The sequence below is a fragment of the Stenotrophomonas genospecies 3 genome (assembly GCF_054473855.1).
Window position 1 is genome coordinate 165,922 of record NZ_JBTMUR010000005.1, and the last position, 55,353, is coordinate 221,274.

A 55,353-nucleotide genomic window follows, 5' to 3' on the forward strand; every position below is an offset into this window, starting at 1 on the left:
TGCTAGCGTGTGTTGGGCGGTTTGGTTCAAACGCTCGTCGAGCGCTTGTTCGATCACCCTAGCTCGCGAGGCGTCGAGCTGCTGAGCAAGGTCCCGCAGGCGGCTGGCCTGGGCTTGGGCTGCGTTGTTGAATGCGTCCACCCACTGGCGCTTGACGTCAGGGTTCTGCCATGGCTGGGCGAATGCCTCGGTCAGTGTGCAGACCCGAATCCCAAGCCCGATCTGCGCGCCGAATGCTTGGAGCTGGCGAATTACCGCATCGGTGATCGGTTGGTCAGTCAGTGGCTCCAGGAAGAACTGCTTAGCCTTGGGCCCTTTGGCCACCAGAAACGGCAGTTCGGCAGTAAGGAGTGTATTGATCGTCACACCCCGTTCGCTCAACGGTTTCCAGAGGCCCTTCGCATTGAGTTCGGCAGCCCAGGCCATCAACAGGGTGAGGGTGGTCGAGCGCTTGCGCGCCCCCTTCACCATGAACAACGTCCCCGACGGGGCGTGCTCCTTCAAGAGGTGGTGCAGTTGAGCCGTGCTGATTGCCAACACCCCAGCGGCCTCATTGAAGCTCAGCTCCACGTCCACCGTGGGGCGCAACTTCGCTAGGCGCAGATGGTCTGCAACCTTCTTCTCCATCTGGCCCACGGTTTCGGAGCCAGAGAGTTTGCCGAGAAAGCGGTCGATGGCTCGTCGGTAGGCATCGGCGGCAGTGAGGGCCATTAGTTCGGCTCGCTCCCCTTACGGCCGACCTTTGAAGAGCGCGCGGCAGCATTGCTGCTGCGCCGCCCGACCTTGCGCGCCGGCAGGGTGCGCAGCGCCTCCAGGTCGATTCCGTAATCTAGGACACCCAAAGCTGGCGTTCCTCCGGCACCGTTGAGCTTCTCACTCACCGTAAAGGGCCTGCTGTAAGTCGCGTGGTGTTCGTCGTCCAATTCGTGGCCGACGATTTGGGCTCGCATCTCAGAGGCCACACCGCTGCCCTGCATCTCCTGAATCACGGTCTTTCGGAGACTATGGAAACCACGCTTCGCTTTCGGCCACCCACCACTGTGCTTTTGGAGGTAGTAGCTGAACGCCTTCGATATCCAGTTCCCCGCACCATTCTTCGCCTTACTGTCAGCCTGCGGAAACAATCGCCAGTCCCCGCTCTCCCTTCGTTCGGCGACGTAGTCCAAGAAACCGAGCTTGATCAGGTCGGGATGCAACGGGACGACCCGATTGGAAACATCGGTCTTCAACCGCTGATCCTCCCCCTCATCGGTAAACCGTATGCACGGGATCCCCTCCTCCTCCTTGACGTCGAGGGTGAACAGCTGCCCCACCTCACCCGCCCGGGCTCCCGTATACAGGCCCAACAAAGCCGCCCAGCGCGCTCCCGTTGAAAGCTGCTTGAAGCTATCGGGCGCGAAGAGTTGATGAACCTGATCCAAGGTAAAGGCCTGGAAGCCAAACTTCCTGCGCTTGCGCTTCTCCGCCATCGAAACGCTGACGTGACCTGCGGCGACATTGTCTCCCTTGAGCACATAGCCTGAAGCCATTGCCCAAGTGAAGAATCCTCTCTTTCCTGCGAGGTAGCTCTGGCGATTGTTGAGTGTAGAACGCGTTAACCCGCGCTTGGCCAAATGGTCGTAGAAGCGGGCCATCTCAGGCCGCGTGATGGTATGCAGCTCGCGCTCGGCGCCCAAGAACTCGATCAGCTCTGTCACGGGAAGCAGTTTGATGCCGACCGTTTTGACCTCGATGTCCTCGGCGGCGACTTTGTCCTGCCAGATTCGCTTCGCATCGATGAGGCTGATCGTCTCAGCTGGCAGGGGCTGCGCCGCCGCTGATTCCAACGGGTTTGGCCCAGCCGCCGCCGGAACTGCACCCGCATCACGGAAGTGGAACTTGCCGATTTCTTCCAACGCCTCCATTGCTCGAGCATGGTCGGCCGCATCCGTGGTCCGAAGACGGAAGCCCGGCAAGTCAATTTCATAACGCCTGGAGCCGTTCTCCGCGACGCTGCGGAGAACATCCTCAACCGTGAGTCCCTTCTTGGTCATGCACCCATCCCTGATGGCATCGAATGCTTGAGCATAACGCTGCGCGATGGCCAAGGCAGCCACTCTTGCGCTATACAGGTGGATGCCCAAGGGATGCTTGACGAAAGGTTTGCCGACGATGCCGCGCATGTCCGTCGGAACGCGCATGCGAAACTGGTAACGACCAGTGGAAGAGCGAGTGAGATAGCTTGGTAACCGCATCGGAGTTGTGCCCCGATTTGTGCCCCAAGCCGCCCTTCAAGTCCCTAAAAAATGTCGTTTACAAACAAACACTTACTAAGGATTGGCGGAGAGAGTGGGATTCGAACCCACGGAAGGTTTAACCCTTCGCCGGTTTTCAAGACCGGTGCCTTAAACCGCTCGGCCATCTCTCCAATCGGGTCCCGGTCGCCCGGGCAGCGGCGTATTCTCGCACGTGAAGAGCATTTGCCCAAGACCACCCTTGCCCCCGCCCTTCGCATCCGGCACGGTGGGGCCTTCACTGCAATCGGAGCCCCATGGCCCACCTCGATCTGGCCAACCTGCGCACCACCCTGCTGGACGACACCCAGCTGGCCGCAGTGGCCCTGCACCGCACGTTCGCCGGGCACCTGCCGGTCAGCAGTGGGCATCTGGTGGTCTGCGATCCGCTGGTGCAGGCCGAGGCGCCCGCGCTGGCCGACTACACCGCCCCGCTGGGCCGGCATCCGGTCGAAATCATCGTGCACAGCGGCCGCCCGGCGCTGGCCGTGGTCTGGTTCAAGCCCCGCGAAGCCCTCACTGCGTCTGCCCTCCACTGGCAGATGGCGCGCTGGACCACGCAGGACCTGACCGGACTGGATGAGGACAGCTTCATCGGCTACCCGGTCGACGCCGGCATCGGCTGCTTCATGGATACCGACACCCAGCAGGCACTGCTGGCCCTGATCGAACAGGCCGATGGCGACGAGGGCAGCGCGTGGTCGGATGCGCTGATCGACCATGACGGCCTGGATGAAGGCGCCGAGTACCGCCCCTGGGGCGAGGACTCTCCACACGGCCTGGTCGTATTCACCAGCGGCTGGGGCGACGGCGTCTATCCCAGCTACTGGGCGCTGGATACCTCCGGCATTCCGGTCGCCCTGGTCACCGACTTCCTGTGCATCCAAGGCGGTGACGGGCGCGACGAGCGCGAGATCGCCGACCAGGCCTATCGCGACAGTCTTCCACCCGAAGAAGCTGAAGCGCTGGCACGGCTGGTTGCCGCCGTGGACCGCGACGACCCGGATGCGCTGCGAGAGCTGTTGAAGGATGCGCCACAGCGCGCCAACCAGATCGAGCCCGGTTGCGGCGGCACCGCCCTGTTCGAGGCGATCCGCCTGGACCGTCCACAGGCACTGCGGGTGCTACTGCAGGGCGGCGCGTTGCCGGCAATGCCGGAGCGCCTGCACATGAGCAAGGTGACCAGCTACATGGACTACGCCCGCTTCCTGAAGAAGCCACGCAGCGCGGAACTGATGGCGGTGCTGGAAGCGCCGGTCGTTGCCGAGCCCATACCGACCGCACCGCCGCGGCGCAGCTTCTGGGATCGGCTGTTCGGCCGGAAGTGACCGGGGCCGGAAAGCAGCAACGCCGGGCATGGCCCGGCGCTACCGTTTCACAGATCGGCGGTGCGGTTGCGGCCAGGTGCCTCAGCCCGCATCCACCGCCAACGCGCCCAGCGCACTGGCCTTGATCCGCTCCTTGGCCTTTTCACAGGCGCCACCGCAATCCAGGCGCGAGGCCTCCAGCTGCGGCGGCAGGTGCTCGGCCAGGAAGTCGATGAACACGCGCACCGCCGGCAGCAAGCCGCGGCGCGAGGCGAACACGGCATGGCACACGCCCTGCGGCAGCGACCAGTCCGGCAGCACCACTTCCAGTTCGCCGTTGCGCACCGCATCGGCGCACACGGTTTCCGGCAGCATGGTGATGCCGAAGCCGTCCTTCACCATGCTCTGCAGCAGCGGGAAGTCGAAGCCGGCCACGCGCGGCTGCAGGTCGACCCGGCGCACTTCGCCTTCCGGGCCGTGCAGCTCCCAGCGCTGGCGTGCTTCGTCTTCGCTGATGCTGAGGGTGACGTGCTGGGTCAGCTCTTCAGGATCCTTCGGCCGGCCGGCGCGATCCAGGTACTTCGGGCTGGCCACCAGCAGTTCCTGCACCTGTCCGAAGCTGCGCATCACCAGGCTGCCATCGTCGTCCAGGCGCGAGCGCACGCGCAGGGCCACGTCGTAGCCTTCGTTGATGATGTCCACGCGGCGGTTGCTGATGTTCAACTGCAGGCGCACCTTCGGGTACTGCTCAAGGAACTTGGGCAGCAGCTTGGGCAGCTGCATCTGCGCCAGCGATACCGGCACGCTGGCGCGCACCACGCCGCGCGGTTCCGCGCTGAGGCGGTCCACCACTTCGCGTGCGGCCTGTGCCTCGGCCAGCATCGTCTGCGCGTGGCGGTGCACGCTGGTGCCGACGTCGGTGACGGCGAAACGACGCGTGGAGCGCTGCAGCAGGCGAACGCCCAGGTCGGTTTCCAGCTGGCTGATGCGGCGGCTCAGGCGCGACTTGGGGATACCCAGTGCGCGCTCGGCGGCAGCGAATCCGCCATGGTCGACCACCATCGCGAAGTAGTACAGATCATTCAGGTCATGCATGCCCGAGTTCCATATCTAGAACAATACGTGGCATTCAACCACCTTTATTCCGCCTTTGCAACAACCTATCGTTCTCTCCGTCGGCGGGGCACCCCGCCCCTTCCTCCCAGAACATAGGTGACTGCCATGAAGCTTCTGCATCTCGACGCCAGCGTGCTTGGCGACAACTCCGTGTCCCGCCAGCTGTCGGCCGCCGTGGTCGCCCGCTTCACCGGCCAGATCGACGGCCTGCAGGTCGATTATCGCGATCTTGACGCCAATCCGGTACCGCATCTGCGCAGCAGCTCGCTGGCCAAGACCGATGCCGCCGAGGCGACCGACGCTGAACAGGTGATGCAGCAGTTCCTGGACGCCGACATCGTGGTGATCGGCGCACCGATGTACAACTTCAGCATCCCGTCCACGCTGAAGGCCTGGATCGACCGCGTGGCCGTGGCCGGCCGCACCTTCAAGTACACCGAGAACGGCCCGGTGGGCCTGGCCGGTGGCAAGCGGGTGATCATCGCCAGCAGCCGCGGCGGCATCTACACCGACTCGCCGGCCGACTTCCAGGAGCCGTTCCTGCGCCAGGTGTTCGCCTTCATGGGCATCAACGAAGTCGAGTTCGTGCGCGCCGAAGGCATCGCCTACTCGCCGCAGCACCGTGAAGACGCCATTGCCGGCGCGCTGGCAGCACTGCCGTCGCACGCAGCGGATGAAGCCGTCGCGGCGTGACGCGCTCCAACGTTCGGCGCCGCTCTCTCCTCGTCTGGGCGCTGAACGCGGGCCGGGATCCCCTCCCCCATCCCGGCCCACCCTGGCGGCCCCGCTTTGCGGGGCCGTTTTTTTGTGTCGTATGGACTGAGCGCTACGTCATCCACGCATGGCGTGGCTCTACCGCACGTGCGCGTGGATACGCTGCCATGCGCGACGCTCACCAGAACGTTAGGCTGGGGCCATGAATTACATCGTGACCACTGCACACCGTAGCGAATTTCCGCACCCAATCACCCTGCGCCGTGGCCAGGCGCTGGTGGTGGGCGAACGTTATGAAGGGCCCGAAGGCTGGGAAGACTGGTTCCTGTGCGAGGCAGAGGGCCAGCAGCCCGGTTTCGTGCCGGGGCCGGTGATCGGCCGCGATGCGCAGGGTGGCGTGTTTGCCACGGAGGATTACTGCGCGCGGGAGCTGGATGTGGATCCCGGGCAGCTGCTGCGCGGGGTGCGCACGCTCAATGGCTGGGCATGGTGCGTGCCGGAGAACGGCGAACCGGGATGGGTGCCGTTGGAGAAGTTGCGGGTTGTGGAGTGATCACGGTGGCTCATCCACGCATGGCGTGGATGTAGCCCGCATTGTAGATCCACGCCATGCGTGGATACGGTGCCATGCAAGCATGGCACCCACCAGAGCCGCAGCAGTGCCATGCAAGCATGGCACCCACCAGAGCCAGAGCAGTGCCATGCAAGCATGGCACCCACCCCATCAGGCTATCAGCCGATGGTTTCCAGGCCGCCCATGTACGGACGCAGGGCCTCCGGCACGGTGATGCTGCCGTCGGCGTTCTGGTAGTTCTCCATCACTGCGATCATCGCGCGGCCAACGGCCACGCCCGAGCCGTTCAGCGTGTGCGCCAGTTCCGGCTTGCCGGTGGCCGGGTTGCGCCAGCGGGCCTGCATGCGGCGGGCCTGGAAATCACCACAGTTCGAGCACGAGGAGATCTCGCGGTAGGTCTCCTGCGACGGCAGCCAGACTTCCAGGTCGTAGGTCTTCACCGCCGAGAAGCCCATGTCGCCGGTGCACAGCAGCACCTTGCGGTACGGCAGGCCCAGCTTTTCCAGCACCACTTCGGCGCAGCGGGTCATGCGCTGGTGTTCGGCATCGCTGTCTTCCGGGCGGCTGATCGAAACCAGCTCGACCTTCTCGAACTGGTGCTGGCGGATCATGCCGCGCACGTCGCGACCACCGCTGCCGGCCTCGGCACGGAAGCACATCGAGTGGGCGGTCATGCGCAACGGCAGGCGTTCGGCATCGACGATCTCGTCGCGCACGATGTTCGTCAGCGGTACTTCCGAGGTCGGGATCAGGTAGCGGGTGGAATCGCCCACGGCCGTCTTGAACAGGTCGTCCTCGAACTTCGGCAGCTGGCTGGTGCCGCGCAGCGAATCGGCGTTGACCAGCAGCGGCACGTTGGTTTCCTCATAGCCGTGCTCGCCGGTGTGCAGGTCGACCATGAACTGGGCCAGCGCACGGTGCAGGCGCGCGATCGGGCCGCGCAGCACGGTAAAGCGCGAGCCGGACAGCTTGGCGGCGGTCTCGCCGTCCAGCCAGCCGTTGCGGGCGCCCAGTTCGACGTGGTCGAGCACCTTGAAATCGAACTGGCGAGGGGTTCCCCAGCGCGACTGCTCGACGTTGTCGTTCTCGTCGGCACCGGCCGGCACGTCATCGGCCGGCAGGTTCGGGATGCCCATCGAGATCGCTTCGATCTTCTCGCGCAGCTCGTCCAGCGCCACTTCCGAGGCCTTCAGCTCGTCGGCGAAGGCAGCGACCTCGGCCATGATGGCCGAGACGTCCTCGCCCTTCGCCTTGGCCTGGCCGATGGCCTTGGAACGGCTGTTACGCAGGCTCTGCAGCTCCTGGGTCCGCACCTGGATGCGCTTGCGATCGGCCTCCAGGGACTCCAGGGCAGACACGTCGAGCTCGAAGCCGCGGCTGGTGCGCAGGCGTTCGGCGAGGTCGGCGGGCTGGTGGCGGAGCAGGGCTGGATCAAGCATGGCAGGTGTCGTGGTGGGTATCAGGAACGGGATTATCGCTTGTTATACGGATTTCTGCCGCCCGGTTCATTCCCGGCGTGGCAGAATCGGGCTATTCCGTACTGGTCCGGTCCATGTCTGCACCCCGCTCGTCGTCCGCCAAGTCGTTCACTGTGCATATCCCGCGCAACGCCCTGAAGATCGCCGGCATCGCCTTCGGCGTGGGCGTGCTGCTGTTCGTGCTGGTCTGGCTGACCGGCCGTGACAAGGAGTTCTTCCGCGCCGACCCGGCCGCACAGACCCCGCAGGAAACCGCCCAGGTCGAGCCCCTGCCGGAACCCTTGGCCGCTGCAGCCGGTTCCAGCGACATGCCTGACGCCAAGCCGGCACCGGTGGAGGAAGAAGCGCCGAAGCTGGTCGAAACCGCTCCGCCGCCACCCGCCCCGATCGCCGAGCCGGCCCCGGCCGCCCCGGGCGCTGCGCCGGCTGCGACCGGCAACAGCCAGCCGATGCCGATTGCCGGCCAGTCGCCGCCGCCGTCGTACCCCGCCGCCGCCCTGCGCGCCGGCGAAACCGGCACCGTGGTGGTACGCGTAGACGTGGACGCCACCGGCTATCCCAACAACGCCACAGTGATCCAGCGCAGTGGTTCACGCGACCTCGACCGTGCCGCCACCGACGCGGTGCGCCGCTGGCGTTTCACCCCGGCGCAGAGCAATGGCCAGGCCGTGCCCGGCAGCATTGAAGTGCCGTTCGACTTCAAGACGCAGTAACTGAACGCTTCCCGGCAGGCAAACTGAACCCTGCCGGTGGCGTTGACGCAGCGCTGACACTTCCCGTCCATGGCTCGGGCAACACTTCCCACGTCGTCAGTTGACGGAAGGAGTTTGCGATGACTGCCACCACCCACGAAGACCTTCATTCGCCGCAGCTGCAGCAGGATTCGAGCGTGCAGCACAAGCCCACGTCGCCCTGGATGTGGATCGCGCTGATCGTGGCGATGTTTGCCGGCGCCCTGCTCTGGCTGCGTCATTCGAACCAGGAAGACGTGGCACCGGCGCCGGTCGGTGAGCGCATGCTGCCGGCCCCTGAGCAGCCCGCGGTGACGGATGCAGCGGCCCCTGCCGCGCGCCAGGTAACCCCGGCTACTGCTTCGCGGAAGGCCGCGCCGGCAGTGCGCAATCGTGAAGCGCGCCCACTGGCCAGCAACCGCATGCCCACCTACCCCGCTGCAGCACTGCGCAGTGGCGTGCAGGGCAGCGTGATCGCCAGCCTGAATGTTGATACCCGTGGCAATGTCGCCAACGCTGCGATCGTTTCGCGCAGCGGCGAGCGCAGCCGCGACCTGGATCGTGCGGTGCTCAGCACCGTGCAGAACTGGAAGTTCCAGCCGGCGATGCAGGAAGGCCGTGCAGTAGCAAGCGTGGTGCGGGTCCCGGTGGATTTCCGCACCGAGCAGCGTTGATCGCGGACGAGGGGTTCGTGATGTTTCGACGGAGGCTTCGGCCTCCGTCTTTTTATGCGGAAAGGCGTGCCAACCAAGGTTGGCACCTACCGGGCGATATGAGCGTGCCGACCAAGGTCGGCACCTACCGGGCGATGTGAGCGTGCCAACCAAGGTTGGCACCCACCGGGTTACGTCATCTGCCGGGCGTGGCCGCTCAGGCCAGGTTGAACCCGGCGCTGCGCGCCAGGCCATCGAAGTCCGGGAAGGAGGTGGCGACGTTGGCGATATCGTTGATGCGCACTTCGCCGTCACTGATCTGGCCGGCGATGGCGAAGGCCATGGCGATGCGATGGTCACCGTGGCTTTCGATGGTGCCGCTGCCCAGGCGCACACCGCCGTGCAGGGTGGCGCCGTCTTCGGTTTCGTCCACCTGCATGCCCAGCGCGCGCAGGCCGGTCGCCATCGCGGCGAGACGATCGGATTCCTTTACCCGCAGTTCGGCGGCCCCGCTGACCACGGTCTGGCCTTCGGCGGCCGCAGCGGCCACGAACAGCGCCGGGAACTCGTCGATCATGTCCGGCACCAGTGCTTCCGGAATGCGTGCGCCCTTCAACCGAGCGTAGCGCACCACCAGATCCGCCACCGGCTCACCGCCCTGCTCGGCCGGGTTCTCTTCGGTGATGTCCGCTCCCATCAGGCGCAGCGCGTGCAGCAGGCCGGTGCGGCGCGGGTTCAGGCCGACCTGCTTCAGGCGCAGCTCGGAGCCCGGAATGATGCTGGCAGCCACCAGATAGAACGCAGCCGAAGAGAAGTCCGCCGGCACCACGATGTCAGTAGCGCGCAGGCGCTGGCCACCACGCAGGCGTGCCTTGCCGGGCGAGAATTCGATGTCCACGCCGAACGCGGACAGCATGCGCTCGGTGTAGTCACGGGTCGGGTGCGGTTCGGTCACCTGGGTTTCGCCCTGCGCGTACAGGCCGGCCAACAGCACCGCCGACTTGATCTGCGCGCTGGCCACCGGCGAGGCGAAGTCGATGCCGTGCAGCGATTGCCCGCCATGCACGTGCAGCGGCGGCGTCCCGTCTTCCTGGGTGTCGATCTTCGCGCCCATCTGCGACAGCGGGCCGGTCACGCGGCGCATCGGGCGGCCGGACAGCGACTCATCGCCGATCAGCGTGCAATCGAATGCCTGGCCCGCCAGCAGGCCGGCCAACAGGCGCATGCCGGTACCGGCGTTGCCGCAGTCCAGCGGCGCAACCGGCGCTTTCAGGCCATCGATGCCGACGCCGTGCACGATGCGCTGCGACGCACTGGGGGTCTCGATGCGCACGCCGAGCTGGCTGAAGATGCGCGCAGTGGCGCGGGTGTCCTCGCCTTCCAGGAAACCTTCGATATGCGAGGTGCCATCGGCCAGCGCGGCGAACATCACCGAGCGGTGCGAGACCGACTTGTCGCCGGGAATGGTCAGGCTGCCCTGCAGCGGCTGGCCCTTGCGGGCGATCCAGTGTTGCGCGTTGCTCATCGTTCGATCATTCCGTAAACGCCGGCAGCGCCGGCGATGCATCAGGGAGCGGCGGCCGTGGCCGCCGCGGCAGCACTCAGGGCACGGCCACCGGATAGGAACCCAGCACCTTGATCTGTGCCGAGTGCGCTTCCAGTTCGGCCAGCGCGGCCTGCATCGGCGCGTCGTCGATATGGCCGGCCAGGTCGATGAAGAAGCCGTATTCCCACTTGCCGTGGTGCGACGGGCGCGACTCGATGCGGTTCATGCTGATGCCGTGGCGGGCGAACGGGCTGAGCACGTCGAACAGCGCACCGGGCTTGTCATGGATGAACACCAGCACCGAGGTGCGGTCGTGGCCGGAGGTCGGGAAGATATTCCGGCCCACCACCAGGAAGCGGGTGGTGTTGTCGGCGTCGTTCTGGATCGGCTTGGTGACCACCTTCTTCAGGCCGTAAACATGGCCGGCACTCTCGCCACCGATGGCCGCTGCGTCGTCGGCGTTGCGCGCACGGCGCGCGCCTTCGGCGTTGCTCGACACCGGAATCTTCTCGGCCTTCGGCAGGTTGGCGCGCAGCCACGCCGAGGTCTGCATGAACGACTGCGGATGCGCGTAGATGCGCTCGATGTCCTCGATGCGGCCGCTGCGCGACATCAGGTACTGCTGCACGCGCAGTTCCACTTCGCCACAGATCTTCAGGTTGGAGGTCAGGAACATGTCCAGGGTGATCTGGATGGTGCCCTGCCCGGAATTCTCCACTGGCACCACGCCGAAATCGGCGTTGCCCGCTTCCACTTCCTGGAACACTTCTTCGATGCTGGCCATCGGCAGGCCCAGCGCCGAGCGGCCGAAGTGCTTGAGCACGGCCTGCTGGCTGAAGGTGCCTTCCGGGCCGAGGTAGCCGATCTTCAGCGGCTCCTGCTGGGCCAGGCAGGCCGACATGATCTCGCGGTAGACGTGCACCAGCAGCTCGTCGCTGAGCGGGCCTTCGTTGCGGTCCACCACCATGCGCAGCACCTGCGCTTCGCGCTCGGGACGGTAGTAGTCGACGGCGGCGGCGAGCTTGCCCTTGGCCTTGCCGACCTGGTGGGCGAAGCGGGCGCGCTCGGCGATCAGGCTCTGGATGTCGCGGTCGATCTGGTCGATCTTCGAGCGCACATCGGCCAGCGCCAGCGGCGCCAGGGTGGGTGCCGGGTTCGACGCGGCCTTGGCCTTGCCCTTCGCCTTGGTGGGCGCGCTGTCCTTGGCCGGTTCGGCCTTCTTTGGCGCCTTCTTGCTGGATTTGCTGCTTGCCATCGGAGTTCCTTGTTACGGGGCCCGCACCCGACGGTGCGCGCCGTTCATTGCTCAGCCGTGACGCTGCTGGAAATCGGCCATGAAGGCGACCAGCGCCTCGGCCCCGGCCAGCGGCATGGCGTTGTACAGCGAGGCGCGGATGCCACCCACCACCTTGTGGCCCTTCAGCGCCAGCAGGCCGGCGGCCTTGGCTTCGGCGACGAAACGGGCATCAAGCTCGGCATTGGGCAGGAAGAACGGGATGTTCATCCGCGAGCGTGCCGGGTGTGCGACCTCGTTGCGGTAGAAGCCACCGGAACCGTCGATGGCGCCGTACACCAGCGCAGCCTTGGCGGCATTGCGCTTTGCGAACTCGGCCACGCCGCCTTCGGCCAGCATCCACTTGAACACCAGGCCGGCCAGATACCAGTTCCAGGTCGGCGGGGTGTTGAGCATCGAATCGCGGGCGACGTGCGAGCGGTAATCGAAAATGTCCGCACGCGGCTGGCCGCTGCGTTCAAGCAGGTCGCGGCGGATGATCATCACCGCAATGCCGACCGGGCCGAGGTTCTTCTGCGCGCCGGCGTAGATCACGCCATAGCGGCTCACATCCAGCGGTTCACTGGCGATGGACGAGCTGAAGTCGGCGATCAGCGGGACGCTGCCGGTGTCGGGCACATCACGGAACTCGACGCCGTGGATGGTTTCGTTGGCGGTGATGTGCACGTAGGCGGCATCGGGCGACAGCTGCCAGTCGGCGCGCGGCGGCAGCGTGCGGTAACCATCGGCCTCGCTGCTGGCGGCGATGTTGACATCGACGTAGACACCGGCCTGCTTGACCGCCGTCTTGCCCCAGTGACCACTGACCACGTAATCGGCACGCTGGCCGGGGGTGGCGAAGTTGAGCGGGATCAGCGCCTGCTGGGTGGTGGCACCACCGGACAGGAACAGCACCGCATAGTCTTCGGGGATATCGAGCAGGCGACGCAGGTCGGCCTCGGCCTCGGCGGCCACGGACATGAACTCCGCACCGCGATGGCTCATTTCCACGATCGAGGCACCGGTACCGTGCCAGTCCAGCATTTCCGCCTGCGCCTGGCGCAGGACCGATTCCGGCAAGGTTGCAGGGCCGGCACTGAAGTTGAACGCGCGCGTCATGTCACACCTGTGGGGCAAGACCCCTAGTATGCCGCAGTGCACCAGCCTTGCGGCCTTGTGCGGCAAGGGAAATTTGGTTTCATTGGAATCCATTGGCCAGCAGCATTGCCCCGGTAGTCGCCGACCTTGGTCGGCGTACGCCGTCAGGCGTCATCCCCGCCGAAGGAGCGTGCCGACCAAGGTCGGCACCTACCAGAGCGGATACGGCCGGTTCAGATCAGCGCGCGCCGAACCAGAGCAGCAGGCTGAGCAGTGCAGCCAGCAGCAGCGCACTCACCAGCAGCCACGGCCAGCGCCGGACCTTGCGCGGCGCGGCCGGCAGCACCGGCGCCTGCTCGGCGTCCTGGCTGGACTCGTCTTCATCCGGCAGCGGGCGCCGGCGCGGGTCATGCGGCACTTCCAGCACGAACCGGTGCTGGCCATCGAACACCACCTGGTCGCCGGCCTGCAGCCAGCAGTGGCGCACGGCCACGCCATTGACCCGTGTGCCATCGGCACTGCCCAGGTCACGCAACAGCACGCGCTCGCCATGCACTTCCACGCGGGCGTGCTGTTCGGCGAAGGCCGGCTCATTGATCTCGATGTCAGCGTCGCCACCGCGGCCGATCAGGCGGGACCGCGACAGCGTGAAGCTGCGGCCATGGTGCAGGCCACCGACACCGCGCAGCAGGCGCTGCTGCTCATTGGTGCCGTCACCGCTGTTCGGTGCGGGGGCCTGCAGCAGGCTCTCCACCTCGCCCTGCAGGACCATTTCCACGCCGTCCACATACACCGCATCGCCCGCACGCAGCAGCGCCATGCGCCGCACCGGGCGACCGTTCACATGAATGCCGCGGATACCGTTGCCGACCTGCAGCCAGAGGCCGCGATCATCCACGCAGAACTGCGCCAGCAGCAGGGCACCATGGCCGGCGTCGCCGAGCCTCACACTGCCATTGGCCTGGCGCACGATGCGTTGCACCCCGGGCCGCAGCGGCTGGTCGGGCTGTTGTTGTTGGCTGAAGTGAACAAGCAGGTTCTGCACGCGGCGCAGCCTAGCAGGTTGGCCGCCAACGAAGAAGAACCTGCGATGAGTGCTTGGCGCGACGGCCCTCGATGCGCACAATGCTCGCCCTCATTGATCATCCCCGCCCTGCGCCAGGAGCCTGCATGTCCACCATCGATGTCCGCCACGCCCACGCCCTGCCCGACGCACAGGCACGCGCCGCGATCGAACAGGTCGCCGCCAAGCTGTCCGAGCGCTTCGGCCTGAAGTCGTCCTGGACCGCCGACGTGCTGAACTTCTCTGGCAGCGGCGTGGACGGTGCGATCGAGCTGCAGCCGGGCGCCGTGCGCGTGACCGCCAAGCTGGGCTTCCTGCTGTCGGCGATGAAGGGCATGGTCGAGGGCGAGATCCAGCGCATGCTGAAGGAAAAGCTGGGCTGAACCCCGGCGGCGGCCGTCACGGCCGTGCAACGCCAGCGCGCGCTACTCTCGGGGCAGGCCCAACTCCCACGGGAAGTGCGATGAACCACTACGAGAACGACGACCGCCGCAACGACGACGCCTCTTTCGGTGACCAGGCCGAGCGCTTCTCGCGCAAGCTGAGTGACTCGGCGCAGCAGGTCTGGCTGGCCGGCCTGGGCGCCCTGGGCCGTGCACAGGCCGAAGGCAGCCGCTTCTTCGACGGCCTGGTGAAGGAAGGCGAAGCCTGGGAGGCCCGCCGCCGTGAACGCCACGGCGAACAGGGCCCGGGCTGGCGCGACAACGTGGAATCCTCGCTGGATGAGGCCCGCGAGAAGGCCTCTGGCACCTGGAACAAGGTCGAAAAGGCCTTCGATGACCAGGTGCAGGGCGTGCTCAAGCGCCTGCATGTCCCCACTGCGGACGAGGTGACCGCGCTGGAAGCCCGTATCGACGCCCTGCACGCGCGGCTGGCCAAGCTGGAAAACCGTGCGGCCTCGGGCACCGATGCTCCCGCCCCGGGCAGCCATCAATCGCCAGGCAGCGTGCCCTGACCGACCATTGTTGCAATGCAATAAATTTTGATTGACAATCGCGAGCAACCCGCCAATCGCTTCGGCTGCCGTTTGTTCCCTCCCCTCACGGCTTCAGGATTGGCGGGTTTTTCGTGCCCGCCGTATACCGATCTGCGCGCGCCATCACGTTTCCTGTCAGGAACCTCCTGACCCAGCGATGCGGCACGACCTTTACACTGTCGTCCTCCGCATTCGCCCCTTCCGCGCACCTCCTGCATGCTCCCTTGGATCCTGGCCCTGCTGTCGGCCCTGCTTACCTGTTCCCTGGCCGTTGTCTATCTGTGGTGGATCAAGCGGCGGCAGAAGGAGATGCAACTCGGCCTGCAGGCCTTGGCTGGCATGCACTGGCGCGAATTCTCAGTGCTGGTCAAACGCATGCTGCGCGAACAGCGCGGCCTGCGTGAACTGAACGACCCGGCCGAGGAGTCCCGCGAGCCGAGCAGCGACTTCCTGCTCAGCGATGGTCCCAACCAGTGGCTGGTGTCCTGCAAGCACGGCCTGGCCTACCGCATCGGTACCGCCGCAGTGAACGAACTGGGGGCGGCCGCGCGCCTGGCCGGCGCCAAGGGCGGCGTGCTGCTGACCGAGGGCCGGATCGAACGCGACGGCCGCAGCGCCGCCGAAAAGCAGGCGGTCGAGGTGCTGGACGGCCCGCGCCTGTGGCCGTTGCTGCAGCCCTATCTACCGGCGGAAATCGAAACCCGTGTGCGCGCCAGCGCCCGCCATGAAGCCCTGCGCCGCATTGCTATAGCCGCGCTCGCCGCGGTGACGCTGGGCCTGCTGGTGGGATTGAGCCTGCAAGGGCTGCATGTGCAGGACGCTCCGTCCGTTGCCGAGGAGACGGGCGCCCCCGCGCCGGTTGCGCCTGCGGTTGAAGCGGCGCCCGAACCGGCGCCGGCCCCCGCCACCACGCCGCCGACCACGCTGCCTGCGCCGGCCACGCCCTCAACCGATGCGCGCAGCAATCCCAACCCGGATGCCGCCACGCTGGAGCGCTTCCAGGCCGATCTGTCCCGTGCCTTGGCCGGCAAGCCCGGCATCGCCAGCGGTGTCTGGCTGACCCGGCAGACGCTGGCGATCAACCGCACCGGCGAGCTGGACGCGGTGTGGCCGCGGGTCTGCGAGGAAGTGCTTCACTATCCTGCCCTGCGCAACGTGCGCATCCAGCTCAACGCCCGCCCCGGCGTGGATGAGCCGGTGCGCTGGCGGCAATGCGCCACGTATTGATTGGGACCAACATCCACGCATGGCGTGGATCTACTGAATCCCGGTTGCGATCATGCGATGCGCGCGAACCCCTGGTAGATCCACGCCATGCGTGGATGCCTTTGCAGAGTCGAGCATCGGCTCGGTTCTACATGGCGCCCGCTCAGCCCAATGCTGCGAGATGGGCGATGTAACTGGAACGCGATTCACCTGCCGCTCTGGCCTGCGCATCCAGCCTCGCCAGGATCCGGCGTGGCAGGCTGATATTGACCCGCTCGATGGTGTCGTCCAGCAGAGCCGGATCAATGCAGATGTACGCAAGAATCCAACGGATGTCCTTGGATGCCTCGGCGGCGATCTTCTGCGGCGCGGAAGGTGTCGGAATCGAACGCCCCTCATCCAGGGCCGCATCAATCCAGGCGAGTGCAGCTTCCTCGGCAGCGCTGAGCGCATCATCAAGCGTATCGGCCGCCGAGAAGCACCCCGGCAGATCCGGAACGACCACACCCCACGCGGTGCGCTCATCGCCTGCCTCGATCAAGACTGGATATCGCATGGGCCCTCCTACGTCAGTCCTGCGAGCATCCGCATCGCCTGCACCAGCCCTTCCCCAGATCCTTCCTTGGGTGAGGAACGGTGATGATGTGAGGGTGCTGCGGGTGCACGAATACATTATGGGATCCGCGGATTCGACGACAGATCCAACCTGCCGCTTCCAGATCCCGGATGGGGTCCCTGCTCTTCATGCAGGGACGATACACATCGCACACACGCCCCGACAGAGTTCAAGGCGACAGTCGTTCCGGCCCAGTAGATCCACGCCATGCGTGGGTGGAATCCCTATCGCGCGCCCGGCGCGAAGCGCGCCACCAGATCCCAGGCATCCCCCAGGAACACCTGGCGCACACGGGTGATCGGCTGTTCGCCGCGCCAGGTCAGGCGCTCGATCACCAGACAGGCGGTGCCGGGCTTCACCTCCAGCAGCTTGGCGGTGGCGGTGTCCGCGCCCCAGGCACTGATGCGGTGCTGGGCACGGGTCCACGACACGTTCTGCAGCAGCCAGCTGCCCGGCGCGGTGGTACTGAAATCGACCTCCAGCACCTCGGGCACGCCCACCGGGCTGATCAGGCGGTGCTCCAGCGCCAACGGACGGCCATCGGCCAGGTGCAGGCAGCGCATCGCCAGCAGCGTCTCCTGGCCGGCCAGCTCCACTTCACCGGCATTGCCAGCGTCGGCCAGGCGCAGCTCGCGCTGCAGCAGACGATAGGCGTACTGATGGCCGCGCGAGCCGACCTCCATCGCGATATCGGGAATCTCCAGCGCCACCTGCTCCAGGTGTGGGGGCTGCCGCGCCACGAACGAACCGGCGCGGCGGCGCCGCTCGATCATGCCGCTCTCGGCCAGCGCGGTCAGCACCTTGTTCACCGTCATCCGCGAGCAGCCGTACTGCTCCATCAGCTCGTGCTCGTACGGAATACGGAAGCCCGGCGCCCACTCTCCGCTGAGGATGCGGCTTTCCAGATCGCTGCGGATACGCTGGTTGAGCGTGGCGGACTTGCTGGCCTTCACGTGATGGGGTCTCGGTGGCGGGAGGCGATCAGCCCAGCACGCCACGCAGGGCGGCAGCGAAGGCGGTGGTGATCGCCTCGCGCTGCAGGTGGCGGCCGTCGGCCACGCACTGGCGGCCATGACGCCAGACCGATCGCAGCGCGCCATTACGTGCGGCGAACACCCAGCTGTCAAGCCATGCGTCATCCTGCCGCGCCTGTAGCGCGGGGTGTGCGGCATCCAGCTCGACCAGGTCGGCACTGGCGCCGACCTGCAGGCCGGCGGCCACACCCAGGGCCTGTGCACCGCCTTGCAGTGCGCCCTCGAACAGGAAGCGGCCGGTGCTGCGGGTGGCATCCGGAGCCAGCACATTGCGCCCGCGCAGGGTCAGGCGCTGACCGTATTCAAGCAGGCGCAGTTCTTCAGCCGCGTCGATCAGCACATTGGAATCGGAGCCGACACCGAAGCGACCGCCTTCGCGCGCGAACGCCTGCATCGGGAACAGGCCGTCGCCCAGGTTGGCCTCGGTGATCGGGCACAGGCCAGCCACGGCGTGGCTGGCGACGATGGCCGCGCGCTCGTCATCGGTGATGTGGGTGGCATGCACCAGGCACCAGCGCGCATCCACCGGCGCATGGTTGTACAGCCACTGCACCGGGCGCTGGCCGCTCCAGGCCAGGCAGGCCTCCACCTCGCGCACCTGTTCGGCGATGTGGATGTGCACCGGGCCGTCGGTCAGCGGCAGCAGGGCACTCAGTTCCTCTCCGGTGACCGCACGCAGGCTGTGCGGGGCAATGCCGAGCACCGCATCGGGCAGCGCGGCCAATGCCGGCCTGGCGGCATCCAACAGCTGCGCGAAACCGTCCACATCGTGGATCAAGCGACGCTGCGCGGGATTCGGCGCCGCACCGCCGAAATCGGCGTGCGCATAGAACACCGGCAGCAGGGTCAGGCCGATGCCGGTCTGGTCGGCCGCCGCCGCAATCCGCGCGCTCATCTCGGCACGGTCGGCATACGGCCGGCCGTCAGCATCGTGGTGCAGGTAGTGGAATTCGCCGACGCGGGTGAAGCCGCTTTCCAGCATTTCCATGTAGGCCTGGGCGGCGATGGCCTGCACTGCGTCCGGGCGCAGATGGGCCAGGAAGCGGTACATCAGCTCGCGCCAGCTCCAGAAGCTGTCACCGTCGCCGCCGCCGATCTCGGTCAGCCCGGCCATGCCGCGCTGGAAGGCGTGGCTGTGCAGGTTGGGCAGGCCCGGCACCAGGATGCCGACGCAGGTGTCGCCGTGCTGGGCGCCCTGCCCCATGTGGATCGCCGTGATGCGGCCGTCCTGCACCTGCAGGCGGACATCACGGGCCCAGCCGTCGGCCAGCAGGGCGTGGGCGGCATGGAAACTGTGCGGGGAACGCGAATCGGACATGGCTGGACAACCCGAAATGGACGCCTATATTGTATAGACATATAAGCACAGCCGCGTTGTGGATGCCATGCACGTCGATACCCTCTGGTCCAACGTTCACCTGATCACCCTCGATGGCGAGGGGCTGGGTGTCATCCGCGATGGCGTACTGGCCTGCGCCAACGGCCGCATCGTCCATGTCGGCGCGGCCGGCAGCGATGCCCACCTGCAGCCGACCACCCGCATCGACGGCGAAGGCCGCTGGATTTCGCCCGGCCTGATCGACTGCCACACCCACCTGGTCTACGCCGGCAACCGCGCCAACGAATTCGAGCAGCGCCTGCAGGGCGTCAGCTATGCCGACATCGCCCGTGCCGGCGGCGGCATCGTCTCCACCGTGCGCGCCACCCGCGCCGCCACACCGGAACAGCTGGCGCACGAAAGCCGGCCGCGCCTGCTGGCGATGCGCGCCGAGGGCGTGACCACCCTCGAGATCAAGTCCGGCTACGGCCTGACCCTGCCCGACGAGCGCAAGCAGCTGCAGGTGGCGCGTGCGCTGGGCGAGGAATGCCGGGTCAACGTGGTGACCACCTTCCTCGGCGCACACGCGATTCCGCCGGGCCGCGAAGCACAGGAATACACCGACGAGGTGTGCAATGTGATGATTCCGGCCATCGCCGCCGAAGGCCTGGCCGAAGCGGTGGACGTGTTCTGCGAGAACATCGCCTTCTCGCCGGCACAGGCGCGGCAGATCTTAGAAGCGGCGCGCGCTAACGGGCTGGCGGTAAAGATCCATGCCGAGCAGCTGAGCAACCAGCATGGTGCTGAACTGGCCGCCAGCTTCGGTGCCCTCTCGGCCGACCATATCGAACATCTGGACGAGGCCGGCATCGCCGCGATGGCCGCCGCCGGCACCGTCGCCGTGCTGTTGCCCGGTGCCTTCTATTTCACCCGCGATACCACCCTGCCGCCGATCGCTGCGCTGCGTGCGGCCGGCGTGCCGCTGGCGCTGGCCACCGACAGCAATCCGGGCACTTCGCCGCTGACCAGCCCGCTGCTGGCGATGAACATGGGCGCCACCCTGTTCCGCCTGACCGTGGACGAATGCATCGCCGGCTTCACCCGTGAAGCGGCGCGCGCACTGGGCCATGGCGAGCGCATCGGCCGCCTCGCCGTGGGCATGGACTGCGACCTGGCGATCTGGGACATCGACGCCCCCGCCGACCTGGTCTATCGCATTGGATTCAACCCGCTGCACGCGCGCGTGGTGCGCGGACAGCCCGACCTGCCTGCCTCCTGGAGCAACACATGAGCAACACCCTGGTTCTTCGCCCCGGCCATGTCACCCTCGCCCAGTGGCGGCAGGTCTATCGCGGTGCGCCGCTTGCACTGGACCCGGCCGCGCTGCCGGTGGTGCGTGCCAGTGCCGCGACCGTGGCCGCCATCGTCGCCAAGGGCGCGCCGGTCTATGGCATCAACACCGGCTTCGGCAAGCTGGCCAGCGTGCGCATCGAGCGCGAGGACCTGGCTACCCTGCAGCGGAACATCCTGCTCTCGCATGCGGCCGGTGTGGGCGAGCCGATGCCGGCGAATGTGGTGCGACTGATGATGGCGCTGAAGCTGGTCAGCCTGGCGCAGGGCGCTTCGGGCGTGCGCGAGGAAACCCTGCTGCTGCTGGAAGCAATGCTGGTCAAGGGTGTGCTGCCGGTGGTGCCCGCACAGGGCTCGGTGGGTGCCTCGGGTGACCTGGCGCCGCTCTCGCACCTGGCCAGCGTGATGCTGGGCGTCGGCGAAGCCTTCATCGGTGACGAACGCCTACCGGCGGTCGACGCACTGGCACGTGCCGGCCTGCAACCGATCGAGCTGGGCGCGAAGGAAGGCCTGGCGCTGCTCAACGGCACCCAGTTCTCCACCGCCTATGCGCTGGCCGGCCTGTTCGAGATCGAAACCGTGTTCCAGGCCGCGTTGGTCACCGGCGCGCTGTCGGTGGAAGCGGCCAAGGGCTCGGATACCCCGTTCGACCCGCGCATCCATGCCATCCGCGGCCAGCGCGGGCAGATCGCCACGGCCGCCACCCTGCGCACGCTGATGCAGGGCTCGGACATCCGCGAATCGCATCGTGACAACGACGTGCGCGTGCAGGACCCGTATTGCCTGCGCTGCCAGCCGCAGGTGATGGGCGCAGCGCTGGACATCCTGCGCCAGGCCGCGACCACGCTGGAAATCGAAGCCAACGGCGTGTCCGACAATCCGCTGGTGTTCACCGATACCGGCGAGGCACTGTCAGGCGGCAACTTCCACGCCGAACCGGTGGCCTTCGCCGCCGACATGCTGGCGATGGCGGTGTGCGAGATCGGCTCGATCAGCGAGCGCCGCCTGGCGATGCTGGTCGACCCGGCGCTGTCCGGCCTGCCGGCGTTCCTGACCCCACGCCCGGGCCTGAATTCCGGCTTCATGATTCCGCAGGTGACCGCCGCCGCGCTGGTCTCGGAAAACAAGCAGCGCGCCTACCCGGCCAGCGTCGATTCGATCCCGACCTCGGCCAATCAGGAAGACCATGTGTCGATGGCCGCACACGGTGCGCGCCGCCTGATGCAGATGGCCGAGAACGCCGCCAACGTGATCGGCATCGAGCTGCTGGCCGCCGCGCAGGGCTGCGACTTCCACGCGCCGCTGCGCTCCAGTGCCGCGCTCGAATCCGTGCGCGCCACCCTGCGTGCGCAGGTGCCGACGCTGGAAGAAGACCGCTACTTCCACCCGGACATGGTGACCGCCACCAACCTGGTGCGCAGTGGCGCGCTGGCGCAGGGCTTGGCCGGGCTTCTGCCAACCGTGGAACCGCAGGCATGAATGTCCATCCCGAATGGCTGACGGTGCACGAAGGCGATGCCCCGCTGATCGTCAGCTTTCCGCATACCGGCAGCGAGCTGCCGCACGACCTGATCGGCGACTACCACTCGCCGTGGCTGGCCCGTCGCGACGCCGACTGGTGGGTGCACGAACTGTACGACTTCGTGCGCGGCATGGGCGCGACCACGGTGCGTTCGGCGATCTCGCGTTCGGTGATCGACCTCAACCGCGATCCCAGCGGCGTGTCGCTGTACCCGGGCCAGAACACCACCGGCCTGTGCCCGCTGACCACCTTCGACAACCAGCCGCTGTACCACGCGGGCCGCGAGCCGGATGAAACGGAAATAGCCCGTCGCCGCGACACGTATTTCCTGCCTTACCACGATGCGCTGGCTTCGCAGATCACGCGCCTGCGTGAACGCCACGGCACCGTGGTGGTGTACGACGCGCATTCGATCCGCTCGCATATCCCGCACCTGTTCGACGGTGAACTGCCGCAGTTCAATCTCGGTACCGCCGGCCCCTCCGGCGCGCCGGACACCTCCTGCGACAACGCGCTGAGCGATGTGGTGGAGAACCTGCTGAAGATCAGTGGCATGAGCCAGGTGCGTAACGGCCGCTTCAAGGGCGGCTGGATCACCCGCCACTACAGCAACGTCGCCGGCGGCGTGCACAGCCTGCAGATGGAGCTGGCCTGCCGCGGCTACATGCACGAACCCCTGCCGGACCAGGTGGACGAACACAGCTGGCCCACCCCGCTCGACCCCGACCACGCCGCACCGCTGCGCCACACCCTGGCGCAGGTGCTCAACGCCTGCCTTGAATTCGCTACGAACCGGAGCGCCGCATGACCCGCAACGACCCGTCCCGCACCATCGCCGCGCCGACCGGCACCACGCTCAACGCCAAGAGCTGGCTGACCGAAGCGCCGCTGCGCATGCTGATGAACAACCTGCACCCGGACGTGGCCGAGCGCCCGCAGGAACTGGTGGTGTACGGCGGCATCGGCCGCGCCGCGCGCGACTGGGAGAGCTTCGACGCCATCGTCGAAACCCTCAAGCGCCTGGACGATGACCAGACCCTGCTGGTGCAGTCGGGCAAGCCGGTGGGCGTGTTCCGCACCCATGCCGATGCGCCGCGCGTGCTGATCGCCAATTCCAACCTGGTGCCGCGCTGGGCCAACTGGGACCACTTCAACGAGCTGGATAAGAAGGGCCTGGCCATGTACGGCCAGATGACGGCCGGTAGCTGGATCTACATCGGCGCGCAAGGCATCGTGCAGGGCACTTACGAGACCTTCGTGGAGATGGGCCGCCAGCATTTCGGTGGCGACCTGACCGGCAAGTGGCTGTTCACCGGCGGCCTGGGCGGCATGGGCGGCGCGCAGCCGCTGGCTGCAGTGATGGCCGGCGCGTCCTGCCTGGCCGTCGAGTGCCGCAAGAGCAGCATCGACATGCGCCTGCGCACCGGCTACTTGGATACCTGGACCGACAACCTGGACGAAGCGCTGCGGCTGATCGATGAATCGTGCAAGGCCGGTACGCCGAAGTCGGTGGGCCTGCTCGGCAACGTCGCCGACGTACTGGCTGAACTGCTCAAGCGCGGCGTGAAGCCGGACCTGCTGACCGATCAGACCTCCGCGCACGACCCGGTGAACGGCTACCTGCCGCAGGGCTGGACGGTCGAGCAGTGGGATGAGAAGCGCGTGAGTGCGCCGAAGGAAGTGGAGAAAGCCGCGCGCGCGTCGATGGCCAACCACATCCGCGCCATGCTCGGCTTCCACGCGCTGGGCGTGCCGACCGTGGACTACGGCAACAACCTGCGGCAGATGGCGCTGGAAGAAGGCGTGGCCAATGCCTTCGACTTCCCCGGTTTCGTGCCGGCCTATATCCGTCCGCTGTTCTGCCGTGGTATCGGCCCGTTCCGCTGGGCCGCGCTGAGCGGCGACCCGGAAGACATCGCCAAGACCGACGCCAAGGTGAAGGAACTGATTCCTGACAACCCGCACCTGCACCGCTGGCTGGACATGGCCGCCGAAAAGATCAAGTTCCAGGGCCTGCCCGCGCGCATCTGCTGGGTGGGTCTGGGCGACCGCGATCGTCTCGGCCTGGCGTTCAATGAGATGGTCGCCAACGGCGAACTGAAGGCGCCGGTGGTGATCGGCCGCGACCACCTCGACAGCGGCAGCGTTGCCTCGCCAAACCGCGAAACCGAAGCGATGGCCGACGGCTCCGATGCGGTGTCCGACTGGCCGCTGCTGAACGCCCTGCTCAACACCGCCAGCGGCGCGACCTGGGTGTCGCTGCACCACGGCGGTGGCGTCGGCATGGGCTTCTCGCAGCACGCCGGCATGGTGATCGTCTGCGACGGCACCGAGGCCGCGGCCAAGCGGATTGGCCGCGTGCTGTGGAACGACCCGGCCACAGGCGTGATGCGCCATGCCGATGCAGGCTATGAAATCGCGATCGACTGCGCGAAGGAAAAGGGGCTGGATCTGCCAGGAATCCTGGGCTGATCGCAGGGGTGCCGGCCAGCGGCCGGCACTACCGGAAGCGTAGGGTAGTGCCGGCCGCTGGCCGGCTCTCCCTGATGCGGGAATCGGTGCCCTTGACCCGCTCCCCCGCCGCTGACCAACATGCGCCATCACCGCTGACGGATCACCGCGATGTACCGCACCCTTGCTGCTGCATTGCTCTGCGCCCTGTTCGCTGCTCCGCCCGCTTCCGCGCGTGACCTCCGCGTCGGCCTCTCTTCACAGCTCCACGCCCAACTGCAGAGCAACCGCGAGCGCTACGGCATTGCCGGCCAGGCGGTACTGGTCGCCCACAACGGCCAGGTGCTCTACCAGGGCGCCAGCGGCGAACGCGATCCCGCTGCCCATGTGCCTGCCACTGTCGACACCATCTTCGCCGCGCAATCCATGGCCAAGCTGCTGACCAGCACACTGGTGATGCAGCTGGTCGACCAGGGCAAGGTGGATCTGGACGCACCGGCCAGCCGTTATGTTCCGGACCTACCGACGGCATGGCAGACCATTCACGTACGCGATTTCCTCAACCACAGCTCGGGTATCGGCGAGTATTACGACCGGGTGGACAACCGCTGGGTGAGCAAGGGCTACACCGGAGTGGCGCCTAACCTTGGCGCTGCACTGAAGGTGGCCGGCGCGACACCGATGCAGTTCGTCACCGGCAGCCGAGTGCAGTACACCCAGGCCAACTACCTGGTGCTGACCGCCTTGCTGGAAGCGCATTGCGGCAAGCCCTACCCGGCCATCGCGCGCGAACGCATCCTGCAACCGCTGAAGATGACCAGCACCTCATGGGGCGTCACCAGCGTCCCAGCCACGCGCGCGGCAGTGCCTTACATCGGCAAGGACGGCCAGCTGCAGCCAGCGAACGAAGACCCCTGGCCGGGCTACGGTTGGGGCCACGCCGACCTGCAGACCACCGTGGGCGACATGAACCGGTTCCTGCAGGCGCTGGCGACCGGCAAGCTGCTGCGCACGTCAACGCTGGAAACGCTCTGGCAGCCGCAGAAGCTGAGCGGCGGCGGCAGCAACTTCTTCTCCACCGGTTGGGACACCACTCGCAGCGACGGCTACACCCAGGTCGGCCACGATGGTGGCACCCGCGTGCGGGCACGGCTGGCCTACAAGGGCACGCTGGCCAGCGGTTACTGGGTATTCGTGTACCTGACCAACGGCAGCGCCCGCAATGTCTGGTCGAGCACGCTGGTGGAGAGCACGATGGCGGTGGCCGCGCCGGAGGAATTCCCACATACGGTGTTGTCCGAGCGACTGATCGCGTATGCGCTGGATGACAGCGCTGGCGCGGCCGAAGCTGTGCATCGCTGGCTGCGCGACAGCAACAAGGTTGCTGCCAGTGAACTGGAACGCGCGATCAATGCCGATGGTTACGCGATCCGCGAGAGCCTCGGGGCACGCAAGGCAGTAAAGGTATTTGCTCTCAACACCGAGCTGTATCCGGATTCGGCAAATGCGTGGGACAGCCTGGCGGAATGCCATGCGGCGCTGGGTGAGAAGGAAGCGGCCGATCGGCTGTATGCAAAGGCCAAGGCGCTGGCGAAGCCGGCTCTGTAGAGTCGAGCCGTGCTCGACTCCGGGACACAGAGGCAGTCGAGCAAGGCTCGACTCTACAGAAAGCGAAAGACAGTCGAGCAAGCTCGACTCTACAAGGAGCGCGGGCGGCCATACGCCGCCGATGGGTGACGTGACGCCGCCGACCTGTTAACTTGCGCGCCACTTTCGTGGTTTACAGCATTCCCGCATGTCGCTCTCGTCGTACCGCCCCGCCCCGTCGCTGTTGTTCCTGGCCGTTTCTCTTGGCCTCTCCTCCACCGCCGCTGCGGCCCCGCAGGCCACCACGCTGGATGCCGTGCAGGTCACCGCCGCTGCCGATGCCAGCGCGCAGGCGCGCGCGGCGCTGACGCGCGTGCCCGGCGCCAGCAATGTCATCGACGTGGCCAAGGCCGACAGCCGCCTGTCCAGCAGTGCCGATGTGCTGGCCTACCAGCCGGGCATCAGCGCACAGTCGCCGGGCAACGAAGGCACCAAGATCTCGATCCGTGGGTCGGGCATCAACCGGGGCCCGGGTGCGCACGCCTCGGGCATCGCTGTGTCGATCGACGGTCTGCCGCTGACCGGCCCGGGTGGTACGCCCTATGAGCTGCTGGAGCCGTTGTGGCTGTCGCGCGTGGAAGTCCTGCGCGGCGCCAACGGCTTCGAACGCGGCGCGTTGGCGCTGGGCGGTGCCATCGATTACGTCAGCCGCAGCGGGCGTGATTCGGCGGGCGTGCAACTGCACTACGAAGCCGGCAGCCGTGGCTACCAGAAGCGCGGCATCAGCTGGGGCGGCGTCAGTGGCGATGTCGATTACTTCCTGGCCTACACCGATACCGAGTTCGATGGCTATCAGCGCCATGCGCGCGGCGACGGCAAGGGCGCGATGGCCAACATCGGCTGGCAGATCACGCCCGACCTGCAGACGCGCTTCTTCGTGCGCTACCGCGAAACCAATCACGAAGCACCCGGTCGCCTGACCCGCGACCAGATCCGCAATGACCCGCACGCGGCGAACCCAGCCAACCTGGCCATCGATGCACGTCGCCCGCAGCCCGGCAGCACGTGGGTGGGCAACGTCACCACGCTGCAGATCGATGAGGATTCCTCGCTGCAGGCGGGACTGGTCTATCACAAGTACCCGATGGACTTGAACGAGAGCCTGTACCGCCAGCAGCTGGACTACGCCAACCTCAACGCCACACTGGACTACCGCCACCGCCACCGGCTGTTCGGCCTGGACAGCGAAACCACGGTCGGCCTGCGCGTCACCCACGATCTGGACGCCGATGTGCGCGAGTCGCTGCGTTTTGCCAGCAACGGCTATGCCACCGGCACGCGCACGCGTGACTTCCGCCACCACGGCACCGACAGCACGCTGCACGTTGGCAATACCCTCACCTTCAATGACCGCCTGCGCATGCAGACCGGGCTGGCACTGATCAACACCCGTCGGAATGTACAGGTGACCTGGCCGAGCAGCGGCGGCCGCCTGCGCGACCACGACTGGGACTATGCGCCGCGACTGGGCTTCACCTGGCAGCACAGCGCCCAGACCCAGTGGTTCGGCAACCTAAGCCGCTCGGTGGAAGCACCGCACCCGTGGTCGATGATCTGGGGCTCGAACCAGTACTTCAGGCCGGGCAATGGCCCGTCCACCGGACGCCAGCGCACGCCGGTGCCGATGCAGAACCAGACCGCCACAACGCTGGAACTGGGCGCGCGCGGTGACGCGGCGCTGGGTCGCTGGGAACTGACCGGCTACTACGCGCACGTAAACCACGAACTGCTGAGCGTCGAACTGCAACCGGTGCCGAACCTGTTCATCGCCGAGAACAACGCCAGCCCCACCGTTCACCGCGGCATCGAAGCCGGGTTGGACAGCACCCTGTGGCAGGCTGCGCCGGGCCGCCTGTCGCTGCGCCAGGCGTACACCTTCAGTGACTTCCGCTATCGCCACGATGCGCGTTTCGGCAGCAACCGCCTGCCCGGCCTGCCGCGCCACGCTTACCAGGCCGAGCTGCGCTTCGATCACGCGTCCGGCCTGTACGCTGCGCTCAATACCGAATACGCCTCGCGCATCGCGGTGGACTACGCCAACAGCTACTGGGCTGACAGCCATGTGATCTTCGGCAGCCGCATCGGCTACGACGCACCCGGCGGTCGCTGGCAGGCCTGGGCGGAGATGCGCAACATCGGCAACCGCCACTACGCCGCCACGGTCACGCCAGGCTACAACGATGCCGGCAAGGATATTGCCCGCTCGACGCCGGGCGAAGGCCGTGGCATCTACGCTGGTGTGCGTTTGCGCTTTGACTGATGACCGCAGGCGGCGCCGGGTGTGATCCAGCGCCGCCGTTTCAATGTCAGCTGATGCGCCACGCCGGCAGGCGCTCGCTGCGTTTCCAGATGGACGGCGCGAAGCCGATCAGCACCATCGCCGCCAACCACTTCGGTGAGGTAGTGAGCAGTGTCGATGTGAGCGAGCCATCGACGGGGGCAGCCATTTCCTGCCACGGGTTGTAGCCCAGGTAGACGATGCTGCCAGCCCACCACAGCAACGCCACACCGAAACCCACCAGCAACAGGGCCAGCGTTCGGCAGGTCCAGCGCTGCGAGGTGGTACCCCATTCGCGGGATACCGCCACCAACAGGCCCACCACCAGCAGCGAAATCAGGGCCACCAGGCCGATATCGACCTTGGGCCCAATGCGCTCATAAGTGCAGGCGCGGCATTGCGCCTCTTCCGCGGCAGTAGCGGCTTCGGCGCCATCGGCCTGCCCGGCTGCAGGCTGTGCCAGTGCTGCAAACGGCAACAACACAGCCAGCAGCGTCACCATGATCCAACGAAACAACATCCTGTTCCTGCGTGCAGCGACATCCATGCGCTCTTCCTCGTCAGTGGTTGTACGTCCAGGGCCGCAGTACGCGGCCGTCCCATACGCCGCCCAGACCCCGTTCCGGGGGTTCGGCCATCCAGCGTCCTTGTTCCCGATGCAGTACGACAAGCTCCCGGTAGACGAAATCGTCGGAACACGAATCCCAGGCGACCGCGATCATAGCCCACTGCCCATCGACGCTGAAAACGGGCCGGGTCAGATAGACGACGTGGTCGTATGTCCGAGTCGGCCCATGCACCGTTGCCCCGCACCCCTGCTCCCGCAGCGCTCGAAGCCCCGCGCTGTCCATCCGCTGCGCACCGGCCAATGCGGCCGCAGGCACTGGCGTGGAACGGCGATTGGCGGGAACCAGGTCCGCCTGCAGCTGCAACCGCAGCGCATGGATGTCCTGCGGCCACCAATCGTCCAGCGGCAGGACCAGATCGTCCACCTCCTGGCAGGTGGAGGCACTGCTGCCCGGCCAGCAATAGGGCAAGGTCTGCTCCATCACGTAGATGTCCTCCCCCACCGGGTCGGTCAACTGTGGCTGCTCCTGCGGGCGCCATCGATCGACACGCGTGGACGGCGTCTGCGGTGCTGTGGGCACCTCGCTCAGCGGCGATGGCAGAACTGGTGTTGGCTGCGGCTCTGGCGGAGGTGGAGGGGAGAAAGGCGGCCTCTGCCGGATCGCCAGCGCCATCGCCTCCGCCTGCATCTGCGCCGTTCCCAGGTTGACCAATGGCGGACCGATCGCCTGCTGCCACCTCGGGCGCAGGCTGCAGACTCCGGCCATGAGAGCCAAAGCCGACAGCGCCGCCGCCAACGACGCAATGCGTCGCCAGACGATCCGTTGTTGGCAGTCACGGTCCGGCTTGAACGAGGTATCTGTCATCACGACTCCGGCAACGCGGGCCACAGGCCGTGGCCAAAGCTCATATAGCGGACAGGATCCACTCGAACACGCTCCCATCCGCCCTTGCTGCGGTGCAGAAGGTAGAGGGCGCGCATCGCCGTTCCTCCACTGCACAGATCCGAGGCGATCGATGCCATTGCCCAGTTCCCGTCCAGGCTGAACACAGGGCGCTGCAGATAGACAACGCCCAGATCCGGATTGCCCGGGCCACCCGTGCATCCCTCGACGCCGCGTGCGCGCCGTTGCTGAAGCTCGTCCCACGTCATCCGTTGCGCTCGCACATGCGCAAGCTCAAACGCGAGGTCGGGTACGCGTACAGCCCGGCGGTTCGCAACCTGCAGCATCGCCTCCAGATGCTGCTGAAGTTGAAAGGACGCCGCACTGTCATCATCGCGCCACTCGACGACGCTGTGACGAACCTGGCAGACCGGGACGGGGTCTCCTTCACCGCAGGAAGGCGCAGTCCATTCCATCACTGCAAATGGCATGTCGGGTTCCCAGCCGCGCGGCTCGAAGTGTGCTGGCGCGACATCTGCCAGTGGCACCTCCGCGGTCGCGAACGCACTGTTGCCAGTCAGCATCGGGGAGGAGACTGCCTTCATTGGAATCGGTGGTACTGGCGGCTTTCCTGGCGGTGTCGGTCGCAGGTCGATGAGCTCTGCCATCACCTCGGCCTGCATCCGTGCCGTTCCCAGATTGATCGGAGGCGGGCTGACATCCTGCCGCCACTGCGGGCGCACGCTGGCCATCAGCGCTGCGCCAGCAGCCACGAACAGGACGACCGCTGTCGTCAGGATGCGCTTCCGTGCAATGCGCTGTCGCATGAAGCTCCTCGAAGAAATGAAGCAGGTTGGGATATCGGCCGGGAACGTGGCGCTACACTGCTTGAATGACCTGCAGCAGGTGGGTCGCTCCTGGAGCCAGCGCCTGCGCAAGCCAACCCAGCACAGCAAAGAACAGCAGCAGGCCGAGCAGCGGCCAGATCGTGTGCGTCACGCATACGCGCCACCATCCCTGCTCCCGCATGCCCTGCATGCGCCGGTACAGGCCTCCGGCAATGGCCGCGTCCACCAGCAGCTCGGCCATCAGCACTGGCGCCGACCAAACCACCCACACGCTGGCCAGCAGAACGGTCGCCAGCAGCGCGACGAGGCCGAGGATCGCGAGCAACGGCAGGCCCGCTTCGTCTTCGGCCAGGCCGGTCAATGGCAGCTCACCGGCATCGTCGCCGTTGACCCGCGCCGACTCATTCCACGAAGCTGACGCGCCGCCACCTCCAGAACGGCCACCGACGCCGCTCCACGGTGGTTCCACGGCACTTCCGCGAGGCGATGGGCTGCCACTGCCCACATCCGGCGACAGGCCATCCAGCACGTTGTCCCAGCGCCAGCGGATCCAGATCCACATCAGCAGCAGGAATACGCCATAGGCCAGCAGCACGGCCATCGGGTAGCGCAGCAGCATCGCGTCGATACCGGCCAGACGCAGCAGGTGCGAGGCGAGGAAACCGGCCGCACCGGTCAGGGCCACGATCAGCGCCATCTGCAGGCGCGGCCAGCCGAGCTGCTGCAGATGCTGCCGCGCGCGCACGACTTCACTGCCGCGATTAGCCGGCAGCTTCAATGGGCTGCGTGTAAAGAAACGGGTGCGTTTCATCGGCGCCGCTGGATGCCGCAGATCGTGCAGCGTGGAAGCTCGAAAACCTGATACTGCATGCGGACATCCTTGCCGGGCACGCGTAAGCGGTGGTGGGCGGATTCTACCGCGGGCAGGTCCGCTGTCCAGACGGCGGACCTGTGCCATCGATCCTCAGCTGCGGTCGATGATCCGCACGATGCGACCGTCCTCAAAAGCGAACTCGCTGCGTCCCTGCAGGGCCAGTTCCGTGCCCGCACTGGGACCATCGGGAATGTCCTGCGCGAACACGCCACGCCAGCCGATGCTGGCCAGCGCCATGCCATCCTCGAAGGTCAACTCGAGCAACCGCTGCTCGCGCTCGCGGAACAACGGCGCCGATTGCCGTGCCAGTTCGCCGAAGGCATCGATGCCTTCGGTGACCATCGTCAGCTGGCTGCCGCTGTGGTTCTCGAATCGCACGTTATGCGCCAGCACCGCCAGCATGGCGTCGATGTCGAAGCGGTTGTAGGCCTGCAGGTAGTGCTCGATCAGGTGGCGGCAGTGCGATTCGTCCATGGCGGCGTCCAGTCAGGGCCTGCGCCGAGTCTCCCGCGACCGTGCCGCCGGATCAAGGTCGCGCGGCGGCTTTCAACAACTGCGCGGCCACCTGGTCGAACGGGGCGATGTCCTGCAGTGCGCGGCACATCGCCACCGCACCTTCCACGCTGGCAATCACCAGACTGGCCAGCCCACCTGCGGCGGCCGGATCGTGTCCGTCGGCGACGAACGCTGCGGCCAGATGGCCCTGCCAGCGCGCGAATACCTCTGCAGCTGCCGCGCGCGGCTGGCTGTGCACCGCGTCAACCGGCTCCTCCACCGCAGCGGCCAACACCGGGCAGCCGGCGCGGAAATCCGTGCGCAGCAGGCGCTCGCGCCACATCGTCAGGAACTGCTGTAGGCCCTGCACCGCCCCGCCCTTCAGCAGCTCCACCAGCAACGCTTCGACCTTGTCGCCGGCCATGTGGGTGGCACGCGCCAACAGCTCCTGCTTGCCGCCCGGAAAGTGGTGATAGGTGGAGCCCAGCGGTGCCTCGGCCAGCTTGGTCACCTCACGGATGCTGGTGGCATTGAGACCCACGCGCGCCAGCATCTGTGCCGCAGCATCAATCACGCGTTGTGGCGCATCAGAGGGGCGCGGGCTCACGGCAGGCTCCTTGCCAGGACAGTCGTCATAAATTAGCGTATCGGCGATTCTATAACAGTCGTCATAACCATGAATCTCTGGTTCCGCCTGCTCCACCTGCTGCTGTGCAGCCTGTTCCGGCCGAAGCTGGAGGCGCCGTTCGGGGTCTCGCGGCTGCAGTTCCGGGTACTGCCCAACGACCTGGACAGCAACCTGCACATGACCAACGGCCGCTACTGGAACATCTTCGATCTGGGCCGGCTGGACCTGATCCTGCGCATGGGCCTGGGCCGGGTGGCGCTGCGCGAGAAGTGGGCACCGATCGTCGGCGCCGGCACCATCCAGTTCCGCCGCGAACTCAAGCCATTCCAGCGCTTCACCCTGGAAACGCGACTGGTCGGCTGGGTCGGTTCGCGCGGCATCATGGAGCAGCGCGTGCTGATCGGTACCGAGCAGAAGATCGCCACCCGTGCACTGCTGGTCACCGGCATCTACGACCGTCGCGCGCGGCAGTTCCTGGGCATGCCGAAGATGATGGAAGCGATCGGCGTGGTCGCCCCGCCGTCGCCGCCGCTCAGTGCGGCCGCCGAGGCGCTGCTGGCTGCCGATGCGGCGTTGAAACAGGACGACGCCTGAGACGCGTCAGCCCACCTTCGGCATGTTCTTGGTCACGCAATGGATGCCGCCACCGCCACCGGCGATGGCATCGATATCCACCTGCTCGATCACGCGGCCGGGATACATGTCTTCCAGTAGTTCGCGGCAGAATCCATCGGCTTCGTCGTCTCCGAACTGCGGCACGACCACTGCGCCGTTGATCGGCAGGTAGTTGATGTAGCCCATCGCCAGATCGTCGTTGTCGCGCGTATGCACGTTGTCGCGCCCGTCCTGCGGCGGCGGCAGCGTATGCACCTGCAGGCGACGGCCATCGGCATCGGTGGCCCCGCGCAGGATCCGCAGATGCTCGCGGGTCAGGTCGTAATCGTAGGACTCCGGATCGTTGTCCAGATTGGCGATCACCACGCCCGGGCGTACGAAGCGCGCATAGAAGTCCACGTGCGCATCGGTGATGTCCTTGCCGGCGATGCCGGGCAGCCAGATCACCTTGCGCAGGCCCAGGTGATGCTTCAGCTCGGCCTCGATATCCGCGCGCGACCAGTCCGGATTGCGGTTGCGGTTGACCCAGCAGCTTTCGGTGAGGATGGCCGTGCCATGGCCATCGACTTCGATGCCACCGCCCTCGCCCACCAGATCGCTTTCCAGCAGCGTCGCGCCGGTCACCTGCGCCAGCCACGGCGCCACCGCGCCATCGTTGCGCGCGCTCTGCTTGCCGCCCCAGCCATTGAAGTTGAAGTCGACCAGGCCCAGCCCGCCCTGGCCATCGGTGACGAAGCACCCACCATAGTCGCGCACCCAGATGTCATCCAGCGGCACCTCGAGGAACTCGATGTTGTCGCGGCCACAGCGATCCTGCGCCTGCTTCAACTGCGCCGGGCGGCACAGCACGCTGACCGGCTGGTGGCGCGCGATGGTACTGGCCAACCGCGCCACGGCGGTGTTCACCGCATCGGCTTGCGCGCCCCACACCCGCGGCTGCGCGGCGAAGGCAAGGAACACGCGTTCCTGTGGGCCGTGCTCGTCCGGCATGCGCCAAGTCCCCGCACCTGGCCCTGCTGCAGCCACGCGACCCGGCAGCCCGGCCAGGCCCAGAGCAGCCAGGCCGCCAAGGCCGGCGGCGCCCGCCAGCTGGGTGAGGAAGTGACGACGGTTGCTCATGACAGGCTCCATGGCCGGTGTGGGATGGGCGCTATGCTGCGCTTGCCGACACATAAGAACAAACGATAGATTCAGCCATCAATTGAACAGTTTTATTTATCTGAAATGCTCAAGCACTGGCCACCACTGAACGCACTACGGGGTTTCGAGGCTGCGGCCCGGCTGGGCAGTTTCCACCGTGCGGCGGAGGAACTGCACCTGACCCAGTCGGCCATCAGCCAGCAGATCCGGGGTCTGGAAGCGTCGCTGCAGCAGCCGTTGTTCTTCCGGCAGGGCCGCAGCGTCACCCTCACCGATGCCGGCATCGACCTGCTGGAAACAACGCAGGCGCTGCTGCGGCAGCTGGCCAGCGGCATCCGCCGGCTCGATCAGTACCGCAAGCCCAATCAACTGATCGTCAACGCCAGCCCGGCCTTTGCTCGGCATTGGCTGGTGCCACGCCTGGCCAGCTTTCACCGGCTGCATCCCGACGCCGATCTGTGGCTGCTGACCAGCGAGGAAGCGCCGGACATGACCACGCAGACGCTGGACGTGGCGGTACGTGATGACCTCGACTCACAGGCGCAGTGCCAGCATCGCGTGCTGCTGCGGGATCGTCTCTATCCAGCCTGCCATCCGGCCCTGCTCGCCACACCGGCGCACGAACGCCTCACCCTGCATGGCGAGCGCGAGATGGACTGGAGCCAATGGCAGGTACAGGGTGGCGCCGATGTCGGCCAGCGTCGCGAGGGAATGAATTTCTCCGAGCCCGGGCAGTTGCTGGATGCCGCGTGCCAAGGGCTGGGTATCGCCTTGGTCAGCGAGCTGCTGGCAGCCCGAGCCTGCGAACAAGGCCTGCTGCAACCATTGGATGATGCACGCGTGCGCGGCCCACGCTGGAGTTGGCTGGTACATGAGGAGAGTGCAGCCGATCCGCTGGTGATCAGTTTCTGCGAGTGGTTGTTGGCAAGCCTGCTCGGCGGAGCTACTTCTGCTGCAGCGCGCGCTTGACCGCCGCCTCGGCCAACGGCGCCATCACCGCATAGCCCTTCGCCGTAGGATGCACGCCGTCCTCCGCCAACTGCGGGTCCAGTCCGCCGATCGCATTGGCCATCGGCGTGTAGTAGTCCAGATAGACCAGCTGCTGCGCATCGGCATAGCGCTTCAATGCCGTGTTCAATGCACGCACCTTCGGCGCTGGCGCTGTTCCAGGCAGCCACGGGTAATCGCTGACCGGCAGCACCGATGCCAGCACCACGGCGATGCCATGTGCACGCGCCAGGTCCACCATCGCGTGCAGGTTGTCCTCGATCATCGCCTGCGTGGACGGGCCGGTGTTGCCGGCAATGTCGTTGGTGCCGGCCAGGATCACCACCACCTGTGGCTTCAGTGCCAGCACGTCCTGCGGGAAGCGCACCAGCATCTGCGCCGTGGTCTGGCCACTGATGCCACGGTTGAGCCAGCCCTTGCCGGGGAAGAATCCAGCGCTGCCTTCCGCACCCCAGCCTTCGGTGATCGAGTCGCCGAAGAACACCACGCGCGGCTGGCCCGGCACGGCCTCAGGCAGTTGCGCGTTGGCATCACGATAGCGCTGCAGCTCCGGAAAATCGGCCAGGCGCTGCTGCATGAAACGAACCTCGTCGGGGCGCAACTGGTCGATGGGCGTCTGCAGCAGCGGGTTGACTGCGACGGCCTCAACGGCGCCCAGCGGAGAAGCCAACGCGAGGCCCAACGCCACGACAGTGGCAGTGGCAAGCTCAACAGGTCCACGCATGCGGGTACTCCTGAAATCATCTTCAGCAGTCTAACGCCCCACCCTGTGCTCAGCGTGCAGCCGTACGCGCCGCCACACCCGTGACTTTCGCCGGCATCCACATACCCGGCGTCCAGCCGCTGGCGGCCAGGATCGCCTTCGGGTTGTCCTGCTGGATCAGCGCACGCACCGCGTCACGCTTGTTCTTGGCCTGCAGGTAATAGGCCTTGGCAATGCGGTATCCCACCCAGTACCCGAGGTCATAGGGCTCCTGCGAACCGGGCTTGTAGTTGTACAGCCACGGCGACAGATCGTTGCTGTCCAGATCCAGCGCGAATGCGCTTTCGATATGCACTTCCCGACCACGGGTCCAGGCCGCATGGCGCCCGTTGCCGACGTTGCCGGAAATCAGTTCGGCGATGAACTCAGCAATGCCCTCGCCCAACGAAACACGCAGCACCGTCGCATGCGGGTCGCCCGGCTCGAAGTCGGTCAGGCCGGTCTGCTGGATGTGCACGTACTCGTGCGCGATCACATGCACGAAGCGGTCCTGCACATTGGGATTCATGAAATCGGCTGCGCACAGCGCTTCTAGGCCGATGATCACGCCGCTTTTCGAGGTCAACCCTACCGGACGACCACGGCCGACGGCGATGGTCACCGGCGGAAACGCAGCCTGCGGATAGATGGCCTGCAGGTTGGAAAACACCTGCGTCAGACGTTGTTTCACCGCCGGCAGTTCGGCCAGGCAGCTTCGCCCCTGCACATACAGCTCCGGCTGGCTGGCGATGGACTCGGCAATGCGCTCGGGGGTGACCCGGCGCGCCTTGGCCAGCTCGGCCAGGCCCGCCGAACCCTCGGCCATGTAGCCACGCAACTGCGCAACGCTGGGTTTGCCACCTGCGTTGTCGTACAGCGCGTAGAAGCGGCTGACATCGTCAGTGACAATCTGCGGCCCGGCCGGTGCCGCCGCCGTGGCCATGCCAACCACCCCGGCACAGGCCAGGGCCAACAGGCCGCGCAGGATCATGGACATCGCTCCGTCCTTGGTGGGGTGCATGCGAAGCGCGCAATCTATCACTCCGGCCCGGCCGCCGCAGCAAGCAGATGCGGGCACCCCGGCGCTGTGCCAGACTCGCGTTGGCACCTGCCACGGAAGATAGAGCACCCCGCGATGATGATCGTTCCCGCCTACTGGGCCGAAGCCCGCCTGCAGGCCCGTTTCCGTGGCCGGCCGGTGGTGGTGCGCCGCTTCGGCTGGTCCGACGAAGGCCCTGCCGAGGCGCAGGTGCACGCGGACCGCCGCGCCAATGAAGCCCTCAATGCCATCCTCGCCGGACAGGTGCTGCCGCGTCGCGAAGTGCGCAGCAACTACGGCGTGGAAGGCGTGCCGATCCGCGAGCAGATCGTGCAGCGCGACGGCGACGTCGTCATCACCCGCAACAGCTATGGCGCACTGTGCCTCAACAGCCCGGACGTACTGTTCGCCGACATCGACCATGCGCAGCCGCCAGCCGGCTGCGTGATGCCGGCCATCGTTGCGGCGGTCGTGCTGCTTGCCGGCGCCGTCACCGGCACACTGCTGTGGCATTGGCTGGTGGGACTGGTGCTGGGCGTGGCGGCGGTGGTTCTGGTCAATGCGGCATTGCTGATGCGCCGCAGGCAGCGGCTGGCCGCCGCCGGGGGCGCCGAGGGGTTGGCGCTGCGACGCGTGGAAGCCTTCAGCGAACAACACCCCCACTGGCATCTGCGCGCCTACCGGACGCCTGCGGGACTGCGCGTACTGGCGATGCATGCCACGTTCTCCCCGGAGGACGAGCAGCTGCAGGCATTCTTCAAGGCACTGGGCACCGATACCCTGTACGCGCGCATGTGCCGGCTGCAGCATTGCTTCCGTGCGCGACTGACACCGAAGCCGTGGCGCGTCGGCCTGAAGTACCGCATCCGGCCGCCAGTGGCCGCGTGGTCATCCGAACAGGCCAACAATCCGGATCGATTGGCCTGGATTGCCGAGTACGAAAAGAAGAGCGCCGGCTTCGCAGCCTGCGCTTATCTACGCAGTTTCGGTGATACCACCCGGGTGCATGCCAAGGCCGAGCACGTGCGCGACCTGCATGACGGGTTTTCCCACGCGCAGGACCGCCTACCGCTGGCGTGAGGGCGGGTGCTCAGTCAGCGCTCTGCACGAACGGCTGCCCTGCCAGGGTAGTGCCCAGCCGCACCGCGATCTGTTGACCGTCCTTTTCGAAGGTCGTCGCACACTGCTTTCCGTCCTTCTGGCATCCGACTTCCGGAAAGCCCTCCAGCGACTCCGGCGCGCCCTGCGCAGGTTTCGCCTGCCAGCCTGCGGCATCCAGCAGGCGCTTGGCCTTGGCGTAAGGCATGCCGGCGATGATGCCCAATTGCGTCAGCTCAGCGGGAAACGACTGAGCATATGCCGTTGAAACCAGGGCCAACGACAACGTTGCAGCAAGGAGAATGGCTTTCATTGCACCGACCTGGAACGAGCGATCAGGTTCAGCCTAGACCATTTGCGTGGCACGCGAATGTGCCGGTAACACGTCGTTACCGAGTCTCCACAGTTGATTGCAGAGCACGTGCGGCTGGTTACAGCCGAGCGTGGGCTCGGCGCTACAGCAGGATGCAGGAAGGCCACCCAGAGGTGGCCTTCCTGTTCCTTCACTTGGCGTTCTTCACGTAGGTGTCGAACCAGTTCAGCATCTCCGACACCAGCTGCTCGTTGGACTCCAGCGCGGTGTACCAGTGCGGTTCGTTCGGCAGCATCACCAGGCGGGTGGTACCGCCGTTGCCACGAATGGCCTGGTACAGCTTGCGCGACTGGAACGGTTCGGTGCCCGGGTTGGCATCGTCCTCACCGTGCACCAGCAGCAGCGGCAGCTTGATCTTGTCGGCATAGAAGAACGGCGAGGCCTTCAGGTACACGTCCTGCGCCTGCCATACCGAGCGACGTTCGTTCTGGAAGCCGAACGGGGTAAAGGTCTTGTTGTACGAACCGCTGGTCGCCACGCCGGCCTTGAACAGCTTGGTATGCGCGATCAGGTTGGCGGTCATCAGGCCACCGTGGCTGTGACCGGTCACGCCGATGCGGTTGCGGTCGACCACGCCCATGTCCACGGCCTTGTCCACCGCCGCCTTGGCGTCGGCTTCCAGCTGCTCCAGATAAGTGTCGTAGGCGTTCTTCGGGTCACCCACGATCGGGAACGAGGCGTTGTCGATGATCGCGTAGCCGGCCAGCAGCATCAGGCGGTACGGCTGCAGGCGGGTGAAGGTCTGCTGCGAACCGGACACCTGGCCGGCCTGCGCGGCATTGGCGAAGTCGGCCGGGTACGCATACAGGATCGCCGGCACGCGCTGGCCTTCCTTGTAGCCCGGCGGCGTGTACAGGGTGAACGACAGGTCCACGCCATCGGCACGCTTGTAGGTCACCAGCTGCTTCTTGATCTGGCGCACTTCCGGGGTCGGGTCGACCAGCTTGGTCAGCGCGGTCGCGGTGGACGCGAACTGCGCCTCGCCGGTCTTCGCATCAGCCACTGCCTCACCCTGCTGGCGGATGAAGGCATTCGGCGGATCGATCACCGACTGGTGCCAGGTCAGGTAGCGCCCCGGCGTGCTGCTGAAACCGAGGAACTGTTCGTAGGCGTCGGCACTGCTGCGGAACAGGCGCTCGCTCTTCAGGGTGCCCAGGTCCAGGCGGTCCAGGAACGGACGGTCGCCCTGCGGCGACGCGCCACGGCCGCTGAGGAACACATGGTTGCCCTCACGGCGCACCACCTGCGCGCCATTCGGCAAGCGGGTAAAGACCAGGTTGCCGGGGTTGGCGTACAGCTCGTCGCTGGACATGTCCCACAGCAGGCGGCCTTCCTTCTTCGGCTGGTCCACATCGACGATGCGGGTCTGCATCCAGTGGCGGTTCTCGTCGTTCTCGTACTGGAACGCCACGGCCGGATCGGCGGTCCACGCGAAGCCCTCAAATCGCTGCGCGGTACGGGTGATTTCGGTCGGCTTGCCGTTGAACGGGGCCTTCAGCATCAGCACGCGGTCGCGGTGCGGCACGTTGACCTTCCAGTCGCCCTTGTCCAGTGCCTCGGCATAGACCAGGGTGGCCGGATCGGTGGCACGCCAGTCGAAGCCACGCGGGCCTTCCGGCACGCCATGCACCGGTACGCGGTCGGCCAGCGGCAGGCTGGCAATCGGCGTGGATTTGCCGCTGGCGATGTCCAGCACGGCCACGTCGTTGGCGAAGCGCTGGTAGGTCACCGCATGCGAGTATGGCGCCTTGATCGATTCGGTCAGCACGTGCACGCCATCGGGTGCGGCGCTGACTTCGTTGAACAGCGCCGGCTGCCCGACCGGACGCACGCTGTTGGCGGCGGTATCGACCACGGCCAGCTGCGAGGCACCGTAATAAGCGAACAGCTTCTCGTCATGCACGCTGGTCAGCGTGTCGCGGGCCTCGTAGGTGCTGCTCTCGCCACTGCTGCCCAGCGACTCCTGTGCATCCGGGCCGGTCGGTACGCCGCCGTTGGAAGGTGCCGGGCCCTGGTTAACCGGTACCAGTTTCACCAGCAGGTTCTGGCTGCCGCCCAGCCACTGCACGGTGTAGCCGAAGATCGGGTTCAGCTGCACATTCGGCACCTGCTTCACCTGCCCGGTGGCCGCATCGCCAACCCACAGCTGCACGCTGGTATCGACCGCATTCTGGAAGGCGAAATGGCTGCCATCGGCCGACCACAGCGCGCCGGTGGCGCAGCCCTGCGGCAGGTTGACCTTGGTTTCCTTGCCGCTGCCGATGTCGACCAGGGTGAAGTCGGCCACGCAGGCCGGAATGCCGTAGCCGCCGGGGGTGTCATGCCGACTGCGGTTCTTCGGCTCCAGGCGCACGCCGGCCAGCTTCAGGTACGGCTGGGCGACGCGGCTGATCGACGGATAGGTCTGCGCGGTGGTCAGCAGCAGGCGCTGGCCGCCCGGGGCCACGTTCGGCGCCGGCGGCGGCGGTGCCTTCAGCACCTTGAGCAGGTGTTCCGGCGGCTTCGCGTAATCGGCAAGCGCCGGGCCAGCGGCCAGCAGGCCGACGGTGGCAACGGCAACGGCCGCTGCCAGAGAGGTTCGACGGATCAGCATCCTTATCCCCTGGGGTGTGAATGGGTACCCGGAATCGGGCATGGCCCCGAATCTAGCACCGCAGGAGTTGTCGTGAATGGGCCGGAAGGGCTAGTGGCCGGATGGGGCAAAGTGCATCTCCGGGAGGTGCCGGGGAGCTGCCGGCACCTGCTTGGCATGGCCTGCCACTACTGCTGGGCGTGCAGGTCCCAGGCGGTGAGATAGTCCGGGTCGACCACGATCATGCCGCTGTTGCTCATCCGGTACTCTCCCGGCTGGGCCGGCAGGTACTGGTCAAGCATCGGCGGCAGGTAACGCTCGTGGCCATCATTCTCGTCGGCCAGCACCACGCCTTCATCGGCACTGATGCGCAGCACCGTTCCCGCATACTGCTCCAGTCCCTGCACCTGACCGTCGCCGCCGTAGCGGGTCACCCCGACCAGCACCAGTTTTCCGATCATTTCCTCGACCTTGGCATCGTCCAGGGCCGGCAGCATTCGTTCGTATTGGTCGCTCATCGGTGCACCTCCAAAGCCTGCAGGATCATCATGGACAAGCCAGCCTCCGCGCTGCGAAGGCCATCGGGCAACGCAGAGGACAATCTGGCGGGCGTATGTCTATTGCAGGGCCGGCAAGAGCATGCCGGGACCGCATCGGGTGAACAGTGGCAGATGCTGTGGGTGGCGGCCATCCGTGCCGGCAAAGTGGCCGTATCAGACCAGGGTCAACACCACGCGTTGCATTGCATGCAGGGTAAAGCGTGACAGCTGCGCAGTTGTTGCATGACGGCCTCCTGTTGAAGGTCACACGCGAAGTTGATGCTCCATGGACCCGATGCTGACATCGCGCGCGGAATGGTCAAGTGAAGAATGCGCACCCGTTCACCTTTTTGTAACGCATTGGGGTGCCTCGATTACGCTTAACCTCTGCTTCATCCGGCTGGCCCTAGGGTCAGCCTTCAATCTGCAAGGAACGCACATGCCCCGGTACGCATTCATACGACCGTGGACGCTCGCACTTTCAGCGACCACGCTCTGCGCCTGCGCACATGCCGCCGACCGCACGCCGACTTCTCAAGGAACCGACACCATGGCCCCCGCCGTATCCGAGACCACTTCGCCCTCACCGCTCAATGCCGAGCAGTTGCTGCTGCGCCTGCTGGACCTGATCAAGGTCACGACCTCCACCCGCGAGCTCACCGCCGAGCGCCTGTCCGCGGCAATGCAGGCGCCCGCGCAGGTCTTCGGCCCCGGCCACTTCGGCTATGGCGGCACGCTGACACCGGAATGGGGCTATGGACTGGAAGTGCAGCGGGCCGGCACTGCCGACGCGCGGCTGGACCTGAACTTCATGGACACCAGCAGCGATCGCAAGGCCTCGGCTGCGGCGATCTGCCAGGTCGACTTCAACCACTTCGCTTCCGCACTGGATGCCGCCGGCTTCAAGCGCGAGACGGTGCGCGGCGAACACGGCCGGGTGATCTACGACCGCTTCGATCGACCGCAGCTGAGCATCAAGGTCGACACCATGCCCGAGAACCCTCACGCCCTCGGCGACGCCACGCATGCCTGCGTGCGTCTTGTCACCGTGCAGTAGGGGGAGCCATCAATGACGATCCTTTCCGCAGAAACGGAACGCCTGCTGGGCGAATTCGCTGGCAAGACCGACGTCACCAGCGACCAGGTCGACAACCTGCGCAGCGTCATCGCGGGCTCGCCCGTGCTGGCAAAGCAGGTGGACGCCGCCATCGCGGCAGGCTACCTGGAACGCTTCGAACTGTTGCCCGCCACAAGCAACGCGGGTGGTACCTACGAGACCGGCACGAAATCCATCAACCTGCCCGCCAGCAGCTTGTCGACCCCGGCGGCGCCGGATCGGTTCGACGCGGCCGAGGTCACCTTTGTGCTCGGTCACGAGATCCAGCACGGTTTCAACGATGCTGATGTCGAGCGCGCCTACGTGCAGTTCGAAGCCGACGTGGAGCAGATCGCGGGCCGTACAACGAGCCATGATTACACCGGGGCCATCGGCACCCTGCTCGCGGCCAACCGCCGCGATGAGGCTTCTTCGAACATCGCAGGCTGGAATGCGCTGGTCAGCCAGGTACGTGCCAACAACCCGGACGCCACCCTGCGCGACCTGTATGAAGCCAGCACCCGCTCGACAGATGTCATCCAGTCGCGACCCGGCCCGCCGATCACCTATGCCCCGCACCCGGAGCTGACCCTCAATGCGGACCTGACCATCTCCCCCACCGCAGCCAACATCGAGGGAATGGCCAGGCACTATTACGATCAGGGCGTCAGCACCGGCCTGGGCCATCATGGGAATTCGGACTACCAGAATTTCTACGGCGCCCTGGCGATCGGACTGGCCAGCGAATTCGAGGCCGCGAATCCAGCGCCCGATGGCGTCAGCCGGATGGAAGTGAACATGAAGAAGCTGGGCCTGGACGAGCGCCTGCTGGAGCAGAACGGGCTCAACCTCGGCGAGGGCTCGCCCCCGCGCCAGCCCTACTTCGATACCAGTACCTCGCCGTCGACGCTGCGTTACTTCGACCACACTGAGGGCACGCATACGCATGTGCCGATCACCACACAGCATGCGGTGGAGGGCGATGGCTTACCGACGCTGCTTGCGGAAGGCCGTGACCGTTCGCTGCACGAGCAGATCCGCGGCAAGGTAGCTGAGCTGGATGCTGCCAACGGACGCAGTTTCGATGCGTCCAGCGAGCGCCTGAGTGCCAGCCTGCTGGTGCTGGCCCGCGAAAACGGCCTGGACCGGGTCGACCATGTGGTGCTCAGCCGCCAGACCGAGGGTGCGGGCGCGGCGCAGAACATCTTTGTGGTGAAGGGGCCGCTGGATGATCCGGCCTCGCTGCGCGCCTCATCACCCACTGCCGAGGCCGCCCAGCGTCCGGTGCAGGACAGCCTGGATACGCTTGCCGTGGTCAACCAGCGGCAGGCCGATCAGGCCACGCAGGAACAGGTCCGCGTGCAGGAGCAGCAGCGCGGCGCGCTGACGCACTGACGGGGAACGACATGGAGCCGCCGGGACGCGCCCGGCGCTCCCTTGGCGGCACCCACGCTAGAATGCGCGCATGCGCACCGTACATGCCCTCCGCTACATCACCCCCTTGCGGGAAGGTGGCTCCCTGCCGGCCGTAGTCGAGACTGACGACGACGGCATGGCCGTGCTGAAGTTCCGTGGCGCCGGCCAGGGCCCGAAGGCCTTGATCGCGGAGCTGATCGCCGGCGAAATGGCGCGCACGCTGGGCCTGCCGATTCCGGAGATCCTGTTCGTGGAGCTGGACCGCGAGTTCGCCCGCACCGAGCCCGACCCGGAGATCCAGGAACTGATACGCGCCAGCGAAGGTTTGAACCTGGGCCTGGACTACCTGCCCGGTGCGATCAACTACGACCCGGCGGCGATGCCGGTGGATGCCGACCTGGCCTCGCGCATCGTCTGGTTCGATGCGTTCACCAGCAATGTCGATCGCACCACGCGCAATCCCAACCTGATGGTGTGGCATCGAAAGCTGTACCTGATCGACCACGGTGCGGCCATGTACTTCCATCACGACTGGGCCAACGCCGGCGATGCCTGCGAGAAGCCGTTCGTGCTGATCCGCGACCATGTGCTGCTGTCGTTCGCCAGCCGCATCGCCGAGGTGGATGCCGAACTGGCCGCGCGCCTGACCGATGCCGAGATCGAGCGCATCGTCGGCTTGGTGCCGGACAGCTGGCTGGTGGACGAACCGGCGTTCGACAGCCCGCAGGCCTACCGGCAGGGTTATATCAACTACCTCAAGCACCGCCTGAAGGTGCGTGCGGTGTTCGTGCAGGAGGCCATCCGTGCCCACGCTGCACACGTATGACTATGCTGTCATCCGCGTGGTACCGCGGGTGGAGCGCGAGGAATTCATCAACGTCGGGGTGATCGTCTCCTGTCCCGGTGCGCGTCATCTGGAAGCGGCCATCGAGATCGATCCGGCACGCCTGCACGCCTTCGCGCCAGCGCTGGACCAGGAGGCGCTGCAGCCATGGCTGGATGCGATCGTGGCGATCTGCCGCGGCGATGCCAGCGCCGGGCCGATCGCGCAGCTGCCGGCGCGCGCGCGCTTCCATTTCCTCACCGCCAAGCGCAGCTCGGTCGTGCAGATGTCGAGCACGCATGTGGGCCGCACGGCGGACCCGGCGGGTGTGGTGGAACACTTGATGACGAAGATGGTGCGGGTGCCGCGCTGACGCGCCCGTCTCTCACTTCCGGGCGCGCGCCCTGTGCCAGGCAATGAGCGCACAGGCTGCTGCAGCGGCAATCAACACCCACCCGGCTGCCGCTTGTCCATGCAGGTAGCCTTGTGCATACGCAGCACTGGCACCTTCGCTGGCCATGGCCGGAACACCCTTGAGTATCACGTGCACTCCACGCAGCAGCAGCACCATGCTGGCGACCAGACACACCACGGGAAGGAGTCGGCTCATGGCCCGATTCTGGTCCGCCACCTGCCCCAGCGTCAACATCGCTGTGGCATAGTCGCTCGGGACTACAGCGGCACTCTTCGCGCGATGTAGTTGACCACATTGCCGATCGCATCCGGATCGACATTGGCCAGCCCAACGATCACATAGCCCTGCGCGGGTAGCACCACGATGGCACTGTTCGATCCGGGCGCACCGCCTTCGTGGCCGTACTGATGCTCCCTGCCCTCGCCCTGCACCACGAAGCCGAACCCGTACCAGCCCTTGTGGTTCTGCGCCGTGGTGGCCTGCTGCAGCAATGCAGGTGAGACCAGCTTTCCGCTGCGCAGCGCCTCGGCGAACTTCACCATGTCGCTCACCGTGCTGTAGCCACCACCGGCTGACATGCCGCGCCAGGGCAGCGACTTCGTTTCACGGACCCATTGCCCATCCTGCTTCGTATAGGCGACGGCACGCTGTGGCACCGTCACTGTTTCCGGTTCGAAGCCGGTGCCGGTCATGCCTGCCGGGCGCAGGACATGTTGCTCCACATAGGCGTAGTACGACTGCCCGGAGACGGCCTCGATGATCCGCCCAAGCACGATGAAGCCATAGTTCGAGTAGCTGTCCTGGCTGCCGGGCGTGAACTGCGGTGCATCCTTGGCAAAGCGCTGCACATAGTCATCCAGCGTCTTCAGCGACGCGGAATACTGCTCGAAATCGTCGCCGAAGAAATCACCCAGGCCACTGGTATGGGTCAGCAGCTGGCGAACCGTCACGCTGTTGGCAACGGCCTTGTTCGGATAGTCCGGCAGGTGCTTGCCGATCGTGTCATCGAGACTGAGTTTGCCCTCCTGCACCCGCTGCAGTATGGCCACTGCGGTGAACATCTTGTTGGAGGACGCAAGGCGGAACTGCGTATCCACGCCCACTGGAATGCCAGCGGTGCGATCGGCATTGCCACCGCGCCAGTCCAGCAGCACCTTGCCGTTCCGTGCCACCTGCAACGCACCCGACAGCGCGTCCTGGGCCCGCAGCGCCTCCAGCCTTGCTGTGGCATCGGCCATCAGGGCAGGCAAAGCAACCCTCTCCGGCTTGAACTTGTCCGGCGTTTCAGTGCCTTCGATCTGGAACTGCTTCAGGTGCGCCGGATTGTCCGGGTCCATGCTGGCCGTCACCCACATCGCGCGCTCGTTCAGCTGGCCCATCACCAGCACCTTCGCGTGACCGGGCGCGCTCTGGCGTGTTTCCAGCACACGCAGCGGGCCGGTGCTCTCGCGGAACTCGAGATAGTCCTTGGGGCTGCTGCCTTCCTTCTTCGCGTAGGTATCGGCGAACGCCTGCAGTTGCTCGAGGCTGCCAGCGTTGAAGGCCGCCAGCCAGTCATCGATGGCGTCCTGCGCACGTGGATGTGCACGCTCGGAAGATGTGGCGCCGATTGCTGGAAAAACCGGGGTAACCAGTAGAACCGAACAGGCCAGTGCACTGCAGAGAAACAGGCGTCCAACAACCCTCATGGCAGTTCCTTTGCGGGGATTCCTGGACGCATCCTAGGCCAAGGATGCGGCCGCCGCATCGACACCAGGGACTCTGCCGCAACACCTCAACGGTGACGCTGAATGCATCGATGCGCTGCCATCCACTCCGCGTGCGTGGTGGAATGCGCACAGCCCCGGATGCAACGTGAGTGCGAGATCCTTCGCAGTTGATGGAAACCCTGCTACCCGATGGCCCCGCTATCGCCTTGCCATCGTCTGTTCGCTGAATCGCGCCACGCAGAAGTCCAGGAAGCTGCGCAGCTTGGGCGTCAGCTGGCGATCGCGCGGATACACCAGGTTGATCCAGGTCGACACCGGTACGTAGTCCGGCAGCACTTCCACCAGCTCACCACGCGCCAATGCTCCGGCCAGCATTTCGTGCGGTTGCAGGATCAGCCCCAGCCCTCCGATGGCGGCGGTCAGCAGCGGCTCGGCCTGGTTGACCATGAAGCGGCTGGACACCGGCACGGTCAGCACGCCGCCATCGGTATCGCGAAAGCTCCAGCGGGTGCGAATGATCGAATGCGCGAAGCCCAGGCACTCGTGGCGGCTCAGGTCATTGGGATGGGCAATGGCCGGGCGCGAAGCCAGATAGTCCGGCGAGGCACACAGGACCAGCGGATACGGCCCCAACCGCCGCGCCACCAGCCCACTGTCGGCCAGATCGCCAGTGCGGAACACCAGGTCGTAGCCGTCTTCAACGATGTCCACCAGACTGTTGGACAGGTTCAGATCGACCTGCACGTCCGGGTACTGCTGCAAGTAGGCCACCACCGCGGGGCCCAGCGCGTGCACGCCGAAGGTGACCGGCGCACTGATGCGCAGGCGCCCCATCGGCCGCCCGCGCGCCACTTCGGCCAGCTGCTCGGCCCCCTCCACTTCCTCCAGGATCACCCGCGCCCGCGCGAGGTAGGCCTGGCCGAAGTCGGTCAGGCTCTGCTTGCGCGTGGTGCGGTTGAGCAGGCGCACACCCAGATGCTGCTCCAGCGCCTGGATGTGCTTGCCGACCAGCTGCGGCGACAGGTCCAGTGCCTCGGCAGCGGCGGCGAAGGAGCCGACCTCGGCCACCTTGGCGAAGGTCCGCAGGGGAACGATCAGGTCCATTGCAAACAATTGTTTTTCAATGAAACGCCAGATTACCCCTTATTCTGGATGCAGACTACGCGCACAGTAGCGCTCACCCTTTCGCCGGCGCCCTCGCCGGCCCTTCCTCGGAGCCCCCCATGAGCCAGGTTGTCCGCATCCACGAATATGGCACTGCCGATGTACTGCGCATCGACGATATCGACGTTCCCGCCCCCGCCCCTGACGAAGTCCAGATCCGGGTGAAGGCGATCGGCCTGAACCGCGCCGAGGTGATGTTCCGTAACGGCGCCTACCTGCAGGAAGCGCAGTTCCCCAGCCGCCTGGGCTACGAAGCGGCCGGCGTGGTTGAAGCCGTCGGCAGTGCAGTGAGCGGATTCACCGCGGGCGATGCGGTCAGCGTGGTGCCGCCGCTGGATATCGCGCGCTGGGGCACCTACGGCGAACTGGCCAACGTGCCGGCACGACTGGTGGTCAAGCATCCGCAGGCACTGGACTTTGAAACGGCCGCCGCGGTGTGGATGCAGTACGTCACCGCCTGGGGGGCGCTGTTGGAGCAGGCGCACTTGTCCGCCGGGGATTTCGTCATCATCACCGCCGCCAGCAGCAGCGTCGGCCTGGCCGCCATCCAGATCGCCAATGCAGTCGGCGCCACGCCGATCGCTGTGACCCGTGGCCCGGGCAAGCGCCAGGCCCTGCTCGACGCCGGTGCCGCCCATGTCATCGCCACCCAAGAGCAGGATCTGGTGGCCGAAGTGGCGCACATCACCGGCGGCGCAGGTGCCCGCGTGGTGTTCGATCCGATCGGTGGCCCACAGTTCGTGCCGCTGACCGAAGCGATGGCGCGTGGCGGCATCCTGCTGGAATACGGCGCGCTGAGCAGCGAACCCACGCCGTTCCCGTTGTTCAACGTGCTGGGCAAGTCGCTGACGTTGAAAGGCTACCTGTACTCGGAGATCGTTTCCGACGATGCCGCGCTGGCCCGCGCGAAGGCATTCATCGTGGATGGCCTGGACAAGGGCACCCTGGCACCGAAGATCGCCAGGGTGTTCCCGTTCGCGCAGATCCAGGACGCACACCGTTACCTGGAATCGAACGAGCAGATCGGCAAGGTGGTGGTGACGGTGTGATCCAGCGTCATGTAATGGGGGTGGATCACCGCCCCCGTTGCGGTTACCTGGGCAACGCAAACGCCATCACGTAATCGCCGTTCGGGGTTTCCATGAAATGGTGGCCGCCGGCCATGATCACCACGTACTGGCGCCCGCCCTGCTCGTACACCATCGGATTGGCTTGGCCCCCCGCGGGCAGCTTGGCATGCCACAACTCCTTGCCGGTCCTCAGTTCGATGGCGCGCAGCAGGTCATCGGTGGCGGCAGCGATGAAGATCAGGCCGCTGGCGGTCACCACCGAACCGCCATTGTTCGGTGTGCCGATCTCGATCGGCAGGCCAGAGCGGATGCCGAACGGTCCATTGCCACGCGCACTGCCGAACGGACGGTCCCACAGCAGCTTGCCGGTGCGCAGGTCGATGGCACGGATGCCGCCATAGGGCGGCTGCTTGCACAGCAAACCGGTGAACGGCAGGCGCCAACCGGCATTGACCTGGATGGCATAAGGCGTGCCCACCTGCGGGTCACCCGCGCCTTCTGCTCCGCCCTTGTCGAACCGGATCTTTTCGCGCGGCAGCCAGCCCAGCCGGTCGGCCTCCGCGCGTGTCACCAGCCGGTTGTAGTTCGGCATGTCGTTGTAGTTGGCCACGATCACGCCGCGGCGCGTATCGATGGATACGCTGCCCCAGTCCGAGCCGCCGTTGTAGCCGGGGTACTCGATGGAATGGCGCTCGCTGCTCGGCGGCGTGTAGAACCCTTCGTAGTACGCCTTGCGGAACTGGATGCGGCAGACCAGCTGGTCAATCGGGGTGATGCCCCACATGTCACGCTCGGTCAGGTCATGTTCGCGGCGCAGCGTGTGGTACAGCGAAAACAGCTGGGTGGGGGAACGCTGCTCGGGTTCGACGCCGCCCACCGGCACCTTGCGCTCTTCGGCCGCGGTCAGAAGCTGGCCGTTGCGGCGGTCGAGGATGTACATGTCGCCCTGTTTGGTCGGCAGCAGGATCGCCGGCACTTTGCCGGCAGCGGTCGGGTAATCGATCAGGCTGGCCTGCGAACCCAGGTCGTAATCCCACACGTCCTTGCGCACCGCCTGGAAATGCCAGACCGGCTTGCCGGTGGCCACGTCGATCGCCACCAGTGACGTCGCATAGCGGTTCTGGGTTTCCGTGCGTGAGCCGCTCCAGTAGTCACCCGCGGAATTGCCCAGCGGCAGGTAGACCAGGCCCAGCGCCTCATCACCGGTGGCGGTGGTCCACATGTTGGGCGTGCCGCGCGTATAGGTCTGCTCGCGCGGCGGCAGACCGCTGCGCTCGGGCTGGTCCATGTCCCACGCCCAGCGCAGCTTGCCGGTAATGGCATCGTAGGCCTGGATCACGCCCGACGGCGCATCGCGGCGCTGCCCGTCCAGCACCTGGTGACCGGTCACGATCACGCCACGCACGATGGCCGGTGGCGAGGTGATCGACACGTAACCCGGTGGCACCTCGCCCATGCCCAGGGTGATGTCGACCTGGCCGTTGTTGCCGAAGTTGGCGCAGGGATGGCCGCTGTCCGCGTCCACCGCGATGATGCGACCGTCCAGCGTGCCTTCAATGATGCGCGCCCAGCACGCCGGTCGACTGCCCGGTGCAGCACTGCGGGTGACACTGGGCGGCGGCTCCGGCAGGGCCAGATCGGCAGCGACATCGGCCAATGCCGCGTCGGCAAGGGTCGGCGTGCTGGGCTGCTCGTAGTAGCTCACCCCACGGCAGGCGGCGGTGTACGGAATCGAGGCGTCCTTCACCTTGGGATCGAACCGCCACAGTTCCTTGCCGCTGGCGGCATCGAGTGCGATCAGGCGGTTGCGCGCGGTGCACAGGTAAAGGCGATCGCCGATCTTCAGCGGCGTGGTTTCCGCGCCCCAGCGCTTCTTGGGCATATCGCCGGTACGGAACTGCCAGGCTGGCTGCAACGAGGCCACATTGGCCGGGGTGATCTGCTGCAGCGGCGAATAGCGGGTGGCGGCATTGCTGCGGCCCCACGCCGGCCAGTCGCCCTCGGCGGGCTGGTCAGCCGGCTGCAGGCCCGTGGTATCACGCGTAGGTTCCAGTCCGGCGCTGACCGCGCCTTCCGGGAACGGCTGATGCCCATCCACTTCACCATGCGGCGCAAAGGCCAGACCGAAGGCGGCCACGAACACCAGCATCAGCACACCCGCCGCGCTGCGCGACAGGCGTTTGGAGACCGGCTCGTGCAGGGTGGGCGCCAGCAAGGCCAGCACGATGCCGAGTGCGGTCACCAGGCCCAGCCGGGGCACCCAGCGCCAGTAGTCGCTGCCTGACTCCCACCAGGTCCACAGCAGCGTGCCGATGAACACCAGCGCGTACAGCAATGCACCGCTGCGGCGGTTGCCGAACAACAGGATGCCGCTGGCCAGCAGGCCGAGCCCGGCGATGGCGTAGTACGCCGAGCCGCCAAGGCTGAGCAGCCACGCACCGAGCCCGCCGATGACCAGGCCGAGCACGACCAGCAGCAGCGACAGCACGGTGACAAGGGGGTGCCGGGAGGCGCGAACAGGGGCAGGAGCGGACTGCGGCGTGGCGGACATCGTCGATCTCCGGGGGCAGCATGCGCCGTTATCCCACCGCCTGCGTGAAGCGCGCGCGTATGTGCGGCATCCGGATACGACGACGCCGGCACAGGGCCGGCGTCGTCGGGTACCTCAGGCTCGCGGCAGGATCACTCCTGCGCGGCGTCCTCGCTGCTGGCAGCAGCCGGTGCGCCGTCGGTCGCGGCCGGTGCGGCGACGGCCACCTCGTCCTCGTCTTCGTCGATCGAGGCATCCATGCGCTCCACCGCCTGCAGCTTCTCGTCCTTGGACAGGCGGATCAGGGTCACGCCCTGGGTGTTGCGGCCAACGCGGCTGATTTCCGAGCCACGCGTACGCACCAGGGTGCCACCATCGGAGATCAGCAGCACTTCGTCGCTGGAGCCCATCAGCACCGCGGCGACCAGCTTGCCGTTGCGCTCGGTGGTCTGGATGCCGATCACGCCCTGCGTGCCACGGCCCTTGCGCGGGTAGTCGGGCAGCGGGGTGCGCTTGCCGTAGCCGTTCTCGGTGGCGGTGAGGATGTACTGCACGCTGGCGTCATCGGCGCCGTCGATCACCGCATCGCCATTGGCGACGGCTTCCTCGACACCGTTGTCGTCCTCGTTCTCATCCTCGCTGCCACCGGCACTCTCGGCCACGATCAGGCTGACCACTTCCTCGCCGGCCGGCATCTTGATGCCACGCACGCCGGTTGCGGTACGGCCCATCGAGCGGACCTTGTCTTCACCGAAGCGCACGGTCTTGCCGTTGGAGGCGAACAGCAGGATGTCGCGCTCGCCGTCGGTCAGGCCGACGCCAACCAGAGCATCGCCCTCGTCCAGATTGATTGCGATCTTGCCGCGCGCCAGACGGAAGGCGAACTCGCCCAGCGGGGTCTTCTTGACCGTACCGTTCTTGGTGGCGAAGAACACGAACTGGCCATCGGCGTATTCGCGCACCGGCAGCACGGCCTGCACGCGTTCGCCCGGCTCCAGCGGGATCCAGTTGATGATCGGACGGCCGCGGGCATTCGAACCGGCTTCGGGCAGCTGGTAGACCGGCAGCCAGAACACCTTGCCCGAGCTGGTGAAGGTCAGCAGCGTATCGTGCGTGTTGACCAGCCAAAGCTGTTCGATGAAATCTTCTTCCTTGGTCGCTGCCGCACTGCGGCCGCGGCCGCCACGGCGCTGTGCGCGGTACACGCTCACCGGCTGCCGCTTCACGTAACCGGCATGCGACACGGTGACCACCACGTCTTCCGGCGCGATCAGGTCGAGGATGTCGAGATCTTCTTCGCTGTGACGGATTTCGGTACGACGCTCGTCGCCGAACTCGGCCTTGACGTTGACCAGTTCCTCGCGGATCACCTGCAGCAGACGGTCGGGATCTTCCAGGATGTGGATCAGCCCGGCGATCACTTCCAGCAGCTGCTTGTACTCGTCGGTCAGGCGGTCCTGCTCCAGCCCGGTCAGGCGGTGCAGGCGCATTTCCAGGATCTGGGTGGCCTGGATCTCGGTCAGCTGGTAGCCGCCCTCGATCAGGCCCACGCCCTTGGGCAGGTCTTCCGGGCGCGAGGCTTCGGCGCCGGCGGCACCCAGCATCGCACCGACCAGGCCCGGCTCCCACACGCGGGCCAGCATGCGCTCGCGTGCTTCGTTCGGGTTCGGCGAGGTCTTGATCAGTTCGATCATCTCGTCGATGTTGGCCAGCGCGACGGTCAGGCCTTCCAGCACGTGGGCACGGGCGCGCGCCTTGCGCAGCTCGAACACCGTACGGCGGGTGACCACTTCGCGACGGTGGCGGACGAACGCCTCCAGCATCTGCTTGAGGTTCATCAACTGCGGGCGGCCATCGACCAGCGCCACCATGTTGATGCCGAACACCGATTCCATCTGCGTCTGCTGGTACAGGTTGTTCAGCACAACCTCGGCAGATTCACCGCGCTTGATCTCGATGTAGATGCGCATACCGTCCTTGTCGGACTCATCGCGCAGCTCGCTGATGCCTTCGATCTTCTTTTCCTTGACCAGCTCGGCGATCTTCTCGATCAGACGCGCCTTGTTCACCTGGTAAGGAATTTCGGTGACGATGATCGATTCGCGGCCGTTGTCGGCCACTTCGATATCGGCCTTGGCACGGATGCGCACGCGGCCACGGCCGGTGCGGTAGCCGGCGACGATGCCGGCGGTGCCGTTGATGATGCCGGCGGTCGGGAAATCCGGGCCCGGGATGTACTCCATCAGGCCGTCGACGTCGATTTCCGGGTTGTCGATCAGCGCGATGCAGGCGTTGATCGATTCGCTCAGGTTGTGCGGCGGGATGTTGGTCGCCATGCCCACCGCGATACCGGCCGAACCGTTGACCAGCAGGTTCGGGAACCGGGTCGGCATGACCGTCGGCTCCAGTTCCTTTTCGTCGTAGTTGGGCTGGAAATCGACGGTTTCCTTGTCGATGTCCGCCATCAGCTCATGCGCCAGGCGCGACATGCGCGCTTCGGTGTATCGCATTGCCGCGGCGGAGTCGCCATCGATGGAGCCGAAGTTACCCTGGCCATCAACCAGCATGTAACGCAGCGAGAACGGCTGTGCCAGGCGCACCAGCGTGTCGTACACCGACTGATCGCCATGCGGGTGGTACTTACCGATGACGTCACCGACGATACGCGCCGACTTGAAGTAGGGCTTGTTGCTGTGCGCGTTGAGTTCATTCATCGCGAACAGCACGCGGCGATGCACCGGCTTGAGGCCGTCGCGCGCATCCGGGAGCGCGCGGCCCACGATCACGCTCATGGCGTAATCGAGGTAGCTCTTGCGCATCTCGTCTTCCAGGTTGACCTGGATGATTTCCTTGGCGGTTTCTGCCATTCGGGTTCCGTTGTCTGGTAGCGGTCCAGTCCGGCGCAGCCCCCTGCGGGAGGGGGTCGTGCCGGAACCTCGATTCAACCTGCGGATATTACCACAACAGGCCGTTTTCCGCCTCCCTTTACGGGTATTTTACCTGCACAAATCAGGAACTTAGGGGGTTGCCGACCCGCGGCCGGCACCACCGGGGGCGGAGGTCACGCGGCCCCTCCCCCGCGCGTCAGCCGCCGAAGGCGGCGCGCATGTTCTCCGGGGTCGGGTTCAGGATCACGCCGCGCTCGGTCACGATGGCATCGATCAGCTCGCCCGGGGTGACGTCGAACACCGGGTTCCAGGCGGCGATGCCTTCGGCCACGGTGCGGGTACCGCCCACGCCGTACAGCTCGCCCGGGTCGCGCTGCTCGATCTCGATCTGGCTGCCATCCACGGTCTCCATGTCCACGGTCGAGGACGGCGCCACCACCATGAACTTGACCCCGTGGTGGCGCGCGGCGATGGCCAGCTGATAGGTGCCGATCTTGTTGGCGGTATCGCCGTTGGCACAGATGCGGTCGGCGCCGACGATCACCCACTGCACGGCGCCGGTCTTCATCAGGTGCGAGGCTGCCGAATCGGCGATC

The 55,353-nt window shown here is 66.3% G+C and carries 53 protein-coding genes and 1 tRNA gene (2 of these 54 cut by a window edge); 23 read left to right on the forward strand and 31 right to left on the reverse strand.

Features of this window, described 5'->3' with window-relative positions; genetic code table 11:
• From ACX9OT_RS08915 to ACX9OT_RS08925, 3 genes are all read right to left on the reverse strand, one after another.
• Positions 1–711: the 5' portion of a hypothetical protein gene (locus ACX9OT_RS08915; RefSeq protein ID WP_049460804.1), read on the reverse strand. 21 nt of this gene lie to the left of the window's left edge; the window shows 711 of its 732 coding nt (coding positions 1–711); the start codon lies at positions 709–711; the stop codon falls past the left edge of the window.
• Complete coding sequence (locus ACX9OT_RS08920) at positions 711–2,234, reverse strand: site-specific integrase (protein ID WP_049460802.1); 1,524 nt, start codon at positions 2,232–2,234, stop codon at positions 711–713. The genes ACX9OT_RS08915 and ACX9OT_RS08920 overlap by 1 nt, the downstream gene beginning before the upstream one ends.
• An 83-nt stretch (positions 2,235–2,317) precedes the next feature.
• A tRNA-Ser gene (locus ACX9OT_RS08925) sits at positions 2,318–2,407 on the reverse strand.
• 123 nt (positions 2,408–2,530) lie between these two features.
• On the opposite strand from ACX9OT_RS08925, the gene ACX9OT_RS08930 reads away from it, so the two are divergent.
• Entirely contained in the window at positions 2,531–3,601 is a 1,071-nt protein-coding gene (locus ACX9OT_RS08930) for a DUF4241 domain-containing protein (RefSeq protein ID WP_458074078.1), read from the forward strand.
• Between the two features lie 81 nt (positions 3,602–3,682).
• Here ACX9OT_RS08930 and ACX9OT_RS08935 read toward each other — a convergent pair whose 3' ends face one another.
• Entirely contained in the window at positions 3,683–4,675 is a 993-nt protein-coding gene (locus ACX9OT_RS08935; protein ID WP_005410175.1) for a LysR family transcriptional regulator, read from the reverse strand.
• A 126-nt stretch (positions 4,676–4,801) separates the two neighbouring features.
• Here ACX9OT_RS08935 and ACX9OT_RS08940 point away from each other — a divergent pair, with 126 nt between their 5' ends.
• Positions 4,802–5,389 (forward strand): FMN-dependent NADH-azoreductase, encoded by a 588-nt coding sequence (locus ACX9OT_RS08940; RefSeq protein WP_459001743.1) that lies wholly within the window; start codon positions 4,802–4,804, stop codon positions 5,387–5,389.
• Positions 5,390–5,612: 223 nt separating this feature from the next.
• The gene (locus tag ACX9OT_RS08945) at positions 5,613–5,963 is read left to right on the forward strand and encodes an SH3 domain-containing protein (protein WP_459001745.1); all 351 of its coding nucleotides are present in this window, start codon (positions 5,613–5,615) and stop codon (positions 5,961–5,963) included.
• Positions 5,964–6,142: 179 nt separating this feature from the next.
• On the opposite strand, the gene serS is transcribed toward ACX9OT_RS08945, so the two are convergent.
• Positions 6,143–7,423, reverse strand: coding sequence for a serine--tRNA ligase (gene serS, locus ACX9OT_RS08950; protein ID WP_132810421.1), 1,281 nt, complete (start codon positions 7,421–7,423; stop codon positions 6,143–6,145).
• Between the two features lie 113 nt (positions 7,424–7,536).
• Here serS and ACX9OT_RS08955 point away from each other — a divergent pair, with 113 nt between their 5' ends.
• Positions 7,537–8,175 carry an energy transducer TonB gene (locus ACX9OT_RS08955; RefSeq protein ID WP_121503608.1) on the forward strand — a complete coding sequence of 213 codons (639 nt, stop codon included), beginning with the start codon at positions 7,537–7,539 and terminating at the stop codon, positions 8,173–8,175.
• Positions 8,176–8,294: 119 nt separating this feature from the next.
• Positions 8,295–8,867 carry an energy transducer TonB gene (locus ACX9OT_RS08960; RefSeq protein WP_459001747.1) on the forward strand — a complete coding sequence of 191 codons (573 nt, stop codon included), beginning with the start codon at positions 8,295–8,297 and terminating at the stop codon, positions 8,865–8,867.
• Positions 8,868–9,063: 196 nt separating this feature from the next.
• On the opposite strand, the gene aroA is transcribed toward ACX9OT_RS08960, so the two are convergent.
• The 4 genes from aroA to ACX9OT_RS08980 all read right to left on the reverse strand — a co-directional run bounded on the left by aroA (position 9,064) and on the right by ACX9OT_RS08980 (position 13,808).
• Complete coding sequence (gene aroA / locus ACX9OT_RS08965) at positions 9,064–10,371, reverse strand: 3-phosphoshikimate 1-carboxyvinyltransferase (RefSeq protein WP_459001749.1); 1,308 nt, start codon at positions 10,369–10,371, stop codon at positions 9,064–9,066.
• A 76-nt stretch (positions 10,372–10,447) separates the two neighbouring features.
• Positions 10,448–11,647, reverse strand: coding sequence for a prephenate dehydratase (pheA, locus tag ACX9OT_RS08970; RefSeq protein ID WP_014037689.1), 1,200 nt, complete (start codon positions 11,645–11,647; stop codon positions 10,448–10,450).
• Positions 11,648–11,698: 51 nt separating this feature from the next.
• Positions 11,699–12,784: a 3-phosphoserine/phosphohydroxythreonine transaminase gene (serC, locus tag ACX9OT_RS08975; protein ID WP_459001751.1), complete on the reverse strand. Its 1,086-nt coding sequence runs from the start codon at positions 12,782–12,784 to the stop codon at positions 11,699–11,701.
• Between the two features lie 217 nt (positions 12,785–13,001).
• Positions 13,002–13,808 carry an FHA domain-containing protein gene (locus tag ACX9OT_RS08980; RefSeq protein ID WP_032127717.1) on the reverse strand — a complete coding sequence of 269 codons (807 nt, stop codon included), beginning with the start codon at positions 13,806–13,808 and terminating at the stop codon, positions 13,002–13,004.
• Between the two features lie 125 nt (positions 13,809–13,933).
• Between ACX9OT_RS08980 and ACX9OT_RS08985 the strand changes: the two genes are divergently transcribed.
• From ACX9OT_RS08985 to ACX9OT_RS08995, 3 genes are all read left to right on the forward strand, one after another.
• Positions 13,934–14,209 (forward strand): polyhydroxyalkanoic acid system family protein, encoded by a 276-nt coding sequence (locus tag ACX9OT_RS08985; protein WP_459001753.1) that lies wholly within the window; start codon positions 13,934–13,936, stop codon positions 14,207–14,209.
• Between the two features lie 80 nt (positions 14,210–14,289).
• Positions 14,290–14,781 carry a phasin family protein gene (locus tag ACX9OT_RS08990; RefSeq protein WP_459001755.1) on the forward strand — a complete coding sequence of 164 codons (492 nt, stop codon included), beginning with the start codon at positions 14,290–14,292 and terminating at the stop codon, positions 14,779–14,781.
• A 237-nt stretch (positions 14,782–15,018) separates the two neighbouring features.
• Entirely contained in the window at positions 15,019–16,029 is a 1,011-nt protein-coding gene (locus ACX9OT_RS08995) for a restriction endonuclease (protein WP_180845350.1), read from the forward strand.
• A gap of 142 nt (positions 16,030–16,171) precedes the next feature.
• Here ACX9OT_RS08995 and ACX9OT_RS09000 read toward each other — a convergent pair whose 3' ends face one another.
• The 4 genes from ACX9OT_RS09000 to ACX9OT_RS09015 form a co-directional block, all read right to left on the reverse strand.
• Positions 16,172–16,549, reverse strand: coding sequence for a type II toxin-antitoxin system HicB family antitoxin (locus ACX9OT_RS09000; RefSeq protein ID WP_229295552.1), 378 nt, complete (start codon positions 16,547–16,549; stop codon positions 16,172–16,174).
• A 28-nt stretch (positions 16,550–16,577) separates the two neighbouring features.
• The gene (locus ACX9OT_RS09005; RefSeq protein ID WP_081352248.1) at positions 16,578–16,754 is read right to left on the reverse strand and encodes a type II toxin-antitoxin system HicA family toxin; all 177 of its coding nucleotides are present in this window, start codon (positions 16,752–16,754) and stop codon (positions 16,578–16,580) included.
• Positions 16,755–16,848: 94 nt separating this feature from the next.
• Positions 16,849–17,577, reverse strand: coding sequence for a histidine utilization transcriptional repressor HutC (gene hutC / locus ACX9OT_RS09010; RefSeq protein ID WP_071227499.1), 729 nt, complete (start codon positions 17,575–17,577; stop codon positions 16,849–16,851).
• A 28-nt stretch (positions 17,578–17,605) separates the two neighbouring features.
• Positions 17,606–18,976: a formimidoylglutamate deiminase gene (locus tag ACX9OT_RS09015; protein ID WP_071227498.1), complete on the reverse strand. Its 1,371-nt coding sequence runs from the start codon at positions 18,974–18,976 to the stop codon at positions 17,606–17,608.
• Between the two features lie 67 nt (positions 18,977–19,043).
• Between ACX9OT_RS09015 and hutI the strand changes: the two genes are divergently transcribed.
• From hutI to ACX9OT_RS09045, 6 genes are all read left to right on the forward strand, one after another.
• Positions 19,044–20,267 (forward strand): imidazolonepropionase, encoded by a 1,224-nt coding sequence (gene hutI, locus ACX9OT_RS09020; protein ID WP_459001756.1) that lies wholly within the window; start codon positions 19,044–19,046, stop codon positions 20,265–20,267.
• Complete coding sequence (gene hutH / locus ACX9OT_RS09025) at positions 20,264–21,805, forward strand: histidine ammonia-lyase (RefSeq protein WP_459001757.1); 1,542 nt, start codon at positions 20,264–20,266, stop codon at positions 21,803–21,805. Before hutI ends, hutH begins: the two co-directional genes overlap by 4 nt.
• Positions 21,802–22,656: an N-formylglutamate deformylase gene (gene hutG, locus ACX9OT_RS09030; protein WP_459001759.1), complete on the forward strand. Its 855-nt coding sequence runs from the start codon at positions 21,802–21,804 to the stop codon at positions 22,654–22,656. The genes hutH and hutG overlap by 4 nt, the downstream gene beginning before the upstream one ends.
• Positions 22,653–24,320 carry a urocanate hydratase gene (hutU, locus tag ACX9OT_RS09035; protein WP_111150194.1) on the forward strand — a complete coding sequence of 556 codons (1,668 nt, stop codon included), beginning with the start codon at positions 22,653–22,655 and terminating at the stop codon, positions 24,318–24,320. Before hutG ends, hutU begins: the two co-directional genes overlap by 4 nt.
• Before the next feature lie 150 nt (positions 24,321–24,470).
• Entirely contained in the window at positions 24,471–25,907 is a 1,437-nt protein-coding gene (locus ACX9OT_RS09040; protein WP_071227494.1) for a serine hydrolase domain-containing protein, read from the forward strand.
• A gap of 187 nt (positions 25,908–26,094) precedes the next feature.
• Positions 26,095–28,206 (forward strand): TonB-dependent receptor family protein, encoded by a 2,112-nt coding sequence (locus tag ACX9OT_RS09045; protein ID WP_071227493.1) that lies wholly within the window; start codon positions 26,095–26,097, stop codon positions 28,204–28,206.
• Between the two features lie 46 nt (positions 28,207–28,252).
• Here ACX9OT_RS09045 and ACX9OT_RS09050 read toward each other — a convergent pair whose 3' ends face one another.
• From ACX9OT_RS09050 to ACX9OT_RS09075, 6 genes are all read right to left on the reverse strand, one after another.
• A complete protein-coding gene (locus ACX9OT_RS09050) occupies positions 28,253–28,771 on the reverse strand; it encodes a hypothetical protein (RefSeq protein ID WP_071227492.1) in 519 nt (172 codons plus the stop codon).
• 13 nt (positions 28,772–28,784) lie between these two features.
• A complete protein-coding gene (locus tag ACX9OT_RS09055; protein ID WP_458074964.1) occupies positions 28,785–29,657 on the reverse strand; it encodes a hypothetical protein in 873 nt (290 codons plus the stop codon).
• Positions 29,657–30,502, reverse strand: a complete 846-nt coding sequence (locus ACX9OT_RS09060; RefSeq protein WP_071227490.1) for an energy transducer TonB — start codon at positions 30,500–30,502, stop codon at positions 29,657–29,659. Before ACX9OT_RS09060 ends, ACX9OT_RS09055 begins: the two co-directional genes overlap by 1 nt.
• 52 nt (positions 30,503–30,554) lie before the next feature.
• Positions 30,555–31,334 (reverse strand): hypothetical protein, encoded by a 780-nt coding sequence (locus ACX9OT_RS09065; protein WP_071227489.1) that lies wholly within the window; start codon positions 31,332–31,334, stop codon positions 30,555–30,557.
• A 153-nt stretch (positions 31,335–31,487) separates the two neighbouring features.
• Positions 31,488–31,871: a nuclear transport factor 2 family protein gene (locus ACX9OT_RS09070; RefSeq protein ID WP_032127707.1), complete on the reverse strand. Its 384-nt coding sequence runs from the start codon at positions 31,869–31,871 to the stop codon at positions 31,488–31,490.
• A 52-nt stretch (positions 31,872–31,923) separates the two neighbouring features.
• Positions 31,924–32,499, reverse strand: a complete 576-nt coding sequence (locus tag ACX9OT_RS09075; protein ID WP_049422101.1) for a TetR/AcrR family transcriptional regulator — start codon at positions 32,497–32,499, stop codon at positions 31,924–31,926.
• A gap of 69 nt (positions 32,500–32,568) precedes the next feature.
• Here ACX9OT_RS09075 and ACX9OT_RS09080 point away from each other — a divergent pair, with 69 nt between their 5' ends.
• Positions 32,569–33,114 (forward strand): thioesterase family protein, encoded by a 546-nt coding sequence (locus tag ACX9OT_RS09080; protein ID WP_032127705.1) that lies wholly within the window; start codon positions 32,569–32,571, stop codon positions 33,112–33,114.
• Positions 33,115–33,120: 6 nt separating this feature from the next.
• Here ACX9OT_RS09080 and ACX9OT_RS09085 read toward each other — a convergent pair whose 3' ends face one another.
• On the reverse strand, positions 33,121–34,254 hold the full coding sequence (locus ACX9OT_RS09085; RefSeq protein ID WP_459001764.1) for an agmatine deiminase family protein: 1,134 nt from the start codon (positions 34,252–34,254) through the stop codon (positions 33,121–33,123).
• Between the two features lie 105 nt (positions 34,255–34,359).
• Here ACX9OT_RS09085 and ACX9OT_RS09090 point away from each other — a divergent pair, with 105 nt between their 5' ends.
• Positions 34,360–35,244: a LysR family transcriptional regulator gene (locus tag ACX9OT_RS09090; protein WP_180845285.1), complete on the forward strand. Its 885-nt coding sequence runs from the start codon at positions 34,360–34,362 to the stop codon at positions 35,242–35,244.
• Here the strand turns inward: ACX9OT_RS09090 and ACX9OT_RS09095 are convergent.
• Together ACX9OT_RS09095 and ACX9OT_RS09100 are read right to left on the reverse strand one after the other, a co-directional pair.
• Complete coding sequence (locus ACX9OT_RS09095) at positions 35,219–36,007, reverse strand: SGNH/GDSL hydrolase family protein (protein ID WP_197573185.1); 789 nt, start codon at positions 36,005–36,007, stop codon at positions 35,219–35,221. The genes ACX9OT_RS09090 and ACX9OT_RS09095 overlap by 26 nt on opposite strands.
• A gap of 49 nt (positions 36,008–36,056) precedes the next feature.
• Positions 36,057–37,022 (reverse strand): DUF2268 domain-containing putative Zn-dependent protease, encoded by a 966-nt coding sequence (locus tag ACX9OT_RS09100; protein WP_180845287.1) that lies wholly within the window; start codon positions 37,020–37,022, stop codon positions 36,057–36,059.
• A gap of 138 nt (positions 37,023–37,160) precedes the next feature.
• Here ACX9OT_RS09100 and ACX9OT_RS09105 point away from each other — a divergent pair, with 138 nt between their 5' ends.
• Positions 37,161–38,144, forward strand: coding sequence for a hypothetical protein (locus ACX9OT_RS09105; protein WP_049400168.1), 984 nt, complete (start codon positions 37,161–37,163; stop codon positions 38,142–38,144).
• Positions 38,145–38,154: 10 nt separating this feature from the next.
• Here ACX9OT_RS09105 and ACX9OT_RS09110 read toward each other — a convergent pair whose 3' ends face one another.
• From ACX9OT_RS09110 to ACX9OT_RS09120, 3 genes are all read right to left on the reverse strand, one after another.
• On the reverse strand, positions 38,155–38,475 hold the full coding sequence (locus ACX9OT_RS09110) for a hypothetical protein (protein WP_182266377.1): 321 nt from the start codon (positions 38,473–38,475) through the stop codon (positions 38,155–38,157).
• A gap of 190 nt (positions 38,476–38,665) precedes the next feature.
• Complete coding sequence (locus ACX9OT_RS09115) at positions 38,666–41,128, reverse strand: S9 family peptidase (RefSeq protein WP_459001768.1); 2,463 nt, start codon at positions 41,126–41,128, stop codon at positions 38,666–38,668.
• A 167-nt stretch (positions 41,129–41,295) separates the two neighbouring features.
• On the reverse strand, positions 41,296–41,625 hold the full coding sequence (locus ACX9OT_RS09120) for a hypothetical protein (RefSeq protein WP_006376346.1): 330 nt from the start codon (positions 41,623–41,625) through the stop codon (positions 41,296–41,298).
• A 30-nt stretch (positions 41,626–41,655) separates the two neighbouring features.
• Between ACX9OT_RS09120 and ACX9OT_RS09125 the strand changes: the two genes are divergently transcribed.
• The 5 genes from ACX9OT_RS09125 (at position 41,656) to ACX9OT_RS09145 (ending at position 45,354) form a co-directional block, all read left to right on the forward strand.
• The gene (locus ACX9OT_RS09125; RefSeq protein WP_071227482.1) at positions 41,656–41,871 is read left to right on the forward strand and encodes a hypothetical protein; all 216 of its coding nucleotides are present in this window, start codon (positions 41,656–41,658) and stop codon (positions 41,869–41,871) included.
• 325 nt (positions 41,872–42,196) lie between these two features.
• Positions 42,197–42,703, forward strand: a complete 507-nt coding sequence (locus tag ACX9OT_RS09130; RefSeq protein ID WP_223224724.1) for a hypothetical protein — start codon at positions 42,197–42,199, stop codon at positions 42,701–42,703.
• A gap of 12 nt (positions 42,704–42,715) precedes the next feature.
• Positions 42,716–44,137, forward strand: a complete 1,422-nt coding sequence (locus tag ACX9OT_RS09135; protein ID WP_459001771.1) for an XVIPCD domain-containing protein — start codon at positions 42,716–42,718, stop codon at positions 44,135–44,137.
• Positions 44,138–44,207: 70 nt separating this feature from the next.
• The gene (locus tag ACX9OT_RS09140) at positions 44,208–44,984 is read left to right on the forward strand and encodes a HipA family kinase (protein WP_049422090.1); all 777 of its coding nucleotides are present in this window, start codon (positions 44,208–44,210) and stop codon (positions 44,982–44,984) included.
• A complete protein-coding gene (locus tag ACX9OT_RS09145; RefSeq protein WP_049400180.1) occupies positions 44,962–45,354 on the forward strand; it encodes a DUF3037 domain-containing protein in 393 nt (130 codons plus the stop codon). Before ACX9OT_RS09140 ends, ACX9OT_RS09145 begins: the two co-directional genes overlap by 23 nt.
• A 12-nt stretch (positions 45,355–45,366) precedes the next feature.
• Here the strand turns inward: ACX9OT_RS09145 and ACX9OT_RS09150 are convergent, their stop codons facing one another.
• The 3 genes from ACX9OT_RS09150 to ACX9OT_RS09160 all read right to left on the reverse strand — a co-directional run bounded on the left by ACX9OT_RS09150 (position 45,367) and on the right by ACX9OT_RS09160 (position 48,209).
• The gene (locus ACX9OT_RS09150; protein WP_125892069.1) at positions 45,367–45,591 is read right to left on the reverse strand and encodes a hypothetical protein; all 225 of its coding nucleotides are present in this window, start codon (positions 45,589–45,591) and stop codon (positions 45,367–45,369) included.
• A gap of 62 nt (positions 45,592–45,653) precedes the next feature.
• Positions 45,654–47,084: a serine hydrolase domain-containing protein gene (locus ACX9OT_RS09155; RefSeq protein ID WP_459001773.1), complete on the reverse strand. Its 1,431-nt coding sequence runs from the start codon at positions 47,082–47,084 to the stop codon at positions 45,654–45,656.
• Positions 47,085–47,303: 219 nt separating this feature from the next.
• Positions 47,304–48,209: a LysR family transcriptional regulator gene (locus ACX9OT_RS09160; protein ID WP_049400186.1), complete on the reverse strand. Its 906-nt coding sequence runs from the start codon at positions 48,207–48,209 to the stop codon at positions 47,304–47,306.
• A gap of 119 nt (positions 48,210–48,328) precedes the next feature.
• Between ACX9OT_RS09160 and ACX9OT_RS09165 the strand changes: the two genes are divergently transcribed.
• Positions 48,329–49,318 carry a zinc-dependent alcohol dehydrogenase family protein gene (locus ACX9OT_RS09165; protein ID WP_459001775.1) on the forward strand — a complete coding sequence of 330 codons (990 nt, stop codon included), beginning with the start codon at positions 48,329–48,331 and terminating at the stop codon, positions 49,316–49,318.
• A gap of 43 nt (positions 49,319–49,361) precedes the next feature.
• On the opposite strand, the gene ACX9OT_RS09170 is transcribed toward ACX9OT_RS09165, so the two are convergent.
• From ACX9OT_RS09170 to mtnA, 3 genes are all read right to left on the reverse strand, one after another.
• Complete coding sequence (locus ACX9OT_RS09170) at positions 49,362–51,890, reverse strand: membrane-bound PQQ-dependent dehydrogenase, glucose/quinate/shikimate family (protein WP_459001777.1); 2,529 nt, start codon at positions 51,888–51,890, stop codon at positions 49,362–49,364.
• A 131-nt stretch (positions 51,891–52,021) separates the two neighbouring features.
• Complete coding sequence (gene gyrA / locus ACX9OT_RS09175; RefSeq protein WP_459001779.1) at positions 52,022–54,736, reverse strand: DNA gyrase subunit A; 2,715 nt, start codon at positions 54,734–54,736, stop codon at positions 52,022–52,024.
• A gap of 217 nt (positions 54,737–54,953) precedes the next feature.
• On the reverse strand, positions 54,954–55,353 hold the final stretch of the coding sequence (gene mtnA, locus ACX9OT_RS09180; protein WP_180845295.1) for an S-methyl-5-thioribose-1-phosphate isomerase. The gene runs 665 nt beyond the window's last position; 400 of the gene's 1,065 nt are visible here — the last part of the coding sequence; the start codon falls outside the window, past its right edge; its stop codon occupies positions 54,954–54,956.

What these genes read in the sequence shown, in the direction of transcription:
- ACX9OT_RS08920 (WP_049460802.1), bottom strand. Translation starts at nt 2,234, where the DNA reads ATGCGGTTACCAAGCTATCTCACTCGCTCTTCCACTGGTCGTTACCAG.
- ACX9OT_RS08930 (WP_458074078.1), top strand. Translation starts at nt 2,531, where the DNA reads ATGGCCCACCTCGATCTGGCCAACCTGCGCACCACCCTGCTGGACGAC.
- ACX9OT_RS08935 (WP_005410175.1), bottom strand. Translation starts at nt 4,675, where the DNA reads ATGCATGACCTGAATGATCTGTACTACTTCGCGATGGTGGTCGACCAT.
- ACX9OT_RS08940 (WP_459001743.1), top strand. Translation starts at nt 4,802, where the DNA reads ATGAAGCTTCTGCATCTCGACGCCAGCGTGCTTGGCGACAACTCCGTG.
- ACX9OT_RS08945 (WP_459001745.1), top strand. Translation starts at nt 5,613, where the DNA reads ATGAATTACATCGTGACCACTGCACACCGTAGCGAATTTCCGCACCCA.
- serS (WP_132810421.1), bottom strand. Translation starts at nt 7,423, where the DNA reads ATGCTTGATCCAGCCCTGCTCCGCCACCAGCCCGCCGACCTCGCCGAA.
- ACX9OT_RS08955 (WP_121503608.1), top strand. Translation starts at nt 7,537, where the DNA reads ATGTCTGCACCCCGCTCGTCGTCCGCCAAGTCGTTCACTGTGCATATC.
- ACX9OT_RS08960 (WP_459001747.1), top strand. Translation starts at nt 8,295, where the DNA reads ATGACTGCCACCACCCACGAAGACCTTCATTCGCCGCAGCTGCAGCAG.
- aroA (WP_459001749.1), bottom strand. Translation starts at nt 10,371, where the DNA reads ATGAGCAACGCGCAACACTGGATCGCCCGCAAGGGCCAGCCGCTGCAG.
- pheA (WP_014037689.1), bottom strand. Translation starts at nt 11,647, where the DNA reads ATGGCAAGCAGCAAATCCAGCAAGAAGGCGCCAAAGAAGGCCGAACCG.
- serC (WP_459001751.1), bottom strand. Translation starts at nt 12,784, where the DNA reads ATGACGCGCGCGTTCAACTTCAGTGCCGGCCCTGCAACCTTGCCGGAA.
- ACX9OT_RS08985 (WP_459001753.1), top strand. Translation starts at nt 13,934, where the DNA reads ATGTCCACCATCGATGTCCGCCACGCCCACGCCCTGCCCGACGCACAG.
- ACX9OT_RS08990 (WP_459001755.1), top strand. Translation starts at nt 14,290, where the DNA reads ATGAACCACTACGAGAACGACGACCGCCGCAACGACGACGCCTCTTTC.
- ACX9OT_RS08995 (WP_180845350.1), top strand. Translation starts at nt 15,019, where the DNA reads ATGCTCCCTTGGATCCTGGCCCTGCTGTCGGCCCTGCTTACCTGTTCC.
- ACX9OT_RS09005 (WP_081352248.1), bottom strand. Translation starts at nt 16,754, where the DNA reads ATGAAGAGCAGGGACCCCATCCGGGATCTGGAAGCGGCAGGTTGGATC.
- ACX9OT_RS09015 (WP_071227498.1), bottom strand. Translation starts at nt 18,976, where the DNA reads ATGTCCGATTCGCGTTCCCCGCACAGTTTCCATGCCGCCCACGCCCTG.
- hutI (WP_459001756.1), top strand. Translation starts at nt 19,044, where the DNA reads ATGCACGTCGATACCCTCTGGTCCAACGTTCACCTGATCACCCTCGAT.
- hutH (WP_459001757.1), top strand. Translation starts at nt 20,264, where the DNA reads ATGAGCAACACCCTGGTTCTTCGCCCCGGCCATGTCACCCTCGCCCAG.
- hutG (WP_459001759.1), top strand. Translation starts at nt 21,802, where the DNA reads ATGAATGTCCATCCCGAATGGCTGACGGTGCACGAAGGCGATGCCCCG.
- hutU (WP_111150194.1), top strand. Translation starts at nt 22,653, where the DNA reads ATGACCCGCAACGACCCGTCCCGCACCATCGCCGCGCCGACCGGCACC.
- ACX9OT_RS09040 (WP_071227494.1), top strand. Translation starts at nt 24,471, where the DNA reads ATGTACCGCACCCTTGCTGCTGCATTGCTCTGCGCCCTGTTCGCTGCT.
- ACX9OT_RS09045 (WP_071227493.1), top strand. Translation starts at nt 26,095, where the DNA reads ATGTCGCTCTCGTCGTACCGCCCCGCCCCGTCGCTGTTGTTCCTGGCC.
- ACX9OT_RS09050 (WP_071227492.1), bottom strand. Translation starts at nt 28,771, where the DNA reads ATGGATGTCGCTGCACGCAGGAACAGGATGTTGTTTCGTTGGATCATG.
- ACX9OT_RS09055 (WP_458074964.1), bottom strand. Translation starts at nt 29,657, where the DNA reads ATGACAGATACCTCGTTCAAGCCGGACCGTGACTGCCAACAACGGATC.
- ACX9OT_RS09060 (WP_071227490.1), bottom strand. Translation starts at nt 30,502, where the DNA reads ATGCGACAGCGCATTGCACGGAAGCGCATCCTGACGACAGCGGTCGTC.
- ACX9OT_RS09065 (WP_071227489.1), bottom strand. Translation starts at nt 31,334, where the DNA reads ATGAAACGCACCCGTTTCTTTACACGCAGCCCATTGAAGCTGCCGGCT.
- ACX9OT_RS09070 (WP_032127707.1), bottom strand. Translation starts at nt 31,871, where the DNA reads ATGGACGAATCGCACTGCCGCCACCTGATCGAGCACTACCTGCAGGCC.
- ACX9OT_RS09080 (WP_032127705.1), top strand. Translation starts at nt 32,569, where the DNA reads ATGAATCTCTGGTTCCGCCTGCTCCACCTGCTGCTGTGCAGCCTGTTC.
- ACX9OT_RS09085 (WP_459001764.1), bottom strand. Translation starts at nt 34,254, where the DNA reads ATGAGCAACCGTCGTCACTTCCTCACCCAGCTGGCGGGCGCCGCCGGC.
- ACX9OT_RS09090 (WP_180845285.1), top strand. Translation starts at nt 34,360, where the DNA reads ATGCTCAAGCACTGGCCACCACTGAACGCACTACGGGGTTTCGAGGCT.
- ACX9OT_RS09095 (WP_197573185.1), bottom strand. Translation starts at nt 36,007, where the DNA reads ATGCGTGGACCTGTTGAGCTTGCCACTGCCACTGTCGTGGCGTTGGGC.
- ACX9OT_RS09100 (WP_180845287.1), bottom strand. Translation starts at nt 37,022, where the DNA reads ATGTCCATGATCCTGCGCGGCCTGTTGGCCCTGGCCTGTGCCGGGGTG.
- ACX9OT_RS09105 (WP_049400168.1), top strand. Translation starts at nt 37,161, where the DNA reads ATGATGATCGTTCCCGCCTACTGGGCCGAAGCCCGCCTGCAGGCCCGT.
- ACX9OT_RS09110 (WP_182266377.1), bottom strand. Translation starts at nt 38,475, where the DNA reads ATGAAAGCCATTCTCCTTGCTGCAACGTTGTCGTTGGCCCTGGTTTCA.
- ACX9OT_RS09115 (WP_459001768.1), bottom strand. Translation starts at nt 41,128, where the DNA reads ATGCTGATCCGTCGAACCTCTCTGGCAGCGGCCGTTGCCGTTGCCACC.
- ACX9OT_RS09120 (WP_006376346.1), bottom strand. Translation starts at nt 41,625, where the DNA reads ATGAGCGACCAATACGAACGAATGCTGCCGGCCCTGGACGATGCCAAG.
- ACX9OT_RS09125 (WP_071227482.1), top strand. Translation starts at nt 41,656, where the DNA reads ATGGACAAGCCAGCCTCCGCGCTGCGAAGGCCATCGGGCAACGCAGAG.
- ACX9OT_RS09130 (WP_223224724.1), top strand. Translation starts at nt 42,197, where the DNA reads ATGGCCCCCGCCGTATCCGAGACCACTTCGCCCTCACCGCTCAATGCC.
- ACX9OT_RS09135 (WP_459001771.1), top strand. Translation starts at nt 42,716, where the DNA reads ATGACGATCCTTTCCGCAGAAACGGAACGCCTGCTGGGCGAATTCGCT.
- ACX9OT_RS09140 (WP_049422090.1), top strand. Translation starts at nt 44,208, where the DNA reads ATGCGCACCGTACATGCCCTCCGCTACATCACCCCCTTGCGGGAAGGT.
- ACX9OT_RS09150 (WP_125892069.1), bottom strand. Translation starts at nt 45,591, where the DNA reads ATGAGCCGACTCCTTCCCGTGGTGTGTCTGGTCGCCAGCATGGTGCTG.
- ACX9OT_RS09155 (WP_459001773.1), bottom strand. Translation starts at nt 47,084, where the DNA reads ATGAGGGTTGTTGGACGCCTGTTTCTCTGCAGTGCACTGGCCTGTTCG.
- ACX9OT_RS09160 (WP_049400186.1), bottom strand. Translation starts at nt 48,209, where the DNA reads ATGGACCTGATCGTTCCCCTGCGGACCTTCGCCAAGGTGGCCGAGGTC.
- ACX9OT_RS09165 (WP_459001775.1), top strand. Translation starts at nt 48,329, where the DNA reads ATGAGCCAGGTTGTCCGCATCCACGAATATGGCACTGCCGATGTACTG.
- ACX9OT_RS09170 (WP_459001777.1), bottom strand. Translation starts at nt 51,890, where the DNA reads ATGTCCGCCACGCCGCAGTCCGCTCCTGCCCCTGTTCGCGCCTCCCGG.
- gyrA (WP_459001779.1), bottom strand. Translation starts at nt 54,736, where the DNA reads ATGGCAGAAACCGCCAAGGAAATCATCCAGGTCAACCTGGAAGACGAG.